Annotated in this window: 54 protein-coding genes (2 of these 54 cut by a window edge); 26 read left to right on the top strand and 28 right to left on the bottom strand. The window is 67.6% G+C overall.

From position 1 onward, the window contains the following. Positions 1-550: the 5' portion of a L,D-transpeptidase gene (locus AC1REK_RS17010; protein WP_066476183.1), read on the bottom strand. 47 nt of this gene lie to the left of the window's left edge; 550 of the gene's 597 nt are visible here — the first part of the coding sequence; the start codon lies at positions 548-550; its stop codon lies beyond the left edge, outside the window. 241 nt (positions 551-791) lie between these two features. On the opposite strand from AC1REK_RS17010, the gene AC1REK_RS17005 reads away from it, so the two are divergent. Beyond that, positions 792-1,721, top strand: a complete 930-nt coding sequence (locus AC1REK_RS17005) for a histone deacetylase family protein (protein ID WP_492269138.1) — start codon at positions 792-794, stop codon at positions 1,719-1,721. Positions 1,722-1,898: 177 nt separating this feature from the next. Here the strand turns inward: AC1REK_RS17005 and ribB are convergent, their stop codons facing one another. Beyond that, positions 1,899-3,179, bottom strand: coding sequence for a 3,4-dihydroxy-2-butanone-4-phosphate synthase (gene ribB, locus AC1REK_RS17000; RefSeq protein WP_492269139.1), 1,281 nt, complete (start codon positions 3,177-3,179; stop codon positions 1,899-1,901). Between the two features lie 191 nt (positions 3,180-3,370). Continuing rightward, on the bottom strand, positions 3,371-4,489 hold the full coding sequence (gene aroC, locus AC1REK_RS16995) for a chorismate synthase (RefSeq protein ID WP_492269140.1): 1,119 nt from the start codon (positions 4,487-4,489) through the stop codon (positions 3,371-3,373). A 450-nt stretch (positions 4,490-4,939) separates the two neighbouring features. On the opposite strand from aroC, the gene AC1REK_RS16990 reads away from it, so the two are divergent. After that, complete coding sequence (locus tag AC1REK_RS16990; RefSeq protein WP_492269141.1) at positions 4,940-5,683, top strand: pseudouridine synthase; 744 nt, start codon at positions 4,940-4,942, stop codon at positions 5,681-5,683. 26 nt (positions 5,684-5,709) lie between these two features. Here AC1REK_RS16990 and AC1REK_RS16985 read toward each other — a convergent pair whose 3' ends face one another. Both AC1REK_RS16985 and AC1REK_RS16980 read right to left on the bottom strand, forming a co-directional pair. Next, positions 5,710-9,717 (bottom strand): Pls/PosA family non-ribosomal peptide synthetase, encoded by a 4,008-nt coding sequence (locus AC1REK_RS16985; protein WP_492269142.1) that lies wholly within the window; start codon positions 9,715-9,717, stop codon positions 5,710-5,712. Between the two features lie 273 nt (positions 9,718-9,990). Then, entirely contained in the window at positions 9,991-10,587 is a 597-nt protein-coding gene (locus AC1REK_RS16980; RefSeq protein WP_327522163.1) for a histidine phosphatase family protein, read from the bottom strand. A 140-nt stretch (positions 10,588-10,727) separates the two neighbouring features. On the opposite strand from AC1REK_RS16980, the gene folP reads away from it, so the two are divergent. The 3 genes from folP to folK are packed head-to-tail and all read left to right on the top strand — an operon-like array spanning position 10,728 to position 12,449. Then, entirely contained in the window at positions 10,728-11,561 is an 834-nt protein-coding gene (folP, locus tag AC1REK_RS16975) for a dihydropteroate synthase (RefSeq protein WP_492269143.1), read from the top strand. Continuing rightward, positions 11,558-11,932 carry a dihydroneopterin aldolase gene (gene folB, locus AC1REK_RS16970; protein WP_492269144.1) on the top strand — a complete coding sequence of 125 codons (375 nt, stop codon included), beginning with the start codon at positions 11,558-11,560 and terminating at the stop codon, positions 11,930-11,932. The genes folP and folB overlap by 4 nt, the downstream gene beginning before the upstream one ends. Continuing rightward, a complete protein-coding gene (folK, locus tag AC1REK_RS16965) occupies positions 11,922-12,449 on the top strand; it encodes a 2-amino-4-hydroxy-6-hydroxymethyldihydropteridine diphosphokinase (RefSeq protein WP_492269145.1) in 528 nt (175 codons plus the stop codon). The genes folB and folK overlap by 11 nt, the downstream gene beginning before the upstream one ends. A 145-nt stretch (positions 12,450-12,594) precedes the next feature. Here the strand turns inward: folK and fabI are convergent, their stop codons facing one another. From fabI to AC1REK_RS16950, 3 genes are all read right to left on the bottom strand, one after another. Further along, positions 12,595-13,434 (bottom strand): enoyl-ACP reductase FabI, encoded by an 840-nt coding sequence (gene fabI / locus AC1REK_RS16960; RefSeq protein WP_327522167.1) that lies wholly within the window; start codon positions 13,432-13,434, stop codon positions 12,595-12,597. Between the two features lie 202 nt (positions 13,435-13,636). After that, complete coding sequence (locus tag AC1REK_RS16955; protein ID WP_327522168.1) at positions 13,637-14,554, bottom strand: DnaJ C-terminal domain-containing protein; 918 nt, start codon at positions 14,552-14,554, stop codon at positions 13,637-13,639. Between the two features lie 92 nt (positions 14,555-14,646). Beyond that, positions 14,647-15,051 (bottom strand): RT0821/Lpp0805 family surface protein, encoded by a 405-nt coding sequence (locus tag AC1REK_RS16950; protein WP_316017600.1) that lies wholly within the window; start codon positions 15,049-15,051, stop codon positions 14,647-14,649. Positions 15,052-15,236: 185 nt separating this feature from the next. Between AC1REK_RS16950 and pdxH the strand changes: the two genes are divergently transcribed. From pdxH to AC1REK_RS16925, 5 genes are all read left to right on the top strand, one after another. Next, positions 15,237-15,851, top strand: coding sequence for a pyridoxamine 5'-phosphate oxidase (gene pdxH, locus AC1REK_RS16945; protein WP_316017601.1), 615 nt, complete (start codon positions 15,237-15,239; stop codon positions 15,849-15,851). A gap of 69 nt (positions 15,852-15,920) precedes the next feature. Continuing rightward, positions 15,921-16,643 (top strand): SDR family NAD(P)-dependent oxidoreductase, encoded by a 723-nt coding sequence (locus AC1REK_RS16940; protein WP_066476462.1) that lies wholly within the window; start codon positions 15,921-15,923, stop codon positions 16,641-16,643. Beyond that, positions 16,640-17,122, top strand: coding sequence for an NUDIX hydrolase (locus AC1REK_RS16935; protein ID WP_327522170.1), 483 nt, complete (start codon positions 16,640-16,642; stop codon positions 17,120-17,122). Before AC1REK_RS16940 ends, AC1REK_RS16935 begins: the two co-directional genes overlap by 4 nt. Further along, positions 17,119-17,562 (top strand): TIGR02301 family protein, encoded by a 444-nt coding sequence (locus tag AC1REK_RS16930; RefSeq protein ID WP_492269146.1) that lies wholly within the window; start codon positions 17,119-17,121, stop codon positions 17,560-17,562. The genes AC1REK_RS16935 and AC1REK_RS16930 overlap by 4 nt, the downstream gene beginning before the upstream one ends. Positions 17,563-17,750: 188 nt before the next feature. Beyond that, positions 17,751-18,020, top strand: coding sequence for a hypothetical protein (locus tag AC1REK_RS16925; protein WP_066476165.1), 270 nt, complete (start codon positions 17,751-17,753; stop codon positions 18,018-18,020). Positions 18,021-18,067: 47 nt separating this feature from the next. Here the strand turns inward: AC1REK_RS16925 and AC1REK_RS16920 are convergent, their stop codons facing one another. The 4 genes from AC1REK_RS16920 to AC1REK_RS16905 all read right to left on the bottom strand — a co-directional run bounded on the left by AC1REK_RS16920 (position 18,068) and on the right by AC1REK_RS16905 (position 22,011). Beyond that, positions 18,068-19,390 carry an RNA polymerase sigma factor gene (locus tag AC1REK_RS16920; protein ID WP_492269147.1) on the bottom strand — a complete coding sequence of 441 codons (1,323 nt, stop codon included), beginning with the start codon at positions 19,388-19,390 and terminating at the stop codon, positions 18,068-18,070. A gap of 78 nt (positions 19,391-19,468) precedes the next feature. Then, on the bottom strand, positions 19,469-19,888 hold the full coding sequence (locus AC1REK_RS16915; RefSeq protein WP_316017605.1) for a YciI family protein: 420 nt from the start codon (positions 19,886-19,888) through the stop codon (positions 19,469-19,471). Positions 19,889-19,960: 72 nt separating this feature from the next. Next, complete coding sequence (locus tag AC1REK_RS16910) at positions 19,961-20,383, bottom strand: YciI family protein (RefSeq protein ID WP_492269148.1); 423 nt, start codon at positions 20,381-20,383, stop codon at positions 19,961-19,963. Positions 20,384-20,595: 212 nt separating this feature from the next. Continuing rightward, positions 20,596-22,011 (bottom strand): pyridoxal phosphate-dependent decarboxylase family protein, encoded by a 1,416-nt coding sequence (locus AC1REK_RS16905; RefSeq protein WP_492269149.1) that lies wholly within the window; start codon positions 22,009-22,011, stop codon positions 20,596-20,598. Between the two features lie 248 nt (positions 22,012-22,259). Between AC1REK_RS16905 and ygfZ the strand changes: the two genes are divergently transcribed. From ygfZ to AC1REK_RS16885, 4 genes are read left to right on the top strand one after another with little or no spacing between them, the layout of a single operon-like run. Further along, positions 22,260-23,144 carry a CAF17-like 4Fe-4S cluster assembly/insertion protein YgfZ gene (gene ygfZ, locus AC1REK_RS16900; RefSeq protein WP_492269150.1) on the top strand — a complete coding sequence of 295 codons (885 nt, stop codon included), beginning with the start codon at positions 22,260-22,262 and terminating at the stop codon, positions 23,142-23,144. Further along, a complete protein-coding gene (locus AC1REK_RS16895) occupies positions 23,141-23,767 on the top strand; it encodes a DNA-3-methyladenine glycosylase I (RefSeq protein WP_492269151.1) in 627 nt (208 codons plus the stop codon). Before ygfZ ends, AC1REK_RS16895 begins: the two co-directional genes overlap by 4 nt. Positions 23,768-23,781: 14 nt before the next feature. Continuing rightward, positions 23,782-24,489, top strand: a complete 708-nt coding sequence (locus AC1REK_RS16890) for a GNAT family N-acetyltransferase (RefSeq protein WP_492269152.1) — start codon at positions 23,782-23,784, stop codon at positions 24,487-24,489. A 2-nt stretch (positions 24,490-24,491) separates the two neighbouring features. Continuing rightward, a complete protein-coding gene (locus tag AC1REK_RS16885; RefSeq protein WP_492269153.1) occupies positions 24,492-25,091 on the top strand; it encodes a YfbR-like 5'-deoxynucleotidase in 600 nt (199 codons plus the stop codon). 147 nt (positions 25,092-25,238) lie between these two features. Here AC1REK_RS16885 and AC1REK_RS16880 read toward each other — a convergent pair whose 3' ends face one another. Then, a complete protein-coding gene (locus AC1REK_RS16880; RefSeq protein ID WP_492269154.1) occupies positions 25,239-25,526 on the bottom strand; it encodes an SH3 domain-containing protein in 288 nt (95 codons plus the stop codon). 228 nt (positions 25,527-25,754) lie between these two features. Between AC1REK_RS16880 and AC1REK_RS16875 the strand changes: the two genes are divergently transcribed. The 7 genes from AC1REK_RS16875 to AC1REK_RS16845 all read left to right on the top strand — a co-directional run bounded on the left by AC1REK_RS16875 (position 25,755) and on the right by AC1REK_RS16845 (position 33,639). After that, positions 25,755-26,441, top strand: a complete 687-nt coding sequence (locus AC1REK_RS16875) for an OmpW/AlkL family protein (RefSeq protein WP_316017613.1) — start codon at positions 25,755-25,757, stop codon at positions 26,439-26,441. Between the two features lie 154 nt (positions 26,442-26,595). Continuing rightward, positions 26,596-28,206, top strand: a complete 1,611-nt coding sequence (aceB, locus tag AC1REK_RS16870) for a malate synthase A (RefSeq protein ID WP_492269155.1) — start codon at positions 26,596-26,598, stop codon at positions 28,204-28,206. Between the two features lie 59 nt (positions 28,207-28,265). Next, entirely contained in the window at positions 28,266-28,721 is a 456-nt protein-coding gene (locus AC1REK_RS16865; RefSeq protein WP_492269156.1) for a nucleoside deaminase, read from the top strand. 181 nt (positions 28,722-28,902) lie between these two features. Continuing rightward, positions 28,903-29,940, top strand: a complete 1,038-nt coding sequence (locus tag AC1REK_RS16860; RefSeq protein ID WP_492269157.1) for a DUF3616 domain-containing protein — start codon at positions 28,903-28,905, stop codon at positions 29,938-29,940. Positions 29,941-29,948: 8 nt separating this feature from the next. Continuing rightward, complete coding sequence (locus AC1REK_RS16855; protein WP_492269158.1) at positions 29,949-30,521, top strand: NUDIX hydrolase; 573 nt, start codon at positions 29,949-29,951, stop codon at positions 30,519-30,521. Between the two features lie 161 nt (positions 30,522-30,682). Beyond that, positions 30,683-31,579, top strand: coding sequence for a DUF6662 family protein (locus AC1REK_RS16850; RefSeq protein ID WP_492269159.1), 897 nt, complete (start codon positions 30,683-30,685; stop codon positions 31,577-31,579). Positions 31,580-31,704: 125 nt separating this feature from the next. Next, a complete protein-coding gene (locus tag AC1REK_RS16845) occupies positions 31,705-33,639 on the top strand; it encodes an FUSC family protein (RefSeq protein ID WP_492269160.1) in 1,935 nt (644 codons plus the stop codon). 24 nt (positions 33,640-33,663) lie between these two features. Here the strand turns inward: AC1REK_RS16845 and gpmI are convergent, their stop codons facing one another. Further along, positions 33,664-35,178: a 2,3-bisphosphoglycerate-independent phosphoglycerate mutase gene (gene gpmI / locus AC1REK_RS16840; protein ID WP_492269161.1), complete on the bottom strand. Its 1,515-nt coding sequence runs from the start codon at positions 35,176-35,178 to the stop codon at positions 33,664-33,666. 210 nt (positions 35,179-35,388) lie between these two features. On the opposite strand from gpmI, the gene AC1REK_RS16835 reads away from it, so the two are divergent. Beyond that, positions 35,389-36,129: a haloacid dehalogenase type II gene (locus AC1REK_RS16835; protein ID WP_492269162.1), complete on the top strand. Its 741-nt coding sequence runs from the start codon at positions 35,389-35,391 to the stop codon at positions 36,127-36,129. A gap of 16 nt (positions 36,130-36,145) precedes the next feature. On the opposite strand, the gene AC1REK_RS16830 is transcribed toward AC1REK_RS16835, so the two are convergent. Then, positions 36,146-36,913: an SDR family oxidoreductase gene (locus tag AC1REK_RS16830; protein ID WP_327522189.1), complete on the bottom strand. Its 768-nt coding sequence runs from the start codon at positions 36,911-36,913 to the stop codon at positions 36,146-36,148. Between the two features lie 113 nt (positions 36,914-37,026). On the opposite strand from AC1REK_RS16830, the gene AC1REK_RS16825 reads away from it, so the two are divergent. After that, entirely contained in the window at positions 37,027-38,064 is a 1,038-nt protein-coding gene (locus tag AC1REK_RS16825) for an L-idonate 5-dehydrogenase (RefSeq protein ID WP_492269163.1), read from the top strand. Positions 38,065-38,088: 24 nt separating this feature from the next. Here the strand turns inward: AC1REK_RS16825 and AC1REK_RS16820 are convergent, their stop codons facing one another. Both AC1REK_RS16820 and AC1REK_RS16815 read right to left on the bottom strand, forming a co-directional pair. After that, entirely contained in the window at positions 38,089-39,825 is a 1,737-nt protein-coding gene (locus AC1REK_RS16820; protein WP_492269164.1) for a sensor domain-containing diguanylate cyclase, read from the bottom strand. 110 nt (positions 39,826-39,935) lie between these two features. After that, a complete protein-coding gene (locus AC1REK_RS16815) occupies positions 39,936-41,609 on the bottom strand; it encodes a formate--tetrahydrofolate ligase (protein ID WP_492269165.1) in 1,674 nt (557 codons plus the stop codon). A 249-nt stretch (positions 41,610-41,858) separates the two neighbouring features. Here AC1REK_RS16815 and AC1REK_RS16810 point away from each other — a divergent pair, with 249 nt between their 5' ends. Beyond that, positions 41,859-42,458: a dioxygenase family protein gene (locus AC1REK_RS16810; RefSeq protein WP_492269166.1), complete on the top strand. Its 600-nt coding sequence runs from the start codon at positions 41,859-41,861 to the stop codon at positions 42,456-42,458. 111 nt (positions 42,459-42,569) lie between these two features. Beyond that, positions 42,570-42,926, top strand: a complete 357-nt coding sequence (locus tag AC1REK_RS16805) for an iron chaperone (protein WP_492269167.1) — start codon at positions 42,570-42,572, stop codon at positions 42,924-42,926. 119 nt (positions 42,927-43,045) lie between these two features. Here AC1REK_RS16805 and AC1REK_RS16800 read toward each other — a convergent pair whose 3' ends face one another. From AC1REK_RS16800 to AC1REK_RS16785, 4 genes are all read right to left on the bottom strand, one after another. Continuing rightward, entirely contained in the window at positions 43,046-43,453 is a 408-nt protein-coding gene (locus AC1REK_RS16800) for a low affinity iron permease family protein (RefSeq protein WP_316017628.1), read from the bottom strand. A gap of 63 nt (positions 43,454-43,516) precedes the next feature. After that, positions 43,517-44,356, bottom strand: a complete 840-nt coding sequence (gene fghA / locus AC1REK_RS16795; protein WP_492269168.1) for an S-formylglutathione hydrolase — start codon at positions 44,354-44,356, stop codon at positions 43,517-43,519. A 185-nt stretch (positions 44,357-44,541) separates the two neighbouring features. Beyond that, a complete protein-coding gene (locus tag AC1REK_RS16790; protein WP_316017630.1) occupies positions 44,542-45,654 on the bottom strand; it encodes an S-(hydroxymethyl)glutathione dehydrogenase/class III alcohol dehydrogenase in 1,113 nt (370 codons plus the stop codon). Positions 45,655-45,687: 33 nt separating this feature from the next. After that, on the bottom strand, positions 45,688-45,987 hold the full coding sequence (locus AC1REK_RS16785; RefSeq protein WP_492269169.1) for a metal/formaldehyde-sensitive transcriptional repressor: 300 nt from the start codon (positions 45,985-45,987) through the stop codon (positions 45,688-45,690). 103 nt (positions 45,988-46,090) lie between these two features. Here AC1REK_RS16785 and AC1REK_RS16780 point away from each other — a divergent pair, with 103 nt between their 5' ends. Then, positions 46,091-46,525, top strand: coding sequence for an HIT family protein (locus AC1REK_RS16780; RefSeq protein ID WP_492269170.1), 435 nt, complete (start codon positions 46,091-46,093; stop codon positions 46,523-46,525). A 132-nt stretch (positions 46,526-46,657) separates the two neighbouring features. Here AC1REK_RS16780 and AC1REK_RS16775 read toward each other — a convergent pair whose 3' ends face one another. From AC1REK_RS16775 to AC1REK_RS16745, 7 genes are all read right to left on the bottom strand, one after another. Beyond that, complete coding sequence (locus AC1REK_RS16775) at positions 46,658-47,563, bottom strand: outer membrane protein (protein ID WP_492269171.1); 906 nt, start codon at positions 47,561-47,563, stop codon at positions 46,658-46,660. Between the two features lie 325 nt (positions 47,564-47,888). Then, a complete protein-coding gene (gene glmM / locus AC1REK_RS16770; RefSeq protein WP_327522198.1) occupies positions 47,889-49,232 on the bottom strand; it encodes a phosphoglucosamine mutase in 1,344 nt (447 codons plus the stop codon). 226 nt (positions 49,233-49,458) lie between these two features. Continuing rightward, on the bottom strand, positions 49,459-51,384 hold the full coding sequence (gene ftsH / locus AC1REK_RS16765) for an ATP-dependent zinc metalloprotease FtsH (protein WP_066476107.1): 1,926 nt from the start codon (positions 51,382-51,384) through the stop codon (positions 49,459-49,461). Between the two features lie 111 nt (positions 51,385-51,495). Continuing rightward, positions 51,496-52,542, bottom strand: coding sequence for a tRNA lysidine(34) synthetase TilS (tilS, locus tag AC1REK_RS16760; RefSeq protein WP_492269172.1), 1,047 nt, complete (start codon positions 52,540-52,542; stop codon positions 51,496-51,498). Beyond that, positions 52,539-53,393, bottom strand: a complete 855-nt coding sequence (gene ybgF, locus AC1REK_RS16755; RefSeq protein ID WP_492269173.1) for a tol-pal system protein YbgF — start codon at positions 53,391-53,393, stop codon at positions 52,539-52,541. Before ybgF ends, tilS begins: the two co-directional genes overlap by 4 nt. Before the next feature lie 186 nt (positions 53,394-53,579). Beyond that, positions 53,580-54,080, bottom strand: a complete 501-nt coding sequence (pal, locus tag AC1REK_RS16750; protein ID WP_316017636.1) for a peptidoglycan-associated lipoprotein Pal — start codon at positions 54,078-54,080, stop codon at positions 53,580-53,582. Positions 54,081-54,259: 179 nt separating this feature from the next. After that, a protein-coding gene (locus tag AC1REK_RS16745; protein ID WP_492269174.1) for a DUF2939 domain-containing protein crosses the window boundary here: on the bottom strand, positions 54,260-54,627 show its 3' portion. The gene runs 301 nt beyond the window's last position; 368 of the gene's 669 nt are visible here — the last part of the coding sequence; its start codon lies off the right edge, out of view; its stop codon occupies positions 54,260-54,262.

Here is a 54,627-nt window from a genome sequence, read left to right as displayed (position 1 = left end):
CGATCGCGTCGATGTTGCGCATCCGGATGCAGCCCGAGGAGGCCGAGCGGCCGATCGTCTCCGGCTCGTTGGTGCCATGGATGCGGTAGAGCGTGTCCTTGCCGTTCTGGTAGAGATAGAGGGCGCGGGCGCCGAGCGGGTTGTCCGGCCCGCCTTCCATGCCACCGGCGCGTGGCGCCAGATGCGGCCAGCGCGCGATCATCTCGGCTGGCGGGGTCCAGCGCGGCCATTCCGCCTTGCGCTGCATCACGGCGGTGCCGGTCCAGCCGAAGGCCTCGTCGCCCGTAGCGACGCCGTAGCGGATCGCCTTCTTGTTCGGCAGCACGAAGTAGAGGAACTTCTCTGTGGTATCGACCACGATCGTGCCCGGCGCCTCGCCGGTCGGATCGGTGATCTCATAAGGCATGTGCGTGATCTGCGTCTCGAACTTCGGCACCAGCGCCATGTATTCGGCATCGCGCGCCGAGAGCGAGGGCGCATTCACGGTCTTGTATTGGCACGCGCCGAGAAGGACGGACACGCCGAGCACAGCAACGAGAGACCGCTTCATGACTTCCACCGACGACGCCAGGACAGCGTCTGTTATGATGAATGGATCGTTAAGATTCGGTGACCCGACAGACGCAAGCCAGGCCCGGAACGGAGCCCAGACTTACGGCGACAACGTCGGCTGCGCAACGAAGTTCCGGGATTTCGGCGCGATTTGGCTTCTTGCTGCGTTGCAGTGACAATATGGTCACGCCTTCGGCGTCCCGTGACCCAAAGATACCCTGCCCTGGAGAATTCTGCGCGTGACGACGCTCCTGATCAGCCACCCTTCCAGCCTCCAGCATGCGACGCCGGCCGGCCATCCCGAACGCATCGATCGGATTCGCGCGGTCGAGCGCACGCTTGAGGATGAGCGATTCGCCACGCTGCAGCGCGTCACCGCCCCTGAGGGCACGCTGGCGCAGGTCGAGCTCTGCCATGCGCCGCGCTTCGCCCAGGCCGTCGTCGAGGCGTCCCCTCAGAACGGCATGGTCCATATCGATGCCGACACCTCGATGTCGCCGGGCACCCTGTCGGCTGCCCTGCACGGGGTCGGCGCCGCGGTGCATGCGGTCGACGAGGTGATGACGGCGCGCGCCGCCAACGCCTTCTGCGCCATGCGCCCGCCCGGCCACCATGCCGAGAGCGACCGGGCCATGGGCTTCTGCTTCTTCAACAATGCCGCGATCGCCGCGCGACATGCGCAGAAGGTCCATGGTGTCGAGCGGGTCGCGATCCTCGACTGGGACGTCCATCACGGCAATGGCACGCAGGAGATCTTCTGGAGCGATCCGAGCGTGCTCTACGCCTCGCTCCACGAGATGCCGCTCTTCCCCGGCACCGGCGCCGCCTCCGAACGCGGCGAGCACGGCAACATCGTCAACGCTCCCTTGCGCGCCGGCGACGGCAGCGACGTCTTCCGCGATGCCTACGAAAACGCGGTCCTGCCGCGGATCGCCGCCTTCCGGCCCGATCTGGTGATCATCTCGGCCGGGTTCGACGCGCATTGGCGCGACCCGCTCGCCAACCTCAACCTGAAGGAGCCCGACTTCGCCTGGGCGACGCAGAAGCTGATGGAGCTGGCCGACCGGCACGCCGGCGGCCGGCTCGTCTCGATCCTGGAAGGCGGCTACGATCTGGAGGGCCTGTCGAAATCGGTCGCCGCCCACGTCATGGCGCTGATGCGGGGGTGAGCGCTCCGATTATTCGGGAATCACACCGTAGAGCCTCATCCTGAGGAGCCGCGAAGCGGCGTCTCGCAGGATCCTTCAGGAGACTGCGGCACCAGCTGGATCATCCTTCGAGACGCGGCCTGCGGCCGCTCCTCAGGTTGAGGGCTTGAACCCTTGGACTTCCGACAGCGCTAAGCCCTATTCCAGCGGCTCGGTCTCGGCGATCTCGATGCCGAAGCCGGAGAGGCCGACGAAGGAGCGCGAGGTCGAGGCCAGGTTGACGATCGAGGCCACGCCGAGGTCGCGCAGGATCTGGGCGCCGAGGCCGATCTCGCGCCATTGCTGGAAGCGTACGGCATCCGAGCCTTCCTCGACGCTCTTGATCGGCACGCCGGCCGAACCGTCGCGCAGATAGACCAGGACGCCGCGGCTCTCCTTCTGGAAACGGCGCAGCGCGCACTGGATCGAGGAGGCGCCGCCGAGCACGTCGGCGACGACATTGGCGCGGTGGAGCCTCGCCGGCACCTTCTCGCCATCGCCGAGCTTGCCCATCACGAAGGCGAAGTGCTGGGTGTCGTCGAAGGGCGTGACATAGACATGGCCGGTCATCTCGCCGAACTCGGTCTTGACCGGGAAGGAGTGGACGCGCTCGACCAGCTTCTCGCGCGCCTGGCGATAGGCGATCAGGTCGGCGACGGTGATCTGCTTCAGCTTGTGCTTCTCGGCGAAGGCGGCGATCTGCGGCCCCTTCATCACCGTGCCGTCGTCGTTGGCGAGTTCGCAGATCACGCCGACCGGCGGCAGATTGGCGAGCTTGCAGAGATCGACCGCGGCCTCCGTATGGCCGGAGCGCATCAGCACCCCGCCCTCCTTGGCGATCAGCGGGAAGACATGGCCGGGGCGGACGAAATCCGCGGCGCCCATATTGCCGTTGGCGAGCGCGCGCACGGTGTTGTTGCGCTGCTCGGCCGAGATGCCGGTGGTCAGCCCGTGCTTGACGTCGACCGTGATGGTGAAGGCGGTGCCGAGCGGGGCATCGTTGGAGGACACCATCGGGTCGAGTCGCAAGCGGCGGGCTTCCTCGCCGGTCAGGGGCGCGCAGACGATGCCGCAGGTGTTGCGGATGATGAAGGCCATCTTCTCCGCCGTGCAGAGCGAGGCGGCGACAATCAGATCGCCTTCGTTCTCGCGATCATCGTCATCGGTGACGATGACGATCTCGCCACGCGCGAAGGCTTCAATGGTCTCGGCGACATTGCTCTGGGTCATGGCGGCCTCGCGGGGGCCCTGCAGGCCCAGGAAATCGTTGGGGGTGACGGCTCCGCCCGTGGCGGCGGCGATGCGCTCGGCGCTCTCGCGCGAGATCCAGGCATCGGGATCGTTGCAGAGCGCGGTGACGCTCGCGGGCGACAGGCCCGCCTGGCGCGCGAAGGCGCTGCGGCCGATCTTCTGCTGCTGGAGCCAGGCGTCGAGTTTCATGGCGTCAATTTAGTACGCCAACCCTTCGCCTGCAATGAAGCGTCACACAAATTTCAGTGATACTGAAATCGAGCGTCCGTCATGGTCGGGTTTGACCGACCATCTCTTGCCGGAGGAGGCTCGGGTCTGCGCCTTCTCGTCCTGAAATTCCCGGGTCTGCGCTGCGCTTCGCCCGAGAATGACGGCAATCCTCAGCGCCCGAACGGCCAGCGCGGCTCGACCACTCCGACCTGCCCGCGATGGCGCAGGTAATGGTCGGCCAGCACGCAGGCGACCATCGCCTCGCCGACCGGTACGGCCCGGATGCCGACGCAAGGGTCGTGGCGGCCCTTGGTGAACATCTCGGCCTCGCCGCCGCTGCGCGTCACCGTGGCGCGCGGCGAAAGGATCGACGAGGTCGGCTTCACCGCGAAGCGCGCGACGACCGGCTGGCCGGTCGAGATGCCGCCCAGGATACCGCCGGCATGATTGGTCAGGAACAGCGGCTTGCCGTCATTGCCGGCGCGCATCTCGTCGGCATTGTCCTCGCCGGAAAGCTCGGCGGCGCCAAATCCCTCGCCGATCTCGACGCCCTTGACCGCGTTGATGCTCATCAGCGCCGCCGCGATATCGGCATCGAGCTTGCCGTAGATCGGCGCGCCCAGCCCCTCCGGCACACCCTCGGCGACGATCTCGAGCACAGCCCCGATCGAGGAACCGGATTTGCGGATGCCGTCGAGATAATCGGCATAGAAGGCGGCGGCCTTGGCATCGGGGCAGAAGAACGGGTTGCGCGCGACCTCCTCCCAGTCCCAGTTGTCGCGGTCGATCTTGTGCGGCCCCATCTGCACCAGCGCACCGCGGACCTTGAGGCCGGGCACGACCTTGCGGGCGATCGCACCCGCCGCGACCCGCATCGCCGTCTCGCGCGCCGAGGAGCGCCCGCCGCCACGATAGTCGCGGATGCCGTACTTCACGTCATAGGTGAAATCGGCATGGCCCGGCCGGTACTTGTCCTTGATCTCGGAATAGTCCTTCGAGCGCTGGTCGACATTGTCGATCATCAGCCCGATCGAGGTGCCGGTGGTGACCTGCTCGCCGCTGGCCTCGTCGACGAAGACGCCGGAGACGATGCGGACCTCGTCCGGCTCCTGGCGCTGCGTCGTATAGCGGGACTGGCCGGGACGGCGCCGGTCGAGCTCGAGCTGGATCTCCGCCTCGGTGATCGGGATCAGCGGCGGGCAGCCATCGACGACGCAGCCAATGGCCGGCCCATGGCTTTCGCCGAAGGTGGTGACGCGGAAGAGATGGCCGAAGCTGTTGTGCGACATGGGAACCCGACGTGTTTTCGCCTTGGGCTCATAGGCCGGATTGCGCGGTCGCGAAACCCTTAGGTCAGCATCGCAGCGGGTCAACGACCGGCCCACGCCGCTTTCGAACTTCGCTTCCTGCGGCACCATGCACGTTGACAGCCGCGCTATGCTGGCGCTTCTAGCGGCCGATGAAGCGCAAGAGCTGCATCCTGCCGCGCTCCTGGCGCCCCGGGAGTGTCATCATCGCGGGCGCCTAGCCCCGAGCCAGCCGACAGGCGCTGCGTTCGGGGAAGTGGCCCGGGCCGGCCACGACGCGCATTCCACGGACGTCGCAAACGGACCCACTCTCCGCATCAGATCGGCCAAGGCCGCACGGGCTCCGTATCCGCGCGCCTCCGCCGAACCTCGCTCTACCCGCGCCTCGCGCGGGCGCCGGCAGGCCAGTCCTGCCCGGCCGGAACGCAGATCATGCCCCCACTCCCAGGCACGGGTCCGGCACCCGTCAGCCTCGCGCGCGCCCTTTCCAAGCTCGGTTACTGCTCGCGAACCGAAGCCGAGCGCCTGATCCTCGACGGCCGCGTCAGGGTCGATGGCCGGCCGGCCCGCAATCCGTCGCTGCGCCTCGACATGGGCCGCGCCAGGATCGTCGTGGACGGCGAGGCGATTGCAGCCGAGCAGCGCGTCTACCTGATGCTGAACAAGCCGCGCGGCATGATGACGACGCGCCACGACCCGGAAGGACGCGAGACCGTCTACGCCTGCCTGGAGGGGCTCGACCTGCCCTTCCTTTCCCCGGTCGGCCGGCTCGACAAGGCGAGCGAGGGCCTGCTGCTGATGAGCAACGACACGCGCTGGGCGCAGACTATTCTCGACCCCGCCTCCGGCGTCGAGAAGACCTATCACGTCCAGATCGACACCGTTCCCGACGAGGCGATGCTGGCGCGGCTGCGGGCCGGCGCCACGGACGGCGAGGAACGCCTGACGACCCGGGCCGCAACCCTGCTGCGCCACGGCCGGCGCAATGCCTGGGTCGAGATGGTGATCGACGAGGGCCGCAACCGCCAGATCCGGAGGATCGTCGAGGCGGCCGGCGCCAAGGTTCAGCGCCTCGTCCGTGTCGGCATCGGCGCCCTGCCGCTGGGCGACCTCCCGAAAGGCGCGGTGCGCCCCCTGCGTCCGGACGAGATCAAGCTGCCGCTCGGCAATCTCTGAGCGGCCCTGCGCCGGCTTCAGCGCCCCTAATGCGCCGCCTTGGCCGGCACGGCCGGGGCGCCTTCCCAGCGCGTGTTCGCCGGGATGTTTTCGCCCTTCATGATCACGGTCAGCAGGCCGATCTGCGCGTAGTCGCCGACATGGGTGTCGTAGAGCACGGTCGCTCCGGCACCGACGCAGACGCCCTTGCCGAGATGAACCCGGCCGACCTTCATCACCCGGTCCTCGTAGAGATGGGTCTGCAGCGCCGAATGGGCGTTGACCGTGCAGAAATCGCCGACCTTGATGCAGTCGAACTCGGTGATGTCGGTCGAGTCGAGCCAGACGCCCTGCCCGTACTGCGCGCCGAACAGGCGCAGGAACCAGGGCAGGAAGGGCGTGCCGCGCAGATAGTCGAACAGGACCTTGCCACCGAGGCCCCAATACAGCACCGAGACCGCCTCGGTCCGCATCGCCCAGAACGACCACATCGGCTTCATCACCGGCTTGTAGACGCCCATCAGCAGCCATTTCATCAGCGCGCAGATCAGCGCCTGCATGATGGCGATGACGATGGCGCAGCCCATGAAGGCGAGCCCGAGGCCGACCCAGTCGCGGTCGAAGATCTTCTGCTGCAGCACGAGATCGACGGCGATCGTGCCGAAGGTGATGAACAGCATCGCCGGGAAGGAGGTGTGCAGCGCCTCGAAACCGGCCCGCGCCAGCTTCTTGCCGAGCGAGGGCTTGTAGGTCCAGTCGGCGCCGAGATCGACCTTCTGCCGGGTCGGCAGCTTGATCGGCGGCGAGCCGAACCAGGTGTCGCCGGGCGACATCAGTTCGTTCGCCGGCGGCTTCGACTTGATGCCGATCAGCACCTTGTCGGGGATCACGGCGCCGGGCGGCACCACCGCATCGTTGCCGACGAAGACCTGGTCGCCGGTCTTCGTCAGGTCGAGCCGCATATAGCCTCGGCGCATGTCCTCGTCGCCGAAGATCACCTCGTCGGCGATGAAGTTGCCGGCACCGATGCCGGTGATGTCGTAGCGGCCGGAGAGATTGGTCGAGATCTCCGAGCCCTTGCCGATGCCGGCGCCCATCATCCGGTACCAGAAGCGCATATAGATCGTGGCGAACAGCGAGGAGAGCGTCTCCAGCGTCACCTCGGTCGCCAGCGCCACCGTCCATTTGCGGGCGTAGAAGCCGGAATGGATCGAATAGGTGCCGGAGTTGACGCGCGGCAGGATCAGCCAGCGCAGCGCGATGATCAGAAAGACCGTGATCGAGATCAGGCCGATGGCCGTCGGCCAGGTCAGGAAGGGCAGGTACCAGAGATAGCTGACTTCGGACCAGGTCGCGACCCAGTTGTCGATCTTGTCGAACAGCCAGAAGGCCGGGAAAATCGGCAAGAGGCTGATCGGCGGCAGCACGATCAGCATGATGATGTAGAACAGCGTCATCACGGCGCGGCGCCCGGTGCTGGCCCTGGCCTGCTCGGGCAGCGCCGCGACGTCGACCATGCCGGTCTTGCGGGCCGGCGAGCCATCCCAGATCTCGGCCTCGCCGACCGTCATGCCGGGCGCGATCGGGGTCAGGTCGCCGATTTCGGCATGGTCGCCGACGACGCAGTCATGGCCGAACACCACGGAGGAGCCGGCATAGACGTCCTTGCCGATCTTGATCCGCCCGATGATCAGGCTGGCACCCACGGCCTCCGCATTGGCGAAGGTCGTCTTGGAGCCGAGCGTTGTATAGTCGCCGATCTCGATCAGGTCGACAGCGCCGGCCTCGTAATCGGAGATGATGACGTCGCGCCCGACCTTGGCGCCGAGCAGGCGCCAGTAGAAGCGCATCACCGGCGTGCCCTGCAGCCATTTGATATGGACGAGCCCGGCGACGCGCGAGGCGAACCACCAGCGGAAATAATAGACGCCCCAGAGCGGGTAGACGCCCGGCTTGGTCCGGCCGAGCACCAGCCATTTCAGGCCGATCGCGATGAATCCGGTCGAGATGGTGATCGCGACATAGATGCCGAGCAGCGCGAAGACCTGCCCCGCCAGCGAGAGTTCCTCGCCCGAAAGCAGCATGTAACTGACAAAGATGCCGAGCCACTGCGCCGTCGACAGGCTGATGATGATCGGCAGCGCCGCCGCCTGGGCGAGGCCGCAGAGGAAGCGGCGCAGCAGCGAGGGCGGGGTGAAGGAGAGGTCCTCGGCGACCTGTGCGCCGCGGCTGTCGAGCAGCTCGGCCATCGCCCGCAAGGTGCGCGCGCCATAGACGTCCTGCAGGGTGATGCCGGCCAGCGCCGGCGTCTCGCGCACGATCGAGATGAAGCGCGCCGCCAGCAGCGAATGGCCGCCGAGATCGACGAAGAAATCCGCCTCGAGCGGGAGGGCCTGGGCGCCGAGCACGCGCTTGGCGGCGTCGAGCAGTGTCGCTTCCGTCTCGTTGCGCGGCGGCTCCTGCTCGCCGCTCGCGGCCGGCGCCGTCAAGGGCGCCGCCTTCAGCATCTTGCGGTCGACCTTGCCCGAAACCATGCGCGGCAGCGAGCCGATCGGCTCGAAATGCGCGGGGATCATATAGGGCGGCAGCTTCTCGCGCAGCGAGGCACGCAGCACCGCGCCCTCGAGCTGCACGCCGGGCTCGCCGACCAGGAAGGCGACCAGCCGCTCGATGCCGTCATCGGCGCGCAGAACGACCGCCGCCTGGCCGATGCCGGCCTCATCCGACAATGCCGTCTCGATCTCGCCGAGCTCGACGCGGAAGCCGCGGATCTTGACCTGGTCGTCGATGCGACCGTGGAAGACGATATTGCCGTTCTCGTCGAGGCTGACCGCGTCGCCCGAACGATAGAGGATCGGATCGTCAGTGCCGCCGAACGGGTTGGCGATGAACTTCTCGGCCGTCAGCTCGGGCCGCAAATGATAGCCCTTGGCAACGCCGGGCCCGCCGATCAGCAATTCGCCCTGCTGGCCGACGCCGGTCAGCTTCATCTCCTCGTCGACGATGTAGGCGGTGTAGTTCGGGATCGGCCGGCCGATCGTAACCGGCTCGCCGGGCTCGACCAGCGCTGCCGTCGCGACCACCGTGGCCTCGGTCGGCCCATAGCTGTTGAGGATGCGCCGGCCGGGCCTCGACCATTTCTGCACGACCGCCGGCGGCAGCGCCTCGCCGCCGAGAATGATCAGCCGCAGAGACGGAATGTCGGCCGGGAGGATGCCGAGCAGCGTCGGCACCGTGTCGATCATCGTGACGCCGGCTTCGGTCAGGATCGCCGGCAGCTTCTCGGCATCGCCCATCATCTCCGGCGAGGCGACGAAGAGCGTCGCGCCGGCCAGATAGGGCGTCCAGATCTCCTCCATCGACAGGTCGAAGGCGACCGAAGCGCCCTGGAAGACGATGTCGTCCGGCCCCATGCCGTAGAGCACGTTCCCGGAGCGCAGGAAGTGGCAGATATTGCGATGGCTGATGACGATCGCCTTCGGGACGCCGGTCGAGCCCGAGGTGTAGATCAGATAGGCCGGATGGTCGGGCGTAAGCCCGGCCGGGCGGGCCGGCGGCAAGGTGCCGTCGCTCGCAGCCGCAAGCTCCTGCGGAGACCAGACCGTGCGGTTGGTAGCGGCCGCCCTCGCCTTCCAGTCCGCTTGCGTCACCAGCCCCTTGGCGCTGGCATCGTCGAGGCAGGTCGTGATGCGCTCGACCGGCGCCTCCGCATCGAACGGCAGCCAGGCGGCACCGGACAGGGTGATCGCGATCTGCGCCACCAGAAGATCGATGCCGCGCGACATCCAGAGCCCGACCATGTCGCCCGGGCCGATGCCGGCGAGAGCCAGCCCGCGCGCCTGCGCCTGGGCCTGCTCCCAGACCTGCGCGTAGGTGAGACGACGCGCGCCGGAAATCATCGCTGTATGGTCGGGACGGCTCGCGACGGTCGCGGCGAAAATCTCCGCCAGCACCTCGTCGCGGATCAGCTCGGGCAGCTTCTCGCCTGCCAGCATCGCCAGCGGCCGGGCGCCCTTGGCAGGATCATCGGCCGGAATTGCGCTGATCTCGTTCATTCTGCCCCGCAACGGCAGCGACCGGCGCCGTGCGGTCGGGCTCCGGAAAACCCGCTGCGCATCCCGGCCTCCGGCGGCTAAGCCGCACCTTCATCCATGCCGATGCGGACGCATCCCCTTCGCGCCCGCGCCCGCTCGAACCCTGACCATGAACGCCGCAGCCGCGCGGCTCCCCGGCGAGCGTAACTGCTCGGTCCGCGATGAATGCCCTATGAACGCCGGAGGGACAAGCCGAAACGCGGTTAAGGGCTCCTCTCGGAGCCTGGCTTTCGGTTACTTCCAGCTCGCCTTGTCGCCTTCGACGACCAGGATCTTGCCCTGCCAGATCTCGACCTTCGCGGCTTCCGCCGGGTCGACAGCGCCGATCAACGCCAGCACGGCGCGCGCCACGCCGCCATGGCTCACCATCACGGTATCGGGCGCCATCGCCTCGAGCGACGGGCGGATGCGCTCCGCCAGCATGCGGTAGCTCTCGCCGCCCGGCGGCACGAAGCCCCATTTGTCACGCTCGCGCGCCTGGGCCAGCTCGCGCTCGCTCTTGCGGATCTCGCGCCAGGTGAAGCCTTCCCATTCGCCGAAGGTCAGCTCCTTGAGCTGCTCGTCGATGCGGTAGTCCTCCGGCGGCAGGGCGAGCTCGTTGCGCAAGATGGTCATCGTCTCGCGGGCCCGATGCATCGGCGAGGCGACATAGGCGCTTGTCGCGAATTCCGGCTTCAGTGCCCGCAGACGGTCGGCGACTTCCGCCGCCTGCATCCGGCCGAGCGCATTCAGCGGGATGTCCTGCGAGCCTTGCAGGCGGCCCTCGCGGTTCCAATCGGTTTCGCCATGGCGGACGAGGAAAAGGCGGCCCGGAATCGACATGCGCATCATGCGCAGCCTCATGCACGCTGGCGCCCGCAGCGTCAAAGCGGCGAAAGCGCCGCAGGGCTGCCTCACACGCATGCGAGCTTTCCGGTGGCCGGCGCCGCACAGCCTGTGTATAGGCGGCTCTCGCCCCTCCAGGTCGCCGCATGAACACCTCTCTCACCTTGCCGGACGGCCGCAGGCTCGCCCTCGGATCCGCCCCCCTGCTGATGGGCGTGGTCAACGTCACGCCCGATTCTTTCTCCGATGGCGGCCTCTTCGCCGATCCTGCCGTCGCCATCGCCCATGGCCTGAAGCTCGCGGAACAAGGCGCCGAGATCGTCGACATCGGAGGCGAATCGACAAGGCCCGGCCATGAGCGCCTCGATGCGCAGGCCGAGCTCGCCCGCGTCCTGCCGGTGATTACCGGCATCGCGGCGGCGAGCCCCGTGCCGATCTCGATCGACACCTACAAGGCCGAGGTCGCCGAGGCGGCCCTGAAGGCCGGCGCCGCGATCGTCAACGACATCTGGGGCGCCCAGCGCGAGCCGGCCATCGCCGAGGTCGCGGCCCGCTTCGGCGCGCCGATGGTGCTGATGCACAACCGTGACGGCATCGATGCCAGCATCGACATCCTCGCCGATGTCCTGCGCTTCCTGGAAAAGTCGATCGGCATCGCCGTCGCCGCCGGCGTCCCGCGCGGGCAGATCGTCCTCGATCCCGGCATCGGCTTCGGCAAGACGCCGGAGCAGAACCTCGCCCTGATCGAGAAGCTCGACCGGCTGCCGGACGCGCTCGGCTGCCCGGTTCTGCTCGGCGCCTCCCGGAAATCAACTCTCGGCCTCGTCACCGGCAAGAAGATCCCGGCCGAGCGGCTCGCGGCCACCCTCGCCGCCCATCTCTACGGGGTGATGCGCGGCGCCGCGATCATCCGGGCCCATGACATCGACGAGCATGTCGACGCGCTCAAGATCTGGGCCGCGATCAGGAGGACGGCATGAGCGCGACCGGTCAGATCTTCATCGAGGCGCTCGACCTCTACGCCTATCACGGCCATTTCGCCGAGGAGGGCCGCCTCGGCCAGCGCTTCTCGATGGACCTCGTCCTCGACTGCGACCTGCGCGCCTCATCGGTCAGCGACGACCTTGCCGACACCGTCGACTATGGCGAGGTCGTCGCGCTCGTCACCCGGACCTTCTCGGCAAGGCGCTTCAAGCTGCTGGAGGCCGCGGCACGCGCCCTCGCCGATGCGATCCTGGCGCAATACCCGCCTGTGACACGCGTCTCGGTCACCCTGCGCAAGCCTTCGCCTCCGATCCCCGGACGGATGGAATCGGTCGGCATCAAGCTGGATTTCCAGCGTGAGGCTTGAGGCGACGCTCGGCCTGGGCGGCAATCTCGGCGATCCCGTCTCCGCCTTCGCCGCGGCGCTGACGCGGCTGCGCGACCATGACGCGATCAGGCTGGCGGCCCTCTCCTCGGTCTGGCGCACCGCCCCCTGGGGCAAGCTCGACCAGCCGGAATTCCGCAACATGGCGGTGCTGCTGGAGACCTCGCTCTCGGCCGAGGAACTGCTCGATCTCTGCCTCGCCATCGAACGTGAGAGCGGCCGCGAGCGCCGCGAGCGCTGGGGGCCGCGCACGCTTGACATCGACATCCTGACCTATGGCGGCCAGATGATCGACCGTCCCGGCCTGCAGATCCCGCACCCCCGCATCGCCGAGCGCACCTTCGTGCTGGCTCCGCTCGCCGAGATTGCGCCGGATGAAATGATCGGGGGCTTCAAGGTCAGCGCGCTGCTGGCGGCAACCGCGGATAGCGACGTCAAACGGGACGATGCGGAGACGGCGCGGCTGAAGGCCATGCTCGGGCGGCCGCAGCGTCTTTAGGTCGGCGAACGGCGAAACGGGCACAGGGCGCCCATCACAAAGCCCGACACCTTATCCGATGGATCCCGGAGCAGCGCCGCCACGCGGCTTCTCCGGGACAATGTCGGCGTGGCTCAGCGCGGTCCGATGACCGGCGCGGCTGCGCTCACTCGCCCTTGTCGAGCGTGATGTCCGGTGCCGTCGGCACCTTCATGCCGACGACATGGTAGCCGGCGTCGACATGCATGATCTCGCCGGTGATGCCGCGCGACATGTCGGAAACGAGGAAGACCGCGGTCTCGCCGACTTCCTCGATGGTGACCGTCCGGCGCAGCGGCGAGTTGTATTCGTTCCACTTCAGGATGTAGCGGAAATCGCCGATGCCGGAGGCGGCAAGCGTCTTGATCGGACCGGCAGAGATCGCGTTGACGCGGATCTTCGAGGGGCCGAGATCGGCGGCGAGATACTGCACGCTCGATTCCAGTGCCGCCTTGGCGACGCCCATCACGTTGTAATGCGGCATCCACTTCTCGGCGCCGTAATAGGTCAGCGTCAGCATCGAGCCGCCATCGGTCATCAGCTTCTCGGCGCGCTGGGTGACGGCGGTGAAGGAGTAGCAGGAGATCAGCAGCGACTTGGTGAAGTTCGCCTCGGTCGTCTCGACATAGCGGCCGGTCAGCTCGTCCTTGTCGGAGAAGGCGATGCAGTGGACGACGAAGTCGAGCTTGCCCCAGAGCCTCTCGATCTCGGCGAAGACCGCGTCGATCGACGCGCCGTCGGTGACGTCGCAATGGCCGACGACATGGCCGCCGAGCTGCTGCGCCAGCGGCTCGACGCGCTTCTTCAGCGCATCGCCCTGATAGGTGAAGGCGAGTTCGGCGCCGGCGTCGGCGGCGGCCTTGGCGATGCCCCAGGCGATCGAACGATTATTCGCGACACCCATGACGAGGCCGCGCTTGCCCTTGAGCAGGTTGGCGGTGGGGGTGGCGCTGCTGGAATCAGCCATCTGAGACCTTCAAACTGGACGAACCGGAGGGTCTCTTAGAGCAGGCGGCGAAAACTGGGAACCGCTTTTCGCTGCGGGCCGGTTCTAACGCTTTGGATAAGAGGCGGATTCGGCCGGGAAGCGAAACCGGCCGACCGCGCAGCCCGGTTACCTATGGTCTGCCGCGGCCGGCCGGGCGAGGACTTCGCCCGGCGCGATCAGATCAGCCGGCGCGCGCCTTCATCAGCGCCGTGAGCTCGGCATCCTCCGCCGGCATCTCGATGTCGAGCGCGACGAAGAGATCGCCGGACTCGCCCTTCTTGCCGGTCGGCAGGCCCTTGCCGCGCAGGCGGAACTGCCGCGTCGTGCTGGTCAGCGGCGGCACCTTCATCTCGACGGCGCCGGACAGGGTCGGCACATGGACCGGCCCGCCGAGCACGGCGGTGGCGAGCGGCACGGCGACGCGGCTGCGCAGGTCATGCCCATCGATGGTGAAGCGCGAATCGGGCTTCACCTTGATCGTCATCAAGACGTCGCCGCTCTCGCCGGTCATCGGATGCGGCTGGCCGAGCCCGCGCAGGCGCATCACCTTGCCGTCGGCGACACCCTCGGGGATCGTCACCTCGACCTCGCGGCCGCCCGGCAGCTTGACCCGGCGCGTCGCGCCGTTGACCGCATCGGCCAGCGCGACCTCGAGCGTGAAGCTCTGCTCCGGCGGCTTCGGCGGCGGGCTCGCGCGGCCCCGGCCGCCACGGCGCGCCGCATCGCCGAACAGCGAACCGAAGATGTCGGCGGGATCGAAGCCGGCATCGCCGCCCTGGCCGAAGGGTGAGCCGCCCTGCCCGAAATGGTATTCGAAGCCGCCCTGGCGCGCGCCGCCGCGGCCGGCGCCCATGCCTTCGAAGCCGGAAAATTTCGGCTTGCCCTCGGCATCGATCTCGCCGCGGTCGAACTGCTTGCGCTTGTCCTCGTCGCCGAGGATCTCATAGGCGCCGTTCAGCTCGGCGAAGCGGTCCTGGGCCTTGGGGTCGCCCTGGTTGCGGTCGGGGTGCAGGTCCTTGGCGCGGCGGCGATACGCCTTCTTGATCTCGGCATCGCTCGCCGATTTCGCCACGCCCAGAACCTGATACGGATCACGCATACATGCACCCCTGATGAATTGAGTCTCCCGGCACGCCGGAAGCGCTTCCTAGATGGGGTGACTGTGGCGCGTTGGCAACAGGGGTACTGCGCTCAGGCCGCGCCTTTCCAGGTCTTGGCGTCCTTGACCGCCCATTCCCCACCGGAAGGCCGGCAGGCCGTACCCTGCAGCCTGACCGGACCGCTCTGCAGCGCCATCGAGGCGAGGAAGGCCCGGCAGATCTCGTCTTCCTTCAGGAAGGGCCCGCCCACCGGGGTGAAAGTGCCCTTCATGCCGCTCTGGGCGTTGTCCCAGGAAACCGGCGCGCCATTGCCTTGCGGGTCGAGCGCGAGCGCCATCGCCCCTTCCGCCCGGCGCCAGTCCTCCGGGCCGAGATCGGGCGCCAGCGCCACCAGCGGACCATGCTCCGGCCCGCCGCGTGCCGGCAGCACCGAGGAGGTGGTCATGGCGACCTCGTCCTCGGCCTTGCTCGACAAGCCGAGGATCGGAAAGGACATCGAGCAGCCGGCCGAAGCCAGCGCCAGCAGCAGCGCCCCGGCGAAGGATGCCCGGCGCGCAACCGGGCTGCGCTCATACGGGCTCTGGCCCGCTCGCCCTGCGGGCCTATATATGTCTCGCAACTCAAATCGCATTACGGATCGCGCTCGCCCGACGCTTCCTGAAACCTTCGAGGATTAAGCACGTGAATGCGTTAACGAGCGGTGACTTCACCGAGGCCAGCGAGCCCTTCGCCCTGTTCGAGAGTTGGTTCGAGGAGGCCAAGACCTCCGAGCCGAACGACCCCAACGGCATGGCGCTCGCGACCGTCGACGCCGACGGCCTGCCCAATGTCCGCATGGTCCTGCTGAACGGCCGCGGGCCCGACGGCTTCGTCTTCTACACCAACACGCAGAGCCAGAAGGGCGAGGAACTGCTCGGCCAGAACAAGGCCGCGGCGCTGTTCCACTGGAAGAGCCTGCGCCGCCAGATCCGCATCCGCGGCCCGGTCGCGCTGGTCAGCGACGCCGAGGCCGATGCCTATTTCCAGTCGCGCCCGCGCGACAGCCGGATCGGCGCCTGGGCTTCGCAGCAGTCGCGGCCTCTGGAGAGCAGGTTCGCTCTGGAAAAATCGGTCGCAAGCTACGCGCTGAAGTTTGGCGTCGGCGAGATTCCGCGCCCGCCGCACTGGACGGGCTTTCGCATCACGCCGGTGTATATGGAATTCTGGCGCGATGGCGCCTTCCGCCTGCACGATCGCATCGTCTTCCGCCGCGCCTCGCCGAGCGAGGCGTGGACGAAGACCCGCCTCTACCCCTGAGGGAAGTCCCACGACATGCCGATGCCGAAATTCGACTTTCCGAAGACCGAGCCGGGCAAGCGCCCGGTCATGCTGCTGACCGGTGCCAGCCGCGGCATCGGCCATGCCACCGTCATGCAGTTCGCGATGGCGGGCTGGCGCATCCTCTCCTGCTCGCGCCAGGCCTTCTCGGAGAAGTGCCCCTGGCCGTCGGGCGCCGATGATCATGTCCAGATCGATCTCGGCGACCCCGAGGACACGATGCGCGGCATCGCCGAGATCAAGAAGCGCCTCGCCGCCGAGGGCGGCAAGCTCCATGCGCTGGTCAACAATGCCGGCATCTCGCCGAAGGGCGCCGGCGGCGCGCGCCTCGGCGCGGCGACGACTTCGTTCAACGACTGGCACAAGGTCTTCCAGGTCAATTTCTTCGCGCCGATCATGCTGGCGCGCGGCCTGCTCGACGAACTGACCGCGGCCAAGGGCACGATCGTCAACGTCACCTCGATCGCCGGCTCGCGCGTCCATCCCTTCGCCGGCGCCGCCTACGCCACTTCGAAGGCGGCTCTCGCCAGCCTGACCCGCGAGATGGCGGCCGATTTCGGGCCGCTCGGCATCCGCGTCAACGCGATCTCGCCCGGCGAGATCGACACCGCGATCCTCTCGCCCGGCACCGAAAAGATCGTCGAGAAGCTGCCGATGCAGCGGCTCGGCAAGACCGAGGAGGTCGCCAAGGCGATCTATTTCCTCTGCACCGACGCCTCGAGCTACGTCACCGGCGCCGAGCTGCACATTAATGGCGGGCAGCACGTTTGAGCGCACAGGGCGGCCGCATCATCCCCTTCCCGGCGGCCGGCAAGCAGCCGGTGCGGCCGGTTCTGGCCGCCTCGGTCGCCGTCTTCCGTGACGGCAAGGTGCTGCTCGCGACCCGCACCAAGCCTCCGGCCGACCAGCTCTGGTCGCTGCCCGGCGGCAAGGTCGAGCTCGGCGAGAACCTCGAGGCCGCGGCCCTGCGCGAGCTGGAGGAGGAGGTCGGCGTCAGCGCCCGGATCATCGGCTTCAACCGCCATGTCGAGATCATGGGGCGCGATCCGCAGGGCGCCGTGACGCATCACTTCGTCGTCGCCTCCTTCGTCGGGGAATGGCTCGAAGGCGAGCCGAAGCCCGGGCCTGAAGCCGGCGCCGTGATGTGGGCCGATCCGCTGCGGCTCGGCGGCATTCCGACGACGCGCGAACTCGGCGACGTGCTGCGCCGCGCCGCCGCCATCTTCGCGAAGGAGACCGGCGGCCCATGACGGCGCGGCGCCTCGGCTCGGCCCTGCTTTGCGCGCTCCTCGCCGGCGGGCCGGCCTTGAGCCAGCCGAATCAGCCGCGCCAGTCTCCGCCCGCTTCGCAGCGTCAGGAGGCGCCGGCGCCCGAGCCCGAGGCACCCCCGCCTCCTTATGAGCCGCAATTGCTCAAGCTCGCCGAGATCATGGGCTCGCTCGCCTATCTGCGCACCCTGTGCGGCGCCCGCGAGGCGCAGGACTGGCGCGAGCGCATGGCGGCGCTGCTCGAATCGGAAGGGCGCGGCCCGCAGCGGCGCGAGCGGCTGGCGAGCGCCTATAACCGCGGTTTCCGGGCCTATTCGGCGACGCACCGGGTCTGCGGCGAAGGCAGCCAGGAGGCGTCCGCCCGCCTCGCCGGCGAGGGCGAGAAGCTGGCGCGGGCCCTGGCCGGGCGGTTCGGCGGCTGATTCTGTGCCAGAATGCCGCACATCTTCAAAACTCTCCCCTGCAAATTAACCTTTCTTAAAGACCATGATGGCGCCCGGCGGTGGCTCCACCTATAAACTTTCGGATCATCGCTCGAACTGGACACGCCCGAATCGCATGTCCGATCGAAACCGCGCCACGTTGTCGCCTGCCGGGTTCTGAAGCCTTCATGTCCGTTCTCTCCGACGATCTGCCGCTCGACCCGCTGCTCGCCGAAGATGTGAGGGACGCTCGCCGCGTCGCTTACTGCTACATCGAGGACGCCTTCGTCGAAGGGCGTCAGGACGGGCTCGATTCCGATGCGCTCGCCCATGCCGCCCTGTTCGCGGCGATGCGGACACTGGTCGAGACCTATGGCGAGGAAGCGACCGCCGTGTTCGCCGAGGCCCTGCCGGAAAAGCTCCGCACCGGCACCTTCACGACCGGCACGCGCCACTAGATCGCCGCGCGCCCTATAGGACGCAAGCTGGCGATCCAGCCTTTCGTTTAAACATCGGATTCACCCGAAAAGTGGCTTCCACTTTTCGGTCCGCTGCTCTCGCCCTTCCCGGCAACACCCGCCTTCTCCGCCCGCGCCAGCAGCAGGGCCTGCTCGCGCTGATTCCTGGTCATGCCGGCAGCACGGATGAACTCGGCCTGCGCCTCGTCATGGCGGCCGAGCTTGCCGAGCAGATCGGCCCGCACGCTCGGCAGCAGGTGGTAGTTCTTCAGCGCCGGGGCCGAGGCCAGCGCATCGACCAGCAGGAGCCCGGCCGCCGGCCCCTCCGCCATCGCGACCGCCACAGCCCGGTTGAGCTCGATCACCGGCGAGGGCGTCAGCGCGCCGAGCACGCCATAGAGCGCCGCGATCCGCGCCCAGTCGGTGTCCTCCGCCTTGCGAGCCCGGGCATGGCAGGCCGCAAGCTCCGCCTGCAGGACGTAAGACCCCGGCAACGGCGCCAGCCCCCGCGCCGTCTCCAGCGCCTTGAGGCCGTGATTGACCAGCAGATGGTCCCAGAGCGCCCGGTTCTGGTCGAGCAGCAGCACCGGCTGGCCATCCTGGCCGATCCGGGCACGCAGGCGCGAGGCCTGCAACTCCATCAGCGCGACGAGGCCGTGCACCTCCGGCTCCTGCGGCGCGAGCCCGGCGAGGATGCGCCCGAGCCGCATCGCCTCCTGGCACAGCCCCGGGCGCACCCAATCCTCGCCGGCAGTCGCGGCATAGCCCTCGTTGAAGATCAAGTAGACGACCTCGAGCACCGAGCCGAGCCGCTCGGCGAGTTCCGGCCCGTGCGGCACCTCATAAGGCACCTTCGCCTCGGCCAGCGCCTTCTTCGCCCGCACCAGGCGCTGCGCCATGGTCGGCTCCGGCACCAGGAAGGCGCGGGCGATCTCCTCGGTCGTCAGACCGCCGATCAGGCGCAGCGTCAGCGCGAGCCGCGCCTCGACCGCCAGCACCGGATGGCAGGCGGTGAAGATCAGCCTGAGCAGGTCGTCGCCGACCTCGTCGTCGAGCGCCTCCTCGAGCTCGGCGATCGGATCGGCCTCCTCGTCGATATCGCGGCCGATCTCCTCGTGCTTGCGCTTCAGCATCTTGTCGCGGCGCAGCCCATCGAGGGCGCGGTGCCTGGCGGCCTGCATCAGCCAGGCGCCGGGATTGCGCGGCACGCCCTCGCCCGGCCATTGCTGCAGCGCCGCGACCAGCGCGTCCTGCGCCAGCTCCTCCGCCCGGCCGACGTCGCGGGTGACGCGCGCCAGCCCGGCGATCAGCTTGGGAGCCTCGATCCTGAAGACCGTCTCGATAGTGCGGTGTGTATCGCTCGCCGACATCGGCTGCGATAGACAGCATCAGGATCGCCGGCTGGCAAGCCGCCCGGGCGACGGCGGCCGCCGGGCGGCTTAACGCCTCTAGTCGCCGATCTCGCTCTTGAGCCGCTGCCAGGTCGCCTCGGTCTGCGGCGTGACGATCTCGCCGAAATCGGCAAGGTCGTAGAGCGGCCGGATCTCGATCTCGGAAGGGCCGGGCATCGGATTGGGGCAGCGCTTGACCCAGGCGATTGCCTCGTCGAGCGAGGCGCATTCCCAGAGCCAGTAGCCCGCGACGAGCTCCTTGGTCTCGGCGAAGGGGCCGTCGACGACGGCGCGCTTTGGCCCGTCGAACTGCACGCGCACGCCCTTCGCGCTCGGCTGCAGGCCATCGCCGCCCTTCATGATGCCGGCTTTCACCAGCTCCTCATTGTAAGCCATCATCGCTTCGAGCAGCTCCTGGCTCGGCGGTGCGCCGGCTTCGCTGTCCTTGGTCGCCTTGACCAGAATCATGAAACGCATCGGAATTCTCCTTGGGTCGGTGAACGGACCGGCCGAGCTGCGCTACGGCCATTCTTTGACAGGGGGATTAGTTCAGCTGGCGAGCTTCGCCGCCTCGGCGCGCACCCGCTCCTCCTGCTTGCGCAATTCCGGCGTCAGCACCTCGCCGAAATCCTCCATCTCGAAGACCGGCCGCAGCTCGATCTCGGTGCCGCCGTCGAAGGGCGCGCGCTTCAGCCATTCGATCGCCTCGTCGAAGGAACGGACCTGCCAGATCCAAAACCCGGCGAGCAGCTCCTTCGTCTCGGTGAAGGGGCCGTCGGTGATCATCCGCTCCGCGCCCGAGAAACGCATGCGCAGACCTTTCGCGCTCGGATGAAGCCCGTCCATCGCCAGCATCACGCCGGCCTTCACCAGCTCCTCGTTATAGGCGCCCATCTTGGTGAGCATGTCCTCGCTCGGCATCACGCCGGCTTCGCTGTCCTTGTCGGCCTTGACCAGAACCATGACGCGCATCCGTCTTCTCCTGCCTCTAGGGTTCGCTTTGCCTTGGTGTCCGGAGCAGGAGAATTCCTGCCCTCTGCCTTCACGTCGAACGAGGCGCGGCGAGATCGACAGGCCGCCGAAACTTTTTTCAGATCCGGGCGCATTTTTTTTGCAGCAGCGGAAGCTGCCATCGTCGGCGCGTCGAAATGGAGGCGGCGAGCGGGACAGGGCCGCGGCTGAACTCAGCCGCGGCAGGCGCGCCAGGCGCAGAGGATCGCGGCCACCGTGGCGTCGGCATCCGCGGTATCAGTCTGCCACGAGATCACCGAGAGCCGCATGATCGCGCGGCCGCGCCACCTCGCGCCCCCCGCGAAGCAGGTGCCGTCGGCCTGCAGCCGGGCGATCACCGCCTGCGTCAGCGCATCGCCCTCCGCGACCGGCAGCTCCGAGCCGAAGCGCACAGCGATCTGGTTCAGGCAGACCTGGTTGAGGACACTGATCCCCGGCGCGCTCTCGAGACCCTGCGCGATGCGGCGTGCCAGGGCACAGTGCCGCTCGATCATCGCCGCGATGCCAGCCCGGCCGAGATGGCGGATCATCGCCCAGCTGGGAAAGCCCCGCGCCCGCCGCGACAGCTCCGGCACGAAATGGCTGGGATCGCGCTCGCCCGCCGCGACCTCAGGCAGATAGCTCGCCGCCGCCGTCATCGCGCGGCGATGCGCCTGGCTGTCGCGGATGATCGCGTAGCCGGAATCATAGGGCGTCTGCAGCCACTTATGGCCATCGGTCGCCCAGGAATCGGCCTCCTCGACACCGGCGACCTGTTCGGCTGTCTGCGCGCTGGCACGCGCCCAGAGCCCGAAAGCTCCGTCGACATGGATCCAGGCCCCGTGCCTGTGCGCGAACGGCATCAGCCGGCGGAAAGGATCGCTGGCGCCCGTATTGATCTGGCCGGCCTGCAGTACCGCGATCGCCGGCCCCTCGCTGGCCTTGAGCGCCACGGCGAAGGCCTCGGCCTCTATCCGCCCCTGTGCATCGGTCGCGACCCTGACGACGCGGTCATGGCCGAGCCCGAGCAATTGCAGTGCCGAGAACACCGTGGTGTGCGCGTCGTCGCCGATCACCACCTTGATCGGCGGCGCGCCGAACAGACCGTTCGCCTCGACATCCCAGCCCACGCGCCGCAGCACCTCGCTACGCGCCGCCGCGAGGCAAACGAAGTTGGCGACCGTTGCGCCGGTGACGAAGCCGACGGACGCTTCCCGCGGCAGTCCGAGCAGGTCGAGCAGCCAGCCGGCCGCGACGGTTTCCGTTGCGGCGGCCGCCGGCGATGCCTGATGATTGCCAGCGTTCTGGCCCCAGGCGCTGGCCAGCCAGTCGGCCGCGACGCCGACAGGATGCGACGCGCCGATGACCCAGCCGAAGAAACGCCGGCCCGCCATGGCGTGAAGCCCGGGCTGCATCTGTTCGTCGAGCTCTCCGATCACCTCGTCGGCCTGCAGACCCGCTTCCGGCGTCGGTGCTGCAAGGCTGCGCAGCATCTCGCCATAGTCGGCCAACGGCCGCTGCCGCCGATCCGGCAATGTCTCGCGGAAGAATGCGGCCCGCCGTGCCGCATCGCTGAACAGTTCGGTCTGATCGAAGGTCGGCTTCGGCATGGCACGGCCTCCATGACGTTGGCGAAGGCCATTCTGGCAGGAACGGAGCCATTGTCAGCAGGCCGTGGAGGGCCCCTCGGCCTCATCGCTTGCCTGCCCGAGGGCACCCGTTTTCTGGCGAGCCCAGGGAAAACCGCATCGCCATCGCCATTGCCGGCGCGGGACTGGTTGAGGACGGCGCCGAAGCGACCTAACTATCCCCAGCGAACGGCGCCCAGCCGCAGCCACCACGAAGCGTAAGGTCCGACATGCCGGCGATTAGACTGGTCGACCGCGGCGTCATCCGCGTCAGCGGCGACGATGCCCGCGACTTTCTGCAGAACATCGTCACCAACGAGATGGACGAGGTGACGCCCGGCAAGGCCGGCTACGGCGCGCTGCTGACACCGCAGGGCAAGATCATCGGCGATTTTCTCGTCGTCGCCGTGCCGGAGGAGGATGGCGGCGGCTTCCTGCTCGATTGCCCGCTCCTCCAGACTGCCGATCTGATGAAGCGCCTGAAACTCTACAAGCTGCGTGCCAAGGTGGCGCTGGACGACCTCACCGAAAGCACCGCCGTCATCGTCGCGGGCGATGGCGGCCGCCTGCCGGAGGAGGCCGGGCTGCGCTATGCCGATCCGCGCCTGCCGGAGCTCGGCGACCGGGCGATCACCGACCGCGACGGCGTCGAGGAGATCGCCGGCGGCGAGATGGACGACTATCACGCCCGCCGCATCGCGCTCGGCATTCCCGATGGCGGGCGCGACTTCGCCTATGGCGACACCTTCCCGCACGAGGCGCTGCTCGACCAACTCGGCGGCGTCTCCTTCAAGAAGGGCTGCTTCATCGGCCAGGAGGTGGTCTCGCGCATGCAACACCGGGGCACCGCGCGCTCGCGTGTCGTGCCGGTGGTCTTCAGCGACGGCCTGAACCCTGAGGACGGCGTCGAGGCCAGCGCCGGCGGCAAGCTGCTCGGCCGCGTCGGCTCCTGCGCCAGGGGGCGCGGCCTTGCCCTGCTCCGGCTCGACCGGGTGGCGGATGCGCTCGCTGCCGGCCATGAGCTCGATGCCGGCGGCCTCGCCTTCACCCTGCAGAAGCCCGCCTTCATCCGCTTCCCCTTCCCGGGCGAGCCTGAATTCGGAGCCGCGGCATGAGCGACGTCATCAGCGGGCGCGAGGCGATCCAGGGACCGGACGGCAAATATCGTTGCGTCTGGCCCGGGAGCGATCCGCTCTACCTCGCCTATCACGACACCGAATGGGGCGTGCCGGAATACGATTCCCGCGCGCTCTGGGAAAAGCTGATGCTCGACGGTTTCCAGGCTGGCCTGTCCTGGATCACCATCCTGCGCAAGCGCGACGCCTTCCGCACGGGCTTTGCCGGCTTCGAGCCGGAGAAGGTCGCGCGCTTCGGCGAGGCCGACGTCCAGCGCCTGCTGGCCGATGCCGGCATCGTCCGTCATCGCGGCAAGATCGAGGGCACGATCCGCAATGCCCGGGCCTATCTCGATATCAGCGAGAAGCAGCCCTTCACCGACTTCCTCTGGAAGCATCTCGACGGCCGGGTGATCCAGAATACCTTCCGGACCCATGAGGGGGTGCCGGCGGAGACCGCCGTGTCGAAGACGATCTCCAAGGAGCTCAAGGCTGCCGGCTTCACCTTCTGCGGCCCGACCATCGTCTACGCGGTGATGCAGGCCTGCGGCATGGTCAACGACCATCTCACCGGCTGCTTCCGCTGGCAGGAATGCGCGGCGCTCGCCCGCGACAGCCGCTAGGCGGGGCAAGCTGGATGTCGAAGGATGCGCAGGCCCTGCGTCGCTGGCCCTTTCCCGAACGCTGCGTCCACCGGGGGAACCACGTCACGCTCGAGCCCCTGGGACAGGACCATCTGCACGAGCTGTGGGAAGCGGCGGCAGACGCCGAGGCGTCCTGGTCGTTCCTGCGCTATGGGCCGCCTGCGACGATCGAAGCCCTGTCCGCGCTGATCACGGATCTGTCCTCCCGCGACGACCAGCCATTCTGGGCTGTGCGGCCCCATTCCAGCGGCCGCGTCGAGGGCTGGTTGTCCCTTTGCGACGTGTACCCTGTCGACGCCGCCATCGAGATCGGCAGCATCTGGTTCTCTCCACGCCTGCAGCGGTCCCGCGCGGCGACCGAAACGATCTACCTTCTCATCCGGCACGCCATGGATGATCTCGGCTACCGGCGGATGGTCTGGCGTTGCGCTGCGAGCAATGCGGCTTCGTTGCGTGCCGCCGGACGCTATGGCTTTCGCCAGGAAGGCGTTTGGCGCCGCGCCGCGATCGTCAAGGGAGCACCGCGCGATGTCGCCTGGCATTCGATCCTGGATGACGAATGGCCCCTGCACCGGGAGGCGATCGAGGCTTGGCTGAGCGACGACAACTTCCTGCCGGAGGGACGGCCGCGCGCGAGCCTTGACGATATCAGGGCGTCGCGCCAGTCCATCGCATCGACAGAAACAGCGCCGGCCGACTGACCATGGCGAAGCCCCCAGCCCCTCCGCGCGCCTGGCAGCGCATGCTGTCGGGCCGGCGGCTCGACCTGCTCGATCCCTCGCCGCTCGATGTCGAGATCGAGGACATCGCCCATGGTCTCGCCCGCGTCGCCCGCTGGAACGGCCAGACCCGCGGCGCCCACTCCTTCTCGGTCGCGCAGCATTCCCTGCTGGTCGAGGCGATCGCCGGCCATCTCAACCCCGACTGGCCGCGAGAATGGCGGCTAATGGCGCTGCTGCACGATGCGCCGGAATACGTCATCGGCGACATGATCTCGCCGTTCAAGGCGGTGATGGGCGATGCCTACAAGGGCGTCGAGCGGCGCCTGCTCGGCGCGATCCATCTGCGCTTTTCCCTGCCGGCGGCGACACCTGCGCTGGTGAAGCGCAAGACCAAGGAGGCCGACCACGTCGCCGCCTTCCTGGAGGCGACCGAGCTCGCCGGCTTCGAGCGGGCCGAGGCGCTGCGCTTCTTCGGCCGGCCTCAGGCGCTGCCGCGCGAGGTGCTGGAGCTGCTGAAGCCCGAGCCGACGGAAGTGGCGCAGCAGGCCTTCCTGGCGCGGTTCGCGATCCTGTCCGGCTGAGAGGCCTTGAGGCCAGCGGGAAACGCGCTCCGGTGAATCGGGCCGTCCTGATCTTCGAGAACCGGAGCGCAGCGGACATTAGTCCGTGAGCACCGGAAGCGCAGAAGGTCGCGACGGACGGCCGCCGGAGTAGAGTTTGCCGCGGCCTCAATAGCAGGAAACAAACTCGCGATAGACCCAGCCGACGACCTGGCTCGTGCCGCGCGGGCGGATCAGCACCCAGGGCCGGCCGCGCTCGTCGAAGCTGGAGTTCACCACCCGGACGCCGACGCCATTGGTGACGCGGCCGATGATGTCGCCATTCGGCGTCTCGCGGATGTTCAGCGGCGTGCCGGTCGGATCGGTCACGGCGCAGCGATTCTGGGCAAGGGCCGGACCTGCGGCCAGCCCGGCGACGAGTGTGGCGGCGAGAAGTCCGAGGCGGGTGGCGGTCATTCTGGGATCCTTCATCTCGTCGCGCCGACGTCCGGGCCGGCCATGCCCCGAAGCCATGTCGCCGCCAGAGCGGTTTTCGCGACGGCATTGTCACGAAAATGCCACGCTCTTCCCGGTTCCGCCGTCCCGGCCCTGATCTTTGACAGAGGTCAAAGATCAGGCGCCCACCTGCATGGTCGAACCGATCTGCACCGCCTCAAGCGGCCCCACCGTGCAGGATCCCTTCCGATGACGTCTCGTATCGCCCTCGCCTCGCTCGCAGCTGCGCTCCTGGGCGCGACGACACTCGGCGCCGCCGCCTCCGACCTGCCTTCGCGCAAGGCCGCGCCCTCGATGACTGCGATCGATCCCTGGAGCCCCTGGATGATCCGCGGCCGCGCGCTCGTCGTGATGCCGCAGGAATCGGCCAGCCTGCGGGCCGGCGGCGTGCCGATCGTCGGCGGCGATGTCGAGATCTCGACCTCGGTCGTGCCCGAGCTCGACATCACCTACTTCTTCACCCGCAACATCGCGGTCGAGCTCATCCTCGGCGTCACCCCGCATAATGTGAAGGGCGCGGGCTCTCTCGCGGGCGCCCGCATCGGCTCCGCCTGGCTGCTGCCGCCGACCCTGACCCTGCAGTACCATTTCGACCCGATCGGGGCCTTCAAGCCCTATGTCGGCGCCGGCATCAACTACACCGTCTTCTTCGATGAGAAGGCCAAGGGCGGCTTCAACAGCTTCGACCTCAAGGATTCGTTCGGCTTCGCCCTGCAGGCCGGCGTCGACATCATGATCGACCGGCACTGGGGCATCAACTTCGACGTGAAGAAGATCTTCCTCGAGCCCAAGGTGAAGGTGAATAATGGTGTGATCACCGGCAAGGCCAAGATCGACCCCTGGATCTTCGGCACCGGCGTCACCTACCGGTTCTGATCCGTCAGGCGCGCCAGACCGGGTCGCCGTCCAGCGGGCGGCGGCTCGTCTTGTTCATTCCGGAAAAGGTCCTCGGCAATTTCCTGCACTTCTGGATAAAATAATCCGGCGCATAATGCTCCCGTAAGCGTTCGAACGCCTGAAGGAGCCTGCCATGTCCAACCCCGCGCCCAGCCTCTCACTGCCCAAGGGCGTCGTCGTCAAGGGCGCCCTCGCCGCGCGCTATGACGAGGTCTTGAGCCATGACGCGCTCGCCTTCGTCGCCGATCTGCAGCGCCGCTTCAACGAGACGCGCAAGCGCCTGATGGCCGTGCGGGCCGAGCGCCAGAAGCGTTTCGACGCCGGCGAGACCCCGGATTTCCTGGCCGAGACCAAGCATATCCGCGAGGGCGACTGGAAGGTCGCAGCCATCCCCGCCGACCTGCAGGACCGTCGCGTCGAGATCACCGGCCCGGTCGACCGCAAGATGATCGTCAACGCGCTGAACTCCGGCGCCAAGGTCTTCATGGCCGATTTTGAGGACGCCTCCTCGCCGGTCTGGGCCAATATGGTCGAAGGCCAGATCAATCTGAAGGACCGCTGGGCCGGCAAGATCGACTTCACCGACGCCACCACCGGCAAGGCCTATAAGCTCAAGGACAAGCCCGCCGTCCTGATCATCCGGCCGCGCGGCTGGCATCTGCCTGAGCGGCACATCGAGATCGACGGCGAGATCGCCTCGGGCGCGCTCGTCGATTTCGGCCTCTATGTCTTCCACAACGCCAAGGCGTCCCTGGCCCAGGGCTCGGGCCCCTATTTCTACCTGCCCAAGCTCGAGAGCCATCTCGAGGCGCGCCTGTGGAACGACGTTTTCGTCGCCGCCCAGAACGCGCTCGGCCTGAAGGCCGGCACGATCAAGGCGACCGTGCTGATCGAGACCCTGCCATCCGCCTTCGAGATGGACGAGATCATCTACGAGCTGCGCGAGCACATGGCCGGCCTCAATTGCGGCCGCTGGGACTACATCTTCTCCTTCATCAAGAAGCTCGCCCGCAACAAGGCCTTCGTCCTGCCCGACCGTTCGCAGGTTGTGATGACCAAGGCCTTCCTGCGCGCCTATTCGCTGCTGCTGATCAAGACCTGCCATCGCCGCGGCGCCTTCGCCATGGGCGGCATGGCCGCCCAGATCCCGGTCAAGAACAATCCGGAGGCCAATGCCGCCGCCTTCGCCAAGGTCAAGGCCGACAAGGAGCGCGAGGCCGGCGACGGCCATGACGGCACCTGGGTCGCCCATCCCGACCTCGTCCCGGTGGCGATGGAGGTGTTCGACCGGCTGATGCCGCAGCCGAACCAGCTCGACAAGAAGCGCGAGGACGTCAATGTCGGCCGCGCGGACCTCCTGGAAGTGCATGAGGGCACCCGCACCGAGGCCGGCTTCCGCGAGAACATCCGCGTCGGCGTGCAGTATCTCGAGGCCTGGCTGCGCGGCCGCGGCGCCGTGCCGATCTACAACATGATGGAGGACGCCGCGACCGCCGAGATCAGCCGCGCCCAGATCTGGCAGTTCGTCCAGTACGGCGTCGAGGTCGACGGCGGCACCAAGGTCAGCGCCGAGCTGTTCAAGCGCTGCATGCCCGAGGAAATGGAACGGGTCAGGGGCGAACTAGGCGCGGAAACCTATGACAAGGGCCGCTTCCCGGAGGCGATCGAGCTGTTTTCCAAGCTCTCGCTCGCCCCGGAATTCGAGGACTTCCTGACCGTCCCCGCTTACGCCAAACTCGGCTGATCCTCCGGCGGGCGTCGCCGATGCGGCGCCCGCCGGTCCCCGAACAGCGGGAGCAGCCAATGTCCGACGAAGACTTCATGCGCGAGGCCGTGGCGCTCGCCCGCGACAATGCCCTGCAGGGCGGGCGCCCCTTCGGCGCCGTTCTCGTCCGCGATGGCGTCGTCGTCGCCCGCGCCGTCAACCGCATCCACGAGACCAACGACCCGACCACCCATGCCGAGCTCGAGGCCATCCGGCAGGCGAGCGCGGCGCTCGGCTCGCCCCGGCTCGATGGCGCCACCATCTATGCCAGCGGCCATCCCTGCCCGATGTGCCTCGCCGCCATGCACATGACCGGGGTCAAGGCGGCCTTCTTCGCCTATTCGAACGAGGACGGCGAGGATTTCGGCCTCTCAACCGCCAGGGTCTATGCCGAGATGGCCCGGGAGCCGCAGACCCAATCGCTGCCGTTGCGCCCCTTGCGGCCGCAGGGCGAGGCCGGCCTCTACGAAGAATGGGCCGGCAGGCGCCGCTAGTTCCCGTTCCCGAACGCGGACGGGCTTTGCGATAATGGTCGGATCTGCGCCGAGCCGCTCGCTCCGGCGCGCCTTCCCGCCTAGACTGGCCCGCAGCCTTGCAATCCGCGAGGCTGCGGGCGAGCCATTTCCGGGCTCGCTGATATGCTTGCCTGATTCTCCGCCGCCGCTTGGACACCCCATGTCGTCACGCCTGCTTTCCCTCCTGTTCGCCTCGACGCTGTTCTGTCCCGCCATCGCTGCCGCCATCACGCTTAAGCCCGAACAGCGCCTGCGGGCGGATGGCGACTTCTCCGGCAAGAAGCCTGGCAAGACGGCGGTCGATCTCAGTGGTCTCGCCTGCATGCCATCCGCGACCGGGACGCTGCGCTGCCTCGTGATCAATGACGAGGGCTCCTTCGCGCAATTCGCCCAGATCGCCGAGAATCGCGTCACGCCGGGCGCGACCGTGCCGCTGATCGGCGACAAACCCTCCGATTCGACGCTGGGAACCCCACCGAGCGGCATCTGCAAGGAAGCCGGCCCCTTCGCCGAGCTGGATGGCGAGGCCGTCACCTTCTCGGCCGGCGCCTTCTATGTCGCCGGCTCCCATGGCTGCTCGCGCAATAAGGGCGAGTTCCGGCTGTCGGCCTTCCATCTCGCCCGCCTCAGGGTCGACGAAGCCGGCACGCCGTACGGCAAGATCGAGCTGACCTACCGGCTGAGCGACATGCTGCGCCAGGCCGGCGATGCCGCCCCCTATTTCGGCAGGGCGCTGAACGACGAGAACGGCATGAATCTCGAAGGCGTCGCCGTCACCGGCCCGATACTGTGGGCCGGCCTGCGCGCGCCCTCGCTTGCCGGAAAGGCCTTCCTGGTCGGCGCGCCGGTCGATGCCCTGTTCGCTCCCGGCAATGCGCCGGCGACGGTCGTCCCGACGGTGGTCACCATTCCCGCCGAGCGCGACCGCGGCATCCGCGATCTCGCCGCCCTGCCTGACGGGCGCCTGCTGGCCCTGGTCGGGCCAGCGGCCGAGCAGGCCCTGCCCTACTCCCTCCTGCTGGTCGACCCGATCAAGCCCGACGGGACCAGGCTGCTGGGCGACCTGCCCGAGCGCGCCGGCCTCAAGGCGGAAGCAGTGACGATCCTCGGGCAGCGCGGCGGCCGGCTCGATGTCATCGTCGGCTATGACGGCGCCAAGAATGGCGGCTTCGAGCGCTATCGCCTGCAACTGCCCTGAGCTTTCCGATGACCGATCTCGACTTCCTCGGCCGTCTCGAGCCGCTGGTGACGCGCTATCGCGCCGAGGTCGCCGGCCCGCGCGAGCATCTCGCCCTGTTGCGCTGGCAGATCGGCGAGCGCCACGCCCTCGACGAACGCGACACCTTTCCCGGGCACGTCACCACCAGCGCTTTCGTGCTCTCGCCGGACCACGCCCGCATCCTGCTGATCGACCATGTCGTGATCGGCCGCTGGCTCCAGCCCGGCGGGCATTACGAGCCGGCGCCGCGCTTCCACGAATCGGCGGCGCGCGAGGCTGTCGAGGAGACTGGTGTCGCCGGTCTCTCCCTGCACCCCTGGCATCAGGGCGGGGACCTGCCCTTCGCCATCGACAGCCATGAGGTACCCGGCAAGCCCTCGCGCGGCGAGCCCGCCCATATCCATCACGACCTGCAATATCTCTTCCTGGCCGACCCCGCCTTGCCGCTGGTTGCGCAGGAAGAGGAGGTCCATGCCGCCGCCTGGAAACCGGTCGCGGAACTGGCGGAGATCGCGCCGGTCGCCTTCGTGCGATTGCAGGCGCTGGCACCGCCCGCCTGAACTCGGGCATCGACGCGCCCGCCCTCCCCTCTTCGATGTTGCGCGGCGGCAACAATCCGGCGCAATGCGGCGTTCGCTCCGGCCAACCTCTCGCGGCAGCGAATGCGTGGGCGCATGCTGGCGCGACTGACAGCTCGTTCCCGTTCGAAAGCGCCCGTCGCATGCCGCTCCGGCTCGCTCTCCTCGCCCTTGCCGCATCTGCAGCTTTTGTACCCGCTCTCGCCGCAGACCTGCCCGCCGGCAGGACGGCGCCGGCCGCGCCGCCGCCCTCGGCCTGCACCGAGAGCGACAGCATCCCGATCGATGCCTTCGGCTTCACCACGGGCTCGGAGGTCGCCGATCCCGGCTCCTTCGGCGCCAGCCTGAGCTATGGCGGCGGCTTCGGCGTCCGCGATGGCCGCCAGGCGGCGCATGGCCTGCAATTGCAGGGCTCCTACGGCCTCGTCCCTTGCGTCGAGATCGGCCCTTACCTGCTCGGCGGCTACACCGACGCGACCATCGCTGGCGCGAAAGCCGATACGCGCAGCCTCGGCGCCGGCCTCGAGATGAAGTACCGCCTGCTCGGCCGCGATCGCAACGGCATCGGCCTCACAGTGATCGTCGATCCCAGCTTCAACCGCACCGACCCGAGCGGCGCCGGCCCTTTCACCACCTACAACACCGGCCTGCGCCTCTTCGCCGACACGGCCCTCATCCGGGGCAAGCTCTATGCCGCCCTCAACCTCTCCCAGGACCTGACCTGGACCGGCCCGAGCCCCTATCAGCGCTCGTCGACCCTGACGCTCGCCGGCTCGCTCTCCTGGCAGGTTGTCGACGGGATCTATCTCAGCGCGGAACTCCGCCATCAGCGCCGCCAGGACGCGCTCGGCCTTGGTGACAATGTCGGCTACGCCACCTTCGCCGGACCCGGCGTCTACTGGCAGGCGACGAAGGCGCTGGCGATCTCGGCGGCCTACAATGTCCAGCTCGCCGGCAAGGCCAAGGGCCAGCCCGGCAATCTCGACATCACCAATTTCAGCCAGCACCTGCTGAAGCTGAAGGTGGCCTACAGCTTCTGAGCCCGCCACGCGGCAATGTGTATTGGCGGCGCCCGCCACGCGCGGTGACAAACCCGCTGCCGTGGTGGAAAGCTGGGAGCGGATTCCGCCGCCCCCGCGGCAAGCCTGATGCAGTGCCGCATGCCATGAACGCCCTTCCCGCCCTCACCAGGCTCGGTTTCGATACCGGGCGCCTCGGCTTCACGCTGCGCACCTGCTTCGCCGCCTGCCTCGCGCTGCTGGCCGCCTGGGCGCTCGGGCTCGAGCACCCGCAATGGTCGGCGATGACCGTCTTCGCCTCGGCCCAACCGGCCCGCAACATGCTCGTGGAAAAGGCCTTCTTCCGCGGCGTCGGCACGCTCGCCGGCACCGCGGTCGGTGTCCTCCTGATGCTGCTCTCCGGTGGCCAGCCGCTCCCGGTCATGCTCGGGCTGGCGCTCTGGGTCGGGCTCTGCGCCTTCGCCGGCAATCTGCTGCGCGGCTTCGTCTCCTATGGCGCCCTCATCGCCGGTTTTTCGGCGGCAATGGTGGTGCTGCTCGATATCGGCCACCCCGACCATATCCTCCTTCTGGCGGCGGACCGGCTGCTGACCGTGCTGACCGGGATCGTGACGGCCCTCATCGTCGGCCTTCTCTTCGCGCCGAAGGAGGGCGAGGACGCCGTCGCCGGCGAAGCGCGGCAACTGGCGATCCACGTGCTGCGCCAGCTCGCGACCCTGCTCTCGGGGACGAAACCCGGCGCCGAGGAGCAGCGGCAGATCCTGCGACAGCTCGCCTTGCTCGACGAGGCGCTGGAGCCGCACGGCGCCGGCTCGCTCCGCTCACGGCGCTCGGCCCGCAGCATTCGCAGCCTGATCTCCGCCCTGGTCTCGACCCTGGTCTGGCTCAGGGCGGCGCCGGAAACGCTGCGCGCCGCACCAGTGCAGGAACTGCTCGAACAGGCTGCCGACGCGCTGGAAGCCGCAGCACCGGTCGCCGAGGTTCTACCCCTGCTCGAACGTGCCGCCGATCTCTCGGCTGAACATCCGCCCCTGCAGGATGCGATCCTGCGCCTCGAGGCCGCCGCCAAGGAGCGGGTCGGCGTCAGCGACGGCGAGGTCCGGCCGGCCCGCATCGAGCACCCGGTCATCCTGCATCGCGACTGGGTCGGCGCCCGCCAGGCCGCCCTGCGCGCCGGCGGCATAATGCTGGGCCTGGGCACGATCTGGGTAGTCACCGGCTGGCAGGCGGGCGCCCTGCTGCTACTCGGCACCTCGGTGATGGTGACGCTGTTCTCGACCTGGGAGAATCCGGCGCTGATCATGCGCAAGGTGCTGGTCGGACAGGCCTGCGGCGCCCTCGCCGCGCTCGCCTGCCGCTGGCTGGTCTGGCCGCACGCAACGAGCGAGCTCGAACTCGTCCTGATGCTGATGCCCTTCATCATGATCGGCGCGCTGCCGATGGCGCACCGGCGGACGATGCTGGGCTCGATCGACTACTGCATGGCTCTGCTGCTGCTCTCCCAGCCGGCTCTGCCGCTGAAGGGAGATCTGGCCAGCACTGTCTTCACCGCGCTCGCCGTGGTGTCGGCGCCGTTCCTGACCCTGATTGCCTTCCGCACCATCTTCCCGACCGATGCGCGCCAGCGCCTGCAGGTGCTCGCCGGCATGATGCTGAAGGAGTTGCAGGATCTCTGCAGCGCGCCCGAGGCGGCGCTGCGCGCCGCGACCTGGCGGGCCCGGCTCAATCACCGGCTGCTGCGGCTGGTGCGCCTATCGCAGCAGGCGGGCGAGCGGGCGAGCACCCAGGAGGATGGCGGCATCGCCGTGTTCGCAGTCGGCATGGCGGTGCTGCGGCTGCGCGCCATGCTGGCGGAAACCGATCTCCCGCCGGCGACGGCGCACGCCATCCGGCTGGCGCTGGCGCGCATCGCCAATGCGGCGCAGCAACCCGGCCGAGCCGTGCAGGCCCTGGACGAGCTCGCGAGCCGCTTCGACGAAATCGGACGCGGAGAGGCGGAATCGATGCGTGCCGCGAGCCGCGCCCTCGCCGCGCAGGGCTCGTTCTTTACCCAGAGCGGCGCAGCAGTCGCAGCAGGCTGATCCCGCCAGAAGGACCAGCCGGCGTCAGCGCAGCAGCGAAGCGCCCGTCATCTCGACCGGCTGCTTCAGCCCGAGCAAGGCGAGCAGCGTCGGCGCGACATCGGCGAGGCGGCCTTCGGCCAGCGCCTTGGCATCGCTGCCGATCACCATTGCCGGGACCGGGAAGGTGGTGTGCGCGGTGTGCGGATTGCCGGTCACCGGATCGACCATCAGCTCGGCATTGCCGTGATCGGCCGTCACGAAGAGCGCGCCGCCCTTGGCGAGGATCGCGTCCGCGATCTTGCCCAAGCCAGCATCGACCGTCTCGACCGCCTTGATCGCCGCCGCCAGCACGCCGGTATGGCCGACCATGTCGGGATTGGCGAAGTTCAGCACGAACAGGTCGTATGTCCCGCTCTCGACCGCGGCGACGACCTTCTCCGTCAGCTCCGGCGCCGACATCTCCGGCTGGAGGTCATAGGTCGCGACCTTCGGCGACGGCGTCATGCTGCGCGCCTCGCCCTCATAGGGTTCCTCGCGCCCGCCATTGAAGAAATAGGTGACGTGCGGATACTTCTCGGTCTCGGCGAAGCGGATCTGCTTCAGCCCGACCGCAGCCACCGTCTCGCCGAGCCCGTTCGCCAGGCTCTGCGGCGCAAACAGCGCCGGCATCAGCGGATCGAGTTCGGAGCTGTAGGAGGTCATGCCGACGGCGGCCACGAGTTTCGGCGCCTTGGGCCGCGGGAAGCCGCTGAACTCGACGAACAACAGCGGCGCCAGGATCTCGCGGATGCGGTCGGCCCGGAAATTGAAGCTGAGCAGCCCGTCGCCATCCTTCATGCCGCCAAAGCCCGCGATCACCGCCGGCTTGATGAACTCGTCGCTGACATTGGCGGCATAGGCAGCCTCGATCGCCGAGGCTGCGGTCGGCATCTGCTCACCTTCGCCGAGCGCCATCGCCTTCCAGGCGAGCTCGACCCGCTCCCAGCGATTATCGCGGTCCATCGCGTAATAGCGGCCGGACAGGGTCGCGATCTTGACCTGCGCCGGCAGGGCCGCCTCGAGCGCCGCGACATAGTCGCCGGCCGAGCGCGGCGGCGTATCGCGGCCATCCGTGAAGACATGGATCACGGCCGGAACACCGGCCTCCGCCAGGAGCCTCGCCAGCGCCACCGCATGGTCCTGATGGGCGTGCACGCCGCCCGGCGAGACCAGGCCGACGAGGTGGCAGGTGCCGCCGCTCGCCTTCAGCTTGGCGATCAGGCCGCTGGCTTCCAGCGCCTGCTTCAGGCTGCCGTCCGTGATCGCCTGGTTGATGCGCGGCAGGTCCTGCATCACGACACGGCCGGCGCCGAGATTGAGATGGCCGACTTCGGAATTGCCCATCTGCCCTTCGGGCAGGCCGACATCGAGCCCGCTGGTGCGCAGGAAGGCGTGCGGCGAGGAGCTCCAGAACCGGTCGAAATTCGGCGTCTTCGCCAGAAGGACGGCATTGTTGTTCGCGTCGTCGCGCCAGCCCCAGCCATCGAGGATCATCAGCATGACGGGGCGGCTGGACATCTTGGCAACCTGTGCATCTGCGAAAAGGTGCTTGTGCGGATATCACGCTCCGCGCGGCCAAGGCGAGCGCTATCATCCAGAAGCTAGTCATCCCGGCCAAGCCGCGAAGCGGTGCAGAGCCGGGATCCATTCCGGAACGGTTCAGGCATGGATCCCGGGTCTCCCTGCGGTCGCCCGGGATGACAAGACAGGGTGACGGAAGGAAACACTATGCCGATCAAGGCCGTCGTTTTCGATGCCTATGGTACGCTCTTCGACGTGCAGTCCGTCGCAGGGCTGACCGAAGCGGCGTTTCCCGGCCATGGCGGCACGATCACCCAGATCTGGCGGCTGAAGCAGCTCGAATACACCTGGCTGCGCTCGCTGATGGGTCGTTACGAGGACTTCTGGAGCGTCACCCGGGCCTCGCTAGACTTCACGCTGCGGACGCTCGGGCTCGAAGCGACGCCCGAGCTTCTCGCCCGCATCGCCGCTGCCTATGACGCGCTCGCCCTCTACCCGGAAGCGCTCGACGCCTTGAAAGGCCTCGCACCGACACGGCTCGCCATTTTCTCCAATGGCAGCCCGTCCATGCTGGCGAACCTCACCACGCACGCTGGGATCGAGGGCCTGCTGGAGACAGTGATCAGCGTCGACGAGATCAGGGCCTACAAGCCCGACCAGCGGGGCTACCGCCTCGTCGAGGACAGGCTCGGCCTCTTGCGCGAGGAGATCCTGTTCGTCTCCTCCAACGGTTTCGACATTGCCGGCGCCAAGGCCTATGGCCTCACCGTCGCCCGCATCGAGCGGATCACGCAGGCCGCGCTGCGCGCCGAACTGGCGGGCGGCGCGATCGGGCCCGCCGCTATGTTCAAGGCGCTGCGCATGCAGCCCGAGCAGCTCGACGAGCCCGCCGATCTCACCATCTCGGCGCTGACCGAGCTCGTGCCCTACGTGGCCGCGAGGCGCTGACGGCGCCGCCGCGTCGTCAGACCACGCTGGTCAGGCCACCATCGACCATCAGCAGATGGCCGCTGACATAGTCGGAGGCTTCCGAGGACAGGAAAATCGCCGCGCCGATCAGCTCCCTGGTCTCGCCCCAGCGCCCGACCGGTGTGCGGCTCTTGACCCAGTTCGAGAAGGTCTCGTCGGCGATCAGCGCCTTGTTGAGCTCGGTGACGATGTAGCCGGGGCCGATCGCGTTGACCTGGATGTTGTGCTTGCCGAGCTCGGCAGCGAGACCCTGCGTCATCAGCGCGACAGCGCCCTTGGTCGCGGTATAGGGCACGATGGTCGGCCGGCCGAGCTTGCTCATCACCGAGCCGATGCTGACGATCTTGCCGCGATTGCGCGGCGCCATGCGCTTCGCCACCGCCTGGGTGACGTAGAACACCGAATGCAGATTGGTGGCGACGAGGAAATGCCAGTCCTCAGCCGGGAAGTCGACGAAGGCGCCGCGCTTCTGCGTGCCGGCATTGTTGATCAGGATGTCGATCGGGCCGATCTCGGCCTCGATCGCGGCGACGCCGGCCTCCACCGCCTTCTGGTCGGTGACGTCGAATGGGGCGATCGAGACCTTGTGCCCGGCGGCGGCAATCGCGCCCTGCGCGGCTTCGAGCTTGGCCTTGTCACGCCCGTTCAGCACGACATGCGCCCCGGCTGCCGCGAGGCCTTCCGCCATGGCGAGGCCGATGCCCTGGCCGGAGCCGGTGACGAGGGCGATACGCCCATCAAGCTTGAACAGATTGAGCGACATCCTATCCTCCCGGTCTCGTGGCTTGGCACCTCGTCCCGGCTTGGGTAAGCGTTTTAAAACGATTAGACAATCGCCGGGACCGCATAGCCGCTGGTCCCCCAGGGAGAGTTTCCATGCGCGCCGTCATCATCCATGCCGAGAAGGATCTCCGTGTCGAGGAGACCGTCACTCCCGAACTCGGCCCGCTCGACGTCCGCGTTCGCGTCAAGGCCGGCGGCATCTGCGGCTCGGACCTGCATTATTACCTGCATGGCGGCTTCGGCACGATCCGGGTGCGCGAGCCGATGATCCTCGGGCACGAGATCGCCGGCATCGTCGAGGCGGTCGGCGCCGAGGTCTCGCGTGTCGCGCCCGGCGATCTCGTCGCCGTCAATCCGAGCCGGGCCTGCGGGCGCTGCCGCTACTGCCAGACCGGCCAACAGCAGCACTGCCTGGACATGCTGTTCTATGGCAGCGCCATGCGCTTTCCCCATGTCCAGGGCGGTTTTCGCGAGGAGCTCGTCATCGAGGAGCGCCAGGCGGTGAAGCTTCCCGCCCATATCGGCGCGGCACAGGCGGCCTTCGCCGAGCCGCTAGCAGTCTGCCTGCATGCGGCCAAGCGCGCCGGCCCGCTGCTCGGCAAGCGGGTGCTGGTCACAGGCTCGGGGCCGATCGGCGTCCTCACCGTCGTCGCCGCCCGCGCCGCCGGCGCCAGCGAGATCGTCGTCACCGACGTGGTCGACGGGCCGCTCCCGATCGCTCTCAAGATGGGCGCCACCGCCGCGATCAACGTCATGGCCGAGCCGGACCGACTCAAGGCCGATTACGGCGCCGACAAGGGCAGCTTCGACGTGATGTTCGAGGCCTCCGGCAACCAGCACGCGCTGACCGGCGCCTTCGACGTCGTCCGCCCCGGCGGCGTCATCATCCAGATCGGCGTCGGCGGCAATTTCACCCTGCCGATGAACGTCGTCGTCGCCAAGGAGTTCGACCTGCGCGGCTCCTTCCGCTTCCATGAGGAGTTCGACTGGGCGGTGGCACTGATCGGTTCGGGCCGGATCGACCTCTCGCCGCTGCTCACCGCCTCGATCCCGATCGCGCGTGCCGTCGAGGCCTTCGATCTTGCCGCCGACAAATCGAAGGCGATGAAGGTGCAGCTCGCCTTCGACTGAAGGGACTGAGGCCTAGAGCTGCGGCTACGCCGCCCGCAGCGGCGACTTGTGAAGCACGAAGCCGTCGCGGCCATTGCGCTTGGCCTCGTAGAGCGCCGCATCCGCCCGCGCCGTCGCGTCGGAAAGGCTCTCATCGTCGCCGACCAGCACCGCGCCGATGCTGGCGGTCACCGCGACCATCCGGCCATCGGCGAGGGGCACCGGCGCATCGCGCAGATTCGCCCCGAGCTTAGCCGCGATCGCAGACAGCGCAGCCGCATCGCAGCCGCTGATCAAGAGGATGAACTCGTCGCCGCCCCAGCGGGCGCAGGCATCGTAGTTGCGCAGCACCGACGACATCCGCTGCACGCAGGCGACCAGCACCTCGTCGCCGCCACGGTGGCCATACTCGTCATTGACGCGCTTGAAGCGGTCAAGGTCGACGATCATCAGCCCGCAGGGCTTGCCCTCGCGCCGCGCCCGGTTCTGCTCGCGCGCGAAAGCGTGGTCGAAGCCGCGCCGGTTCAGGATCGAGGTCAGCGGGTCGTACTGAGCCAGGCGTTCCAGCTGCTCGGTGCGCTCGCGCACCATCGCCTCGAGCCGCCCGGTATTGTCACCGACCGCCTGCGCCATCTCGTTGAAGGCGTGGGCCAGGCGGGCGATCTCGTCATGGCCGTCCTCGCGCGCCGTCGCCTTGAAATCGCCGCCGCGCAGCCGCGCCACCCCCTGCTCGACCCAGGCGAGCCGGTCGAGCACCTTGCGCTTGAACAACAGGGTCATCAGCGTCGCGGCGGCAAGCAGGATCGCGGCGATCAGGCCTGCGAGCGGCATGAAGAGCTTGCGATCGATGATCGCGTCGACATCCATCACCGTGACGTTGAACCAGCCCAGCCGGTCGAGGAAGCCGACGCCGACCAGCACCTCGCGCCCCTCCATCTGCATGAAGCGCGAGAGCACGAGCGTATCGCCGCGCGCGACCTGCTTCATCATCCCGGCCAGCGCCTCGCGGTCGGTATCGCGGTCAAGCAGGCGGAAGATCGTCTTCTTCGCCGAGATGTCCTTGGTCAGACTGTGGAAATCGACGACGCGCGGGTCGCGATGCGCCTGCACCGCGCCCTGCAGGTCGACGAACATGCTCTGGACGCCGGTCTGCGGGAACTCGACGACCTCCTTGATGAACTGGGTGAGATCGACGCCAGTGCCGATCAGCCCCAGCACCTGGCCGTCCTTCTGGATGATGCAGTTGATCCAGACCTTGGTGACGCCGAGCGTCTCGTCGCGGTTGACGTTGAGGTGGCAGCCTTTGCCCAGCGTCCGCGTCTTGAAGTACCAGGCGTCCTGCGGCGCATCCGGCGAGACTACGTAGCGCAGCCGGTTATGCTCGTAGCTGTTGTCCTTGTCGTTGAAGTAGTAGTTGCCGCTCTTGTCGACGACCGCGAAATAGCTGCGATCATTGAAGGACAGCCGGTAGTGCTCGAGCTCGGCGAGGCCGCGCTTGGCCTTCTCGGGATCATGCTCGTCCTGCGCCCATTCGACGATAACCGGCGCGCGCGCCACCGTCTCGGCCAGCGAGACCTCGCGCATCAGCGCTTCTAGCCCGCGATAGCGATCGAACAGGATCTGCTTCTCGGCGAACAGCGTGCCGAGCTTCACCACCGTGCCGTTGACGATCCAGAGGAAGATGCCGGAGGCCGGCACCGCGATCCCGATCAGCGTGGCTAGCACCAGCACGAGCACGCGGGCCTGCAGGCCGCAGCTGCGCCAGGCATTGAGCACACGCATGGATAGCCATCTCCAGCCTCGCCGCCCGGGGATCGAAGGGCGATACGACCATGCGGCGATATGGTTTACGCTTTATTTACGCAGCGGCACCCGCGGCAGTCCCGAGCAGGCTAGAACAGCCCCTCGATCTGCCCACTCGCGTCGATATGGATGCGCTCGGCCGCCGGCTGCCGCGGCAGCCCCGGCATGGTCATGATGTCCCCGCAGATCGCGACCACGAAGCCGGCGCCCGCCGCCAGCCTGAGCTCGCGCACCGGCACGACATGGCCCGACGGCGCGCCGCGTAGCGTCGGGTCGGCGGAGAAGGAATACTGCGTCTTCGCCACGCAGATCGGCAGGTCGCCATGGCCGGCCGCTTCGAGCTCGGCGAAGCGCGCGCTCACCCTGGCATCGGCCGAGATACCGGCGGCGCCGTAGATTTCGCGCGCGATCTTCTCCAGCTTCTCGCGCAGCGGGAGCGCCTCGGGATACAGCGGCGCGAAATCCGCTTCACCGCTCTCGACCAGCGCCGCGACCTTGGCGGCGAGCTCTTCCGTACCGGCGCCGCCCTGCGCCCAATGCCGGCAGATCACCGCCTCGACGCCGAGATGGTTGCGGCAGAAATTCTGGATCAGCGCGTGCTCCGCAGCGGTGTCCGAAGTGAAGTGATTGATCGCCACGATCGGCGGCACGCCGAACTTGCGGAGGTTCTCGACATGGCGCGCCAGGTTCGAAAGACCCGCCTCCAGCGCCGGCAGGTTCTCGGCCGAGAGCGTGTCGCGGGCGACGCCGCCATGCATCTTCAGGGCCCGGACGGTCGCGACCACCACCGCGACATCGGGCTTCAGCCCGGCCTTGCGGCATTTGATGTCGAAGAACTTCTCGGCCCCGAGATCGGCGCCGAAGCCGGCCTCGGTCACCACATAGTCGGCGAGCTTGAGGGCGGCGCGCGTCGCGATCACCGAATTGCAGCCATGGGCGATGTTGGCGAAGGGACCGCCATGAACGAAGGCCGGCGTGCCCTCCAGCGTCTGCACCAGGTTCGGCATCAGCGCATCCTTGAGCAGCACGGTCATCGCGCCCGGTGCCTTGAGGTCGGCGGCGGTGATCGGGCTCTTGTCACGCCGGCGGCCGACGACGATGCGCCCGAGCCGGGCCTCGAGATCGGCGAGATCGGTCGCGAGGCAGAAGATCGCCATCACCTCGGAGGCGACAGTGATGTCGAAACCGTCCTCGCGCGGAAAACCGTTGCTCGCCCCGCCGAGCGAGGAGACGAGGCTACGCAGCGCCCGGTCGTTCATGTCCATGACACGCCGCCAGGCGACGTGGCGGGCGTCGAAGCCGAGCTCGTTGCTCCAGTAGATGTGGTTGTCGAGCATGGCGGCGAGCAGGTTGTGCGCGCTGGTGATGGCGTGGAAATCGCCGGTAAAGTGCAGGTTGATCTGCTCCATCGGCACGACCTGGGCGTGGCCGCCGCCGGCCGCGCCACCCTTCTGGCCGAAGCAGGGACCGAGCGAAGGCTCGCGCAGCGCGATCATGGTGCGCTTGCCGAGCCGCGACAGCCCGTCGCCGAGGCCGACCGTGGTGGTGGTCTTGCCCTCGCCCGCTGGCGTCGGGCTGATCGCGGTGACGAGGATCAGCTTGCCGTCCGGCCGCGAGGCGAAGTCGCCGATGGCGCTGGCGTCGACCTTGGCGATGTACTTGCCATAGGGCTGCAGCGCCGCATCGGGAATGCCGGCCTTGGCGGCAATCGCACCGATCGGCTGCAGCTTCGCCGCGCGGGCGATCTCGATATCGGTCGGCATGTCGTCCCCTTGATCTTGTCTCGAACGGGACGCCTTGCCGGCCGATTCCCCTTGGCGCGACTGTGCCGAAAAACCGCAGCGGCCGCCAGCGCTCGGGTCCCGGGCCCGACCCGCGTGGTGGACAGGAGCTTGTCGGCGCAACGCATCACGGTTCGGCGAGCCCGGGCCTCCTGCCCGAAATCCGCCGGAAGCCGCATTGCAAGAATGAGCGCAAGAACGAAGCTGACAAAAGCGAGGGAAGAGCCAGCCATGACCGATGCACCGAGCCGCCGCGACCTCATCATCGCGAGCCTGTCGGCCGCCGGCTTCGCCAGCCTCGGCCTGCCGGAGGACGCCCTGGCGCAGGGCAACGAGCTCCCGGCGACGCCAGCCTGCGATGCGCAGGCCGCTGCGACGCCGCGCCAGACCGAGGGGCCCTATTTCACGCCGTCATCGCCGCAACGTTCCGATCTGCGCGAGGATGGGGCCGGCGAACTGCTCGTCCTCACCGGCTTCGTGCTGACGCGGCAATGCCGCCCGATCCCGGGCGCGCTACTCGATTTCTGGCAGGCCGCCCCCTCCGGCCAGTACGATAACCGCGGCTTCCGCTTCCGCGGCCATCTCTTCGCCGATGCGCAGGGCTGCTACCAGTTCATCACCCGGGCGCCCGGGCTCTACCCCGGCCGCACCCGCCATCTTCACGTCAAGCTGCGCGGCGGCGCGCAGAGCCCGGTGCTGACGACACAGCTCTATTTCCCCGACGAGCCCGGCAATCGCCGCGACGGCCTGTTCGATTCAAGGCTGCTGATGAAGCTGCGACCGGCCGAAGGCGGCCAGCTCGGCCGCTTCGATTTCGTGCTGGCAGGATAGCGCTGCCTGCTTCTCTGCGGCGGTTGGTCGTCGCGGACAGGCCGCAAGCGCGGCATCAAGAGCCTTCGCCCATTCGTTGCTTACGGGCATGCCGAAAGGCACTGTGTCAGCATGTCGAAAATCAACGACCATGATGCCTACATCGCCGCGGCACCGGCGCAGTTTCGTCCCGTGCTGAGTCGCCTGCGTGCAGGGCTGTCGCGGGCGCTGCCGGACGCCGAAGAAACCATGAAATACGATATGCCTGGTTACCAGATCCAAGGAACGATCATCGCGGGTTATGCCGCCTTCAGCAAACAATGCGGTCTCTATGTCGACCCGAGCGCAATTGCCGCCCATGCCGACGAGATCGCCTCCTTGAAACTCAAGGCAACCAAGACCGGAGTTACGTTCTCAGTGAGAAAACCCATCACTGATGAACTGGTCGAGAAACTGGCAATCAGCTCCCGCAGCAAGAAGGGTTTCTAGAGACCGTCTTCGGCGACCCAGAGCTCTGCAGTCTGGGCTCATCGACGTCATGCGATGCCATCGGGATCGATGGGCCATGCTCCCCGAGGGTTTGCGCACTGCACCGAAACGCGGAAGCCCTAGCCACGCTTGGATCGCGCCCTGCGGGCTATCTCCTCGAACTCCCCGCGGATCGCCTCGATCTTGTCCTCGTCGAGCTCCTCGAGATCGAGCAGCTCCTCGCGAGCCCCTTCGACCTTGGCGATCAACTCGTCGAGTTTGATCTGCATCGCGGCGGTATCGCGGTTCTGGCTGTTCTGGATGATGAAGACCATCAGGAAGGTGACGATCGTCGTCGAGGTATTGATGACGAGCTGCCAGGTGTCGTTGAAGCCGAAGAACGGCCCCGAGCCCGCCCAGATGACGATGATGGCCAGCGCGATGACGAAGGTCTGCGGCTTGCCGGCCCAATGCGCCGTCGCCTGGGAGAGGCGCGTGAACAGGGAGCGCTTGTCGCTGCCGGTGGAGAGCGCCGATGCCATGACCATTCCCCGCTTCGATGCTGCAACAGCATGCTGCTAGCCTCAACGCCGCAGCGGGGGCGGCGTTCCTCAGGCCGGAATCAGCCGCTCGGCGTGCCAGGCGATATGCTGGGCCATAAAGGTCGAAACGAAGTTGTAGGAGTGGTCGTAGCCCTCCCGCATCGTCAGCGTCAGCGGGATACCGGCCGTGGTGCAGGCAAGCTCCAGCAGCTGCGGCCGCAGCCCCTCCTGCAGGAAGCCGTCGGCGGTGCCCTGGTCGACGAGCAGGTCGGGGACGCGATGCCCATCGGCGATCAGCAGGGTCGCGTCATAGGCGCGCCAGGCCGCCTCGTCGGGCCCGAGATACTTTTCGAAAGCCGGGCGGGACCAGCCGGCGGTCGAAGGCTGGGTGATCGGCGCGAAGGCCGAGACCGAGGCGTAGCGGCCGGGATTCTTCAGCGCCAGCGTGATCGCGCCATGCCCGCCCATGGAATGGCCGAAAATGCCCTGGCGAGACATGTCGAGCGGCAATTCGCGGGCGACGAGCGCGGGCAATTCGTCCCGGATATAGCTCTCCATCCGGTAGTTCGTCGCATAGGGCGCCTGCGTCGCGTCGAGATAGAAGCCGGCGCCCGAGCCGAACTGCCAGTTCTCCGGCTCGTCCGGCACCCCCTCGCCGCGCGGCGAGGTGTCGGGGCAGATGATGGCGACTCCGTTGGCGGCAGCCGCGGCCCGATACTCGCCCTTGTCCATCGCGTTCTGATGCGTGCAGGTCAGCCCGGAGAGATACCAGAGCACCGGAACCGGCCCCGCCTCCGCCTGCGGCGGCAGGAAGACCGCGAAATTCATCGGGCAGGCGCAGGCCGAGCTGTCATGGCGATAGACGCGCTGCTGGCCACCGAAGGCTTTCGAGGAGGAGACGAGTTCCATCTGACGTTCCCTTTCGCTGCGGCGTCCGACGGGTCTTCGATCGTCGTCCCGGCCGGCGCGCAGAATGGCACCGGCATCCATGGCCGGGGCGAAGCCCGTAATGGATGCCGGATCGGCGCCGCCCGAAGCGTGCCGGGAATGCGCCGAGGTTCAGTGCGGGATGGATGGGGCCAAAAGACGGCCGCTCAGTAGACCACCACCGAGCGGATCGACTTGCCCTCATGCATCAGGTCGAAGCCGTGGTTGATCTCGTCCAGGCTCAGCTTGTGGGTGATCAGGTCGTCGATGTTGATCTTGCCCTCCATGTACCAGTCGACGATCTTCGGCACGTCGGTGCGCCCGCGCGCACCGCCGAAGGCGGTGCCCTTCCAGACCCGGCCGGTGACCAGCTGGAACGGCCGGGTGGCGATCTCCTTGCCGGCCTCGGCGACGCCGATGATGATCGACTCGCCCCAGCCGCGATGGCAGCACTCGAGCGCCTGGCGCATCACGTCGGTGTTGCCGGTCGCGTCGAAGGAGAAGTCGGCGCCGCCGCCGGTCAGGTCGACGATCGCCTGCACCACCTTGTCGTTGCCGATCTCGCGCGGATTGACGAAGTCGGTCATGCCGAACTTCTCGGCCATGGCGCGCTTGGCGGGATTGATGTCGACGCCGATGATCTTGTCGGCCCCGACCATGCGGGCACCCTGGATCACGTTGAGGCCGATGCCGCCGAGACCGAACACCACGACATTGGCGCCGGGCCAGACCTTGGCGGTGTAGATCACCGCGCCGATGCCGGTGGTCACGCCGCAGCCGATATAGCAGATCTTGTCGAAGGGCGCGTCCTCGCGGACCTTGGCCAGCGCGATCTCGGGCAGAACGGTGAAGTTCGCGAAGGTCGAGCAGCCCATATAGTGGAAGACCTCACCGCCATCGCAGGAGAAGCGCGAGGTGCCGTCGGGCATCAGGCCCTGGCCCTGCGTCGCACGGATCGAGGTGCAGAGATTGGTCCGGCGCGACAGGCAGGACTTACAGCTGCGGCATTCGGGCGTGTAGAGCGGGATGACATGGTCGCCCGGCTTCAGCGTGGTGACGCCCGCGCCGACCTCGCGCACGATGCCGGCGCCCTCATGGCCGAGGATCGCCGGGAACTTGCCCTCGGAATCGAGGCCGGACAGCGTGTAGGCGTCGGTATGGCAGATGCCGGTCGCCATCACCTCGACCAGCACCTCACCGGCCTTCGGGCCGCCGATCTCGATGGTCTCGATGGTCAGCGGCTTTCCGGCCTCCCAGGCGACGGCGGCGCGTGTCTTCATCTTGATGTCCTCCTTGAACTGGTCCCGGCGCGCCTATTTCAGATAGGTGCGCAATGTCCTGATGATGCCGTCGATCTCGGCTTCGGCGTCGAATCCGGCGGCGCCCTCGCCACCCGGCGGGCCTCCCCTCGCATGGCCGAAGGTCTCGCGCAGATGGCCTTCGAGAACTTCCGCCATCAGCCCGTTGGCCGCGCCGCGCAGCGCCGCGATCTGCTGCAGCAATGTGCTGCAATCCGTGCCGGCCTCGACCGCGCGCTCCAGCGCCTCCGCCTGCCCCCTGATCCGGCGCAGGCGTGCGACGGCACGCTTTTTCTCTTCCGGACTATGCGGCATGGCATTTCATTCTCTAGGCCTAGAATACTCTAGGGGAGTATGTCAATCATGGGCTCGTCCTGGCCAGCAGACCTGCTCGCCGGATGGTGTGCTGGAGGCCGGGATGCCCAATGATTGCCTGTTCTGCCGGATCGCAAGCGGCGAGATCGCCTGCCACGCCGTGCATGAGGACGAGGATGTCCTCGCCTTTCTCGACATCCATCCGATCCGGCCGGGCCACACGCTGGTGATCCCGCGCGCCCATTATCCCTGGTTCGAGGAGCTTCCGCCCGCATTGGCCGGCAAGATCATGGCGCTGTCGCAGCGCCTCGCCCGCGAGATGAAGGCGCTCTACCCGGTCGAGCGGGTCGCGATGCTCTATACCGGCATCCATGTGAACCACGCCCATGCCCATCTCGTGCCGATGCATCACCGGCACGACATCACCTCGGCGGTCTATCTGGAGCAAGGCGTCGAGGCCTTCACGCTGCCGACCCAGCCGCCGGCTCAGGAGCTGGAGGGCGTCGCGGCGGCATTGCGAGAGCGACTCGCCTCCTGAGCCCGCCGCCGGACAGCCCGGGCAACAGCGCAGCAGCCGTGCCGGCCAGCCTCCCCCGTAAACGAAAAGACTGCGCGAACCGGGTTCGCGCAGTCTTCTGGTCAGATGTCGGGCTGGATCGGTGTTTGCCGATCAGAACTTGCGGACGACGTGGGGCGCCGGCGCGTAGATCGGCTGCTCCTTCGGGCCGCAGCAGTTCGGATCGTTGAAGTTCCAGCGCATGCCGATGCGGATGTCGTGGCTGTCGATCTGCTTGAAGCGGACCGAGGAGCTCGGATTGACCAGCAGGCCATTGGCGCCGGCGAGCCCGATGGTCGGGCCATCGCCCATGTTCAGGTAGCGGTAGCCGATATCGAGCTTCAGGCTCGAGGTCACGTCATAGGCGACGCCGGCCATCAGCGCCCAGGCGAAGTTGGTCTTGCTGCCCGTGTCCCCATAGGCATAGGAGACGTTGGCGAACGGCGAGCCTACCGCCTGATTGATGCCGTTGTCGGTCAGCCCGTTGACGCTGTGATTGGCGAAACCGATGCCGGCACCGAGATAAGGCGTCAGGCAGTTCCAGGTGCCGAGATCGATGTAGCCGTTGACCAGGCCGACGAAGGTCGCGACATCCGCGCGGTAATTGTTGGTCTGGTTGACCGGGATGCCGAAATTGTAAGAGAGCTGGTCGCGGCCGGTGAAGGATGCGCCGCGATATTCGCCGGTCAGATCCATGCGGAACCAGTTGTTGAACTGGTAGCCGATGCCGACGCCGGCGAAGGCGGCGAAGCTGCGATCGGGGCTGATCGTGCTGAACGAGGTGACGCCCGCCGTCTGGATGACCGGGGCATTGTTCAGCTTCACATCGAGCTCGTCATAGCCCTGCGAACCGACGCCGATATCACCGCGCAGATACCAGCCGCCGCCGACCGAGCCGCGCAGTTCCGGCGCAGGGGGCGGAGGCGGCGGAGCCGCGACCGGGAAATCGGCAGCTTTGGCGACGGCGGAAACGCCCAGAGCCATGACGCCGGCAAGCGCAAGGGTTTTAAGGCTGCCCATGGCAGGGTTCCTTCGTTTTTTGCGCAGGCAGGGACGCAGCTCGCGCGAGTTACCGATGGGAAGACCTTGCCATTGATTTCTTAAATGACACTTAACCTTAAAACCTAACCCTACTTTTGCGTGAACGGGAGCGCTGTAGTTACCGGAAGCTTAAGTTCTCGATCACGTCGCCCTTGGTCATGCCTGGCGGCGCCAGCGACCCGCACCTGCCGCGAGCCGTAAGACAAAAAGCGCCGGAACCTTGCGCAAGGCTCCGGCGCTGTCGCGAGTTGCCGTATTGTCTGGGTCCGCGACTACGACTGGAGCCGCGAAACGAGCGGTGTACTCAGGCTGCAGCCTTCGCCACCGCCTCGACGACTTCATCGACCGCGCGCATGACGAGGTCGCGGTCGTCACCTTCCGCCATCACTCGGATCACCGGCTCGGTACCGGAAGGCCGGATCACCAGGCGCCCGCTTTCGCCCAGCAGCTGCTCGGCTGCCTTGATGGCGCTGACCACCGGCTTCTCCTCCAGCGGCCGCCCCTGCTTGTAGCGGACGTTCTTGAGGATCTGCGGCAGCGGCTCGAAGCAATGGCAGACCTCGGAGACCGGCTTCTCCTGGCGCTTGACCACGGCGAGCAGTTGCAGCGCCGCGACGAGCCCGTCCCCGGTCGTCGCATAATCGGAGAGAATGATGTGGCCGGACTGTTCGCCGCCGAGGTTGAAGCCGTTGGCGCGCATGTGCTCGAGCACGTAGCGGTCGCCGACCGCGGTCCGGGCCAGTGACAGGCCGAGCCCCGCCAGATAGCGCTCCAGACCGAGATTGGACATCACGGTGGCGACGATGCCCGGCGCCGAGAGCAGCCCGTCCTCCTGCCAGCTGCGCGCGATCACGCCCATCAACTGGTCGCCATCGACGACCTGGCCGTTCTCGTCGACGATCAGGACACGGTCGGCATCGCCATCCAGCGCAATGCCGATATCGGCGCGCAGTTCGCGCACCTTCTGGCTCAGCGCCTCCGGCTTGGTCGAACCGACATCGCGGTTGATGTTGAAGCCGTCGGGCTCGACGCCGATGGCGATGACCTCGGCCCCTAGCTCCCACAGCGCCTCCGGCGCGACCTTGTAGGCGGCACCGTTGGCGCAATCGACGACGATCCGCAGCCCTTCCAGGCTGAGATTGCGCGGCATGGTACGCTTGGCGAACTCGATGTAGCGGGCATCGGCACTCTCGATGCGCTTCGCGCGGCCGAGCGCCGGCGAGGCCGAAAGCTGCTTGCCGAGATCGGAATCGATCAGGCGGGTGATCTCGGCTTCCACCTCGTCGGAGAGCTTGTAGCCATCCGGACCGAACAGCTTGATGCCGTTATCCTCGTAGGCGTTGTGCGAGGCGGAGATCATCACGCCAAGATCGGACCGCATCGAGCGCGTCAGCATCGCGACCGCAGGCGTCGGCATCGGCCCGAGCAGCAGCACATCCATGCCCACCGAGGTGAAGCCGGCGACGAGCGCGTTCTCGATCATGTAGCCGGATAGCCGTGTATCCTTGCCGATCACGACCCGGTGGCGATGCTCGCCGCGGCGAAAGGCAAGGCCGGTCGCCTGACCGACCCGCAGCGCGAGATCCGGCGTGATCACACCGTTGGCGCGGCCGCGGATGCCATCGGTGCCGAAGTATTTGCGTGTCATGGTCGAGTTTTGTCCCTGGAGCCTTGCCGGCTCGACATTACCTGGCGTGGTCATACAGGCTGTTCGCCCGTTCAGCTTCTCACAAATTGTGTCGAAACATATCCGTCAAGCGCCCAGGCAAGCTTCCGCCTCGGATTGCGGTGCTGGAGCGTAGCAAAGTTCCGCCTTCCAAAGAAAAGGGCGGCCCATGGGGCCGCCCGATCTCTCCCTCTTCCGGAAGGATGTCTCAGGCCTGCGGCTGGGGCTCCAGTCCGGCATCCGGCTCGCCGCGCTTGCGGCCCTTGCCGGCGCTCGGCACGGCGGAGCCGCGCGGGGCGTGCGGCGTGTCGTCCGCATCGCGTGACGGGCGCTTGCCGGCGATCAGGTCGCGGATCTCGTCGCCGGTCAGCGTCTCGAACTCGAGCAGCGCCTCGGCCACCGCGACGAACTCGTCATGGTGCTTGCTGAGGATTTCCTTGGCGTCGAGATAGCCCTGGTTGACCAGTCGGCGGACTTCGCTGTCGATCTTCTGCGCCGTCGACTCCGAGATGCTCTGGCTGCGGCCCATCGACATGCCGAGGAAGACCTCTTCCTGGTTGTCGCCATAGGCGACCAGGCCGAGTTCCTCCGAATAGCCCATCTGCGTGACCATGGCCTTCGCCATCTTGGTCGCCTGCTGGATGTCGCCGGTGGCGCCGGAGGTGATGTTCTCCTTGCCGAAGGTGATCTCCTCCGCGACGCGTCCGCCCATGGCGACCGCGAGCTGCGAGGTGAACTCCTTGAACTTCATCGAGTAGCGGTCGCCTTCCGGCAGGAACTTGACCATGCCGAGTGCGCGTCCACGCGGGATGATCGTCGCCTTGTGGACGGGTATGCCGGCCGGGACATAGAGGCCGACGATGGCGTGACCGGCCTCGTGATAGGCGGTCAGCTTCTTCTCCTCCTCGGACATCGCCATCGATTTGCGCTCGGCGCCCATCATGACCTTGTCCTTGGCATCCTCGAATTCGAGATGCGTGACCATGCGCTTGCCGCGGCGGGCAGCGAGCAGGGCGGCCTCGTTGACGAGGTTCATCAAATCGGCGCCGGAGAAGCCGGGCGTGCCGCGGGCCAGCACCTTGAGGTCGACATCCGGAGCGAGCGGCACCTTGCGCACATGCACGCGCAGGATCTTCTCGCGGCCGGCGACGTCCGGGTTCGGCACGACGATCTGGCGGTCGAAGCGGCCGGGACGCAGCAGCGCCGGGTCGAGCACGTCCGGACGGTTGGTCGCGGCGATGATGATCACGCCCTCGTTCGGCTCGAAACCATCCATCTCGACCAGGAGCTGGTTGAGGGTCTGCTCGCGTTCGTCATTGCCGCCGCCGAGACCGGCGCCACGATGACGACCGACCGCGTCGATTTCGTCGATGAAGATGATGCAGGGCGCGTTCTTCTTGGCCTGCTCGAACATGTCGCGCACACGGCTCGCGCCGACGCCGACGAACATCTCGACGAAGTCGGAGCCCGAGATCGTGAAGAACGGCACGTTCGCCTCGCCGGCGACAGCGCGCGCGGTCAGGGTCTTACCGGTACCCGGAGGGCCGACCAGCAGCACGCCGCGCGGAATCCGGCCGCCCAGGCGCTGGAATTTCTGGGGATCGCGCAGGAACTCGACGATCTCCTGCAGGTCTTCCTTGGCCTCGTCGATACCGGCGACGTCCTCGAAGGTGACGCGGCCATGCGCCTCGGTGAGAAGCTTGGCCTTCGACTTGCCGAAGCCCATCGCCCGGCCGGCGCCGTTCTGCATCTGGCGGGACATGAAGATCCACAGGCCGATGAAGATGACGAAGGGCAGCGAATTGACCAGGAGAGCCATGAACCACGGCGTGCCCTCGGAAGGAGCCCGCGCCGAAACCTGAACGCCCTTCTGCGCCAGCGTCTTCAGCAGCGCCGGGTCGCCATAGGGCGCATAGGTCACGAAGCTGCGCCCATCCGTGAAGGTGCCGGTGATCTCCTGTCCGGCGACCACGACATTGGTGATACGCCCGGCCTCGGACTCGTTGATCAGCTGGCTATAGGGGATCTCGTTGGTGCTGACCCGCTGGCTCGGGCTCTGGAAGAGAGTGACGAGCGCCAGGACCAGCAGGAAGATCACCACCCAGAGGGCGAAATTTCGGAAATTCGGATTCATCAGGGTTCCGATCCGCTCTCCAGCGGAAATGCCGGACGAGCCTGAGATTTTCACGGTCTAATCTAGGAGCCTATCCCCTTCTTGCCAAGGGAAGGCTGCGTTTTGCTCGCCTCATTCCCCCTCAGGGTGAACGCCGCGTCGCCGTGGCGGTTCTCGTGCAACCGTCAGGGCTCCGTCGCCGGTAAGCCGGAGCACGCAGCCGCCGAGCGTGCGCCGGAGCGGCTCGCCGCCTCGCGCTGCCTCGGCCAGGGCAAGCGCACAGTTTTCCAGCCGTTCGAGGCGCATCTCGGCTTCGGGCTGCAACGCCGCCAGCGCGCGCGCCAGGACGCGGATCACGATCTCGTCCGGCTCGCGGCAAAGGCCGACGAAATCGAGCCGCAAACCGTCGTCGCCGCGCGTCGACAAGGCCGGAAGCAGGCCCGCCGCCCGCTGCTCCAGCGCCTGTTCGGCGCGCGCCACTCGCGAGGCCAGCAGAGCGAGCCGGGCCGACGTCAGCCCTTCCTCGGAGAGTTGCGGCATCAGCGCGCGCCAGCGCACCCGGGTGAAGCGCGGATCCTCGTTCGACGGGTCGCTGACATGGTCGAGCCCGCGCGCCAGGCAAGTGGCGACGAGGCGCGCCTTCGCGACCCCGAGCAGCGGCCGGGCGAGCGGCACGCCATGGCGGACGGTGCGGGCGCGCATGCCGGCAAGCCCGGCGGGCCCGGAGCCCTTCGCCAACCGCATCAGCACGGTCTCTGCCTGATCATCTAGCGTATGAGCAGTGACGATGACGGCGCCGCCGAGCGCCCTCGCCTGCCCGGCGAGCAATTCATAGCGCGCCAGCCGCGCCTGCTCCTGCAGGCCCGACCGAGGCTTCTCACCCTCCCAACGGAGGACGACATGGGGAACATCGAGGTCGCGGCATAAAAGCCCGACCGCCGCCGCCTCGGCCGCGGCCTCCGGCCGCAGGCCGTGATCGACGGTTGCCGCATGGATTGCCAGCCGTCCGGCACAGGCTCGCGCCCAGACGGTGAGCAGCGCGAGCAGAGCAACGGAATCGGGGCCGCCCGATACGGCGACCAGCAGGCGCTCTTCGGCGGCAAGCGGCGCGAACAGCGCCTCGGCTTCGGCCTCGCAGAGCGGCGCCGGCTCGGCGTCTGCGTGGGTCGCCGCGCTCAAGCGCAGCGGGCGCGCTTCTGCTCGCGCTCGACGCCCTTGCGCACCGCGTTCGAGGCGGACGGAAAGTCGACGCCGACCTTGGCATAAGTGGCGCAAGCCTGATCGCGGGCGCCGAGCCCGTTCAGGGCCATGCCGAGCTTCAGCAGGCTGTCGGCGCCCTTGCCGGCCTTGGGGTAGTCGCGCGAGATCTTCAGGAACTGCTCGGCCGCCTCGCGATAGCGCTGGCGCTGGAAATAGCTTTCGCCGAGCCAGAAGGTGGCGTCCGGCGCGAGGCGATCACGCGGATAGCTCTGCAGGAATTCGCGAAAGCCCATCTCGGCCCGCTCGTATTCCTTGCGCAGCACATGGGCATAAGCGACGTCGTAGATTTCGCGCGGGCTGGCGGCCTGCCCGGCCGCAGCGACGCTCGGACCACGTGGCGCGGTCGGTGCCGAGCGGCCGACGCCGGAGAGGTCGAGCGGCCCCTGCCCTGCCGTCGAACTGCCGGCGAAATCTTCGTCGATCACCTCGCCGATCTGGCGCGGCGCGCCAGCGGAGCCGGGATTGGCCGCGGGATCGAAGGCATCGCCGCGGCGCTGGCGCGCGGGCTGCGGCGGCTGGGCCGCCGGCGGAGAGGCCGGCGCCGCGCCCGAGCGCGAGCCGCCGCGTTCGGAGAGGCGAAAATCGACATCTTCCTGGAACTTGCGCAGTTGCTCGGTCAGCCGCCGGTTCTCGAACTGGAGCTGCTCGATCTGCCCCGAGAGCTGGCGCAGCTGGTTTTCGAGCCGTGTCGTGCGCACCAGCAAATCCGCCGCATCCTGCGCCGACGCGGGGAGCGCGATCGCCCCGATCGCCAGCAGCAATGCCGTCACGGCAACGCCACAACGAACACCCAGCCGCTTCGAGGCGGAACCAAAGAACTTCGACCCAGTCATCATCCAGCAAACCGCATTATTCGGAACCGGAAACTATCACACCCCGATACCACGGCCAAAATATGAAAGGACCGGCGCTTTCCTTTCGGGAAGCGCCGGTCCTTGCGTGATCGGTCGAGGATGTCAGACGCCGGCGCCGGCGTCGAGCACCGTCACGGCCCGGCGGTTCTGCGACCAGCACGAGATGTCGTTGCAGACCGCGACCGGGCGCTCCTTGCCATAAGAGATGGTGCGCATCCGGTTGGCCGGAACGCCGCGCGAGGCGAGGTAGTCGCGCACCGTCTGGGCGCGGCGGGCGCCGAGCGAATAGTTGTATTCGCGGGTGCCGCGCTCGTCGGCGTGACCTTCGATGGTGAAGGTGTAGCGCGGATAGCGACCGAGCCAGGCCGACTGCTTGTCGAGGGTAGCGACGGCGGTCGGCGTCAGATCGGTCGAGTCGGTCTCGAAGAAGACGCGATCGCCGACATTGACGACGAAGTCCTGAGCGCTGCCGGGGGTCGCGGCTCCGCCGGCGCCGAAGCCGTCGGCATTCTGGTCTTTGGCGCAGGCGCCGAGGGCGAGCGCCCCGAGAATGGCGACGGCGAAGCGCGTGGTGCGGGCGCTGGCGGCGAGGGACGCGAGCATGTCTGTTCTCCGGACTTTCAAAGGCGAGAGCGCGCCTTGGCGGCATCGCACGTTCAGCAAGAAATGATCTATCAACCTAAACGAGACCTTGCCAAACCAAGGCGAAGTGGCGGCATTGCGGCACATGGTTAACCAAATCTCTCGAATGACCGCATTCCCGTTGCTGTGACAGAATTGCATCAGGAGGCGCGGTCGGTGCGGCTCTTCAGTTCATCCGCGAGGCGCGCCAGCACCGTCTTGGGCAGTTCGAGCGCGCGCAGCTTCCAGCGCGTTCCGGAAAGCCCGAAGCGCAGCCGATAGGCGTCCATTTCGTCCGCAGCCGTAGCCTTCGGCGGCACCGTCACCGCGAAGCTCGTCAGCCCATCGAAGCCGGAGTTCCTGAACAGGGTCCAGACATCGCCGAGCCCACCGGCCCGGGGCAGCGCCAGCCCCGGCCCCAGCAGTTCATCCGCAGGGGCCGCCGAGCCTCGTTCGGTCAGCAATGCGGTTATCGCCGCGGGCGTCAGATGCTCGGCAATGATCGCATCGACAAAGCCAGTCGCCGCCC

It is taken from the genome of Allobosea sp. GW823-FHT02B03 (genome assembly GCF_058797755.1).
Note: the sequence above shows the minus strand (reverse complement) of the source record. Positions and strands in the feature narration are given on the sequence as shown.

Excerpts from the sequence above, each read along its gene's own strand:
- pal (WP_316017636.1), bottom strand. The coding sequence starts at position 54,080 with ATGCTCGCGTCCCTCGCCGCCAGCGCCCGCACCACGCGCTTCGCCGTC.
- aroC (WP_492269140.1), bottom strand. The coding sequence starts at position 4,489 with ATGTCGCACAACAGCTTCGGCCATCTCTTCCGCGTCACCACCTTCGGC.
- AC1REK_RS16895 (WP_492269151.1), top strand. The coding sequence starts at position 23,141 with ATGAGCGACGTCATCAGCGGGCGCGAGGCGATCCAGGGACCGGACGGC.
- ribB (WP_492269139.1), bottom strand. The coding sequence starts at position 3,179 with ATGAAACTCGACGCCTGGCTCCAGCAGCAGAAGATCGGCCGCAGCGCC.
- AC1REK_RS16780 (WP_492269170.1), top strand. The coding sequence starts at position 46,091 with ATGCCCAATGATTGCCTGTTCTGCCGGATCGCAAGCGGCGAGATCGCC.
- AC1REK_RS16940 (WP_066476462.1), top strand. The coding sequence starts at position 15,921 with ATGCTGCTGACCGGTGCCAGCCGCGGCATCGGCCATGCCACCGTCATG.
- AC1REK_RS16990 (WP_492269141.1), top strand. The coding sequence starts at position 4,940 with ATGCCCCCACTCCCAGGCACGGGTCCGGCACCCGTCAGCCTCGCGCGC.
- AC1REK_RS16930 (WP_492269146.1), top strand. The coding sequence starts at position 17,119 with ATGACGGCGCGGCGCCTCGGCTCGGCCCTGCTTTGCGCGCTCCTCGCC.
- gpmI (WP_492269161.1), bottom strand. The coding sequence starts at position 35,178 with ATGTCCAGCCGCCCCGTCATGCTGATGATCCTCGATGGCTGGGGCTGG.
- fghA (WP_492269168.1), bottom strand. The coding sequence starts at position 44,356 with ATGGAACTCGTCTCCTCCTCGAAAGCCTTCGGTGGCCAGCAGCGCGTC.
- AC1REK_RS16835 (WP_492269162.1), top strand. The coding sequence starts at position 35,389 with ATGCCGATCAAGGCCGTCGTTTTCGATGCCTATGGTACGCTCTTCGAC.
- AC1REK_RS16855 (WP_492269158.1), top strand. The coding sequence starts at position 29,949 with ATGACCGATCTCGACTTCCTCGGCCGTCTCGAGCCGCTGGTGACGCGC.
- AC1REK_RS16955 (WP_327522168.1), bottom strand. The coding sequence starts at position 14,554 with ATGCGTGATCCGTATCAGGTTCTGGGCGTGGCGAAATCGGCGAGCGAT.
- AC1REK_RS16985 (WP_492269142.1), bottom strand. The coding sequence starts at position 9,717 with ATGAACGAGATCAGCGCAATTCCGGCCGATGATCCTGCCAAGGGCGCC.
- folB (WP_492269144.1), top strand. The coding sequence starts at position 11,558 with ATGAGCGCGACCGGTCAGATCTTCATCGAGGCGCTCGACCTCTACGCC.
- AC1REK_RS16785 (WP_492269169.1), bottom strand. The coding sequence starts at position 45,987 with ATGCCGCATAGTCCGGAAGAGAAAAAGCGTGCCGTCGCACGCCTGCGC.
- AC1REK_RS16805 (WP_492269167.1), top strand. The coding sequence starts at position 42,570 with ATGTCGAAAATCAACGACCATGATGCCTACATCGCCGCGGCACCGGCG.
- AC1REK_RS16910 (WP_492269148.1), bottom strand. The coding sequence starts at position 20,383 with ATGCGCGTCATGGTTCTGGTCAAGGCCGACAAGGACAGCGAAGCCGGC.
- ftsH (WP_066476107.1), bottom strand. The coding sequence starts at position 51,384 with ATGAATCCGAATTTCCGAAATTTCGCCCTCTGGGTGGTGATCTTCCTG.
- AC1REK_RS16790 (WP_316017630.1), bottom strand. The coding sequence starts at position 45,654 with ATGAAGACACGCGCCGCCGTCGCCTGGGAGGCCGGAAAGCCGCTGACC.
- AC1REK_RS16845 (WP_492269160.1), top strand. The coding sequence starts at position 31,705 with ATGAACGCCCTTCCCGCCCTCACCAGGCTCGGTTTCGATACCGGGCGC.
- AC1REK_RS16800 (WP_316017628.1), bottom strand. The coding sequence starts at position 43,453 with ATGGTCATGGCATCGGCGCTCTCCACCGGCAGCGACAAGCGCTCCCTG.
- AC1REK_RS16950 (WP_316017600.1), bottom strand. The coding sequence starts at position 15,051 with ATGTCCTTTCCGATCCTCGGCTTGTCGAGCAAGGCCGAGGACGAGGTC.
- fabI (WP_327522167.1), bottom strand. The coding sequence starts at position 13,434 with ATGGCTGATTCCAGCAGCGCCACCCCCACCGCCAACCTGCTCAAGGGC.
- AC1REK_RS16880 (WP_492269154.1), bottom strand. The coding sequence starts at position 25,526 with ATGACCGCCACCCGCCTCGGACTTCTCGCCGCCACACTCGTCGCCGGG.
- AC1REK_RS16810 (WP_492269166.1), top strand. The coding sequence starts at position 41,859 with ATGACCGATGCACCGAGCCGCCGCGACCTCATCATCGCGAGCCTGTCG.
- AC1REK_RS16905 (WP_492269149.1), bottom strand. The coding sequence starts at position 22,011 with ATGCCGAAGCCGACCTTCGATCAGACCGAACTGTTCAGCGATGCGGCA.
- ygfZ (WP_492269150.1), top strand. The coding sequence starts at position 22,260 with ATGCCGGCGATTAGACTGGTCGACCGCGGCGTCATCCGCGTCAGCGGC.
- AC1REK_RS16850 (WP_492269159.1), top strand. The coding sequence starts at position 30,683 with ATGCCGCTCCGGCTCGCTCTCCTCGCCCTTGCCGCATCTGCAGCTTTT.
- AC1REK_RS16920 (WP_492269147.1), bottom strand. The coding sequence starts at position 19,390 with ATGTCGGCGAGCGATACACACCGCACTATCGAGACGGTCTTCAGGATC.
- AC1REK_RS16775 (WP_492269171.1), bottom strand. The coding sequence starts at position 47,563 with ATGGGCAGCCTTAAAACCCTTGCGCTTGCCGGCGTCATGGCTCTGGGC.
- AC1REK_RS16875 (WP_316017613.1), top strand. The coding sequence starts at position 25,755 with ATGACGTCTCGTATCGCCCTCGCCTCGCTCGCAGCTGCGCTCCTGGGC.
- AC1REK_RS16980 (WP_327522163.1), bottom strand. The coding sequence starts at position 10,587 with ATGATGCGCATGTCGATTCCGGGCCGCCTTTTCCTCGTCCGCCATGGC.
- folP (WP_492269143.1), top strand. The coding sequence starts at position 10,728 with ATGAACACCTCTCTCACCTTGCCGGACGGCCGCAGGCTCGCCCTCGGA.
- AC1REK_RS16860 (WP_492269157.1), top strand. The coding sequence starts at position 28,903 with ATGTCGTCACGCCTGCTTTCCCTCCTGTTCGCCTCGACGCTGTTCTGT.
- aceB (WP_492269155.1), top strand. The coding sequence starts at position 26,596 with ATGTCCAACCCCGCGCCCAGCCTCTCACTGCCCAAGGGCGTCGTCGTC.
- AC1REK_RS16915 (WP_316017605.1), bottom strand. The coding sequence starts at position 19,888 with ATGCGTTTCATGATTCTGGTCAAGGCGACCAAGGACAGCGAAGCCGGC.
- AC1REK_RS16885 (WP_492269153.1), top strand. The coding sequence starts at position 24,492 with ATGGCGAAGCCCCCAGCCCCTCCGCGCGCCTGGCAGCGCATGCTGTCG.
- AC1REK_RS16890 (WP_492269152.1), top strand. The coding sequence starts at position 23,782 with ATGTCGAAGGATGCGCAGGCCCTGCGTCGCTGGCCCTTTCCCGAACGC.
- AC1REK_RS16815 (WP_492269165.1), bottom strand. The coding sequence starts at position 41,609 with ATGCCGACCGATATCGAGATCGCCCGCGCGGCGAAGCTGCAGCCGATC.
- AC1REK_RS16925 (WP_066476165.1), top strand. The coding sequence starts at position 17,751 with ATGTCCGTTCTCTCCGACGATCTGCCGCTCGACCCGCTGCTCGCCGAA.
- AC1REK_RS16865 (WP_492269156.1), top strand. The coding sequence starts at position 28,266 with ATGTCCGACGAAGACTTCATGCGCGAGGCCGTGGCGCTCGCCCGCGAC.
- glmM (WP_327522198.1), bottom strand. The coding sequence starts at position 49,232 with ATGACACGCAAATACTTCGGCACCGATGGCATCCGCGGCCGCGCCAAC.
- AC1REK_RS16830 (WP_327522189.1), bottom strand. The coding sequence starts at position 36,913 with ATGTCGCTCAATCTGTTCAAGCTTGATGGGCGTATCGCCCTCGTCACC.
- AC1REK_RS16825 (WP_492269163.1), top strand. The coding sequence starts at position 37,027 with ATGCGCGCCGTCATCATCCATGCCGAGAAGGATCTCCGTGTCGAGGAG.
- AC1REK_RS16820 (WP_492269164.1), bottom strand. The coding sequence starts at position 39,825 with ATGCGTGTGCTCAATGCCTGGCGCAGCTGCGGCCTGCAGGCCCGCGTG.